The sequence below is a fragment of the Blastococcus brunescens genome, assembly GCF_035320885.1.
GTDB lineage: Bacteria > Actinomycetota > Actinomycetes > Mycobacteriales > Geodermatophilaceae > Blastococcus_B > Blastococcus_B brunescens.
This window is the reverse complement of sequence record NZ_CP141261.1, coordinates 3,438,971-3,492,217: the sequence shown is the minus strand read 5'-3', so window position 1 is coordinate 3,492,217 and position 53,247 is coordinate 3,438,971. Positions and strand designations below refer to the sequence as shown.

Annotated in this window: 68 protein-coding genes, 2 tRNA genes and 11 pseudogenes (2 of these 81 only partly in view); 63 read left to right on the top strand and 18 right to left on the bottom strand. The window is 73.8% G+C overall.

Annotated features, from left to right (window positions below; all coding sequences use genetic code 11):
• The 4 genes from U6N30_RS23540 to U6N30_RS23525 form a co-directional block, all read left to right on the top strand.
• Positions 1–86, top strand: the end of a protein-coding gene (locus U6N30_RS23540) for a hypothetical protein (RefSeq protein WP_324278610.1). The gene continues 295 nt to the left of window position 1, outside the view; only the last 86 of its 381 coding nucleotides appear in the window; its start codon lies beyond the left edge, outside the window; the stop codon is at positions 84–86.
• A gap of 42 nt (positions 87–128) precedes the next feature.
• Complete coding sequence (locus U6N30_RS23535) at positions 129–422, top strand: WXG100 family type VII secretion target (RefSeq protein ID WP_324274181.1); 294 nt, start codon at positions 129–131, stop codon at positions 420–422.
• 208 nt (positions 423–630) lie between these two features.
• On the top strand, positions 631–846 hold the full coding sequence (locus tag U6N30_RS23530) for a MaoC/PaaZ C-terminal domain-containing protein (RefSeq protein ID WP_324274180.1): 216 nt from the start codon (positions 631–633) through the stop codon (positions 844–846).
• Entirely contained in the window at positions 843–1,136 is a 294-nt protein-coding gene (locus U6N30_RS23525) for a MaoC family dehydratase (protein WP_324274179.1), read from the top strand. The genes U6N30_RS23530 and U6N30_RS23525 overlap by 4 nt, the downstream gene beginning before the upstream one ends.
• A gap of 26 nt (positions 1,137–1,162) precedes the next feature.
• Here the strand turns inward: U6N30_RS23525 and U6N30_RS23520 are convergent, their stop codons facing one another.
• Positions 1,163–1,594, bottom strand: a complete 432-nt coding sequence (locus U6N30_RS23520; protein ID WP_324274178.1) for an NUDIX hydrolase — start codon at positions 1,592–1,594, stop codon at positions 1,163–1,165.
• A gap of 104 nt (positions 1,595–1,698) precedes the next feature.
• Between U6N30_RS23520 and U6N30_RS23515 the strand changes: the two genes are divergently transcribed.
• The 6 genes from U6N30_RS23515 to U6N30_RS23490 all read left to right on the top strand — a co-directional run bounded on the left by U6N30_RS23515 (position 1,699) and on the right by U6N30_RS23490 (position 4,865).
• Positions 1,699–2,328 (top strand): DUF6758 family protein, encoded by a 630-nt coding sequence (locus U6N30_RS23515; protein ID WP_324274177.1) that lies wholly within the window; start codon positions 1,699–1,701, stop codon positions 2,326–2,328.
• 153 nt (positions 2,329–2,481) lie between these two features.
• Positions 2,482–2,652 (top strand): hypothetical protein, encoded by a 171-nt coding sequence (locus U6N30_RS23510; protein ID WP_324274176.1) that lies wholly within the window; start codon positions 2,482–2,484, stop codon positions 2,650–2,652.
• A gap of 89 nt (positions 2,653–2,741) precedes the next feature.
• On the top strand, positions 2,742–3,404 hold the full coding sequence (locus U6N30_RS23505) for a PH domain-containing protein (RefSeq protein ID WP_324274175.1): 663 nt from the start codon (positions 2,742–2,744) through the stop codon (positions 3,402–3,404).
• Positions 3,405–3,410: 6 nt separating this feature from the next.
• Entirely contained in the window at positions 3,411–3,914 is a 504-nt protein-coding gene (locus U6N30_RS23500) for a PHP domain-containing protein (RefSeq protein WP_324278433.1), read from the top strand.
• Complete coding sequence (locus U6N30_RS23495; RefSeq protein ID WP_324274174.1) at positions 3,911–4,267, top strand: PHP domain-containing protein; 357 nt, start codon at positions 3,911–3,913, stop codon at positions 4,265–4,267. Before U6N30_RS23500 ends, U6N30_RS23495 begins: the two co-directional genes overlap by 4 nt.
• Before the next feature lie 49 nt (positions 4,268–4,316).
• Positions 4,317–4,865 carry a PD-(D/E)XK nuclease family protein gene (locus U6N30_RS23490; RefSeq protein ID WP_324274173.1) on the top strand — a complete coding sequence of 183 codons (549 nt, stop codon included), beginning with the start codon at positions 4,317–4,319 and terminating at the stop codon, positions 4,863–4,865.
• Positions 4,866–4,922: 57 nt separating this feature from the next.
• Here the strand turns inward: U6N30_RS23490 and U6N30_RS23485 are convergent, their stop codons facing one another.
• Genes U6N30_RS23485 through U6N30_RS23475 form a run of 3 tightly spaced genes read right to left on the bottom strand, consistent with a single transcriptional unit; the run spans position 4,923 to position 9,938 of the window.
• The gene (locus U6N30_RS23485; RefSeq protein ID WP_324274172.1) at positions 4,923–5,801 is read right to left on the bottom strand and encodes an oxygenase MpaB family protein; all 879 of its coding nucleotides are present in this window, start codon (positions 5,799–5,801) and stop codon (positions 4,923–4,925) included.
• On the bottom strand, positions 5,798–6,745 hold the full coding sequence (locus U6N30_RS23480) for an alpha/beta fold hydrolase (RefSeq protein ID WP_324274171.1): 948 nt from the start codon (positions 6,743–6,745) through the stop codon (positions 5,798–5,800). Before U6N30_RS23480 ends, U6N30_RS23485 begins: the two co-directional genes overlap by 4 nt.
• Positions 6,693–9,938 (bottom strand): DEAD/DEAH box helicase, encoded by a 3,246-nt coding sequence (locus U6N30_RS23475; protein WP_324274170.1) that lies wholly within the window; start codon positions 9,936–9,938, stop codon positions 6,693–6,695. The genes U6N30_RS23480 and U6N30_RS23475 overlap by 53 nt, the downstream gene beginning before the upstream one ends.
• A 103-nt stretch (positions 9,939–10,041) precedes the next feature.
• Between U6N30_RS23475 and U6N30_RS23470 the strand changes: the two genes are divergently transcribed.
• A complete protein-coding gene (locus U6N30_RS23470; RefSeq protein ID WP_324274169.1) occupies positions 10,042–10,695 on the top strand; it encodes a ferritin-like fold-containing protein in 654 nt (217 codons plus the stop codon).
• Positions 10,692–11,369, top strand: coding sequence for an SDR family NAD(P)-dependent oxidoreductase (locus U6N30_RS23465; protein WP_324274168.1), 678 nt, complete (start codon positions 10,692–10,694; stop codon positions 11,367–11,369). Before U6N30_RS23470 ends, U6N30_RS23465 begins: the two co-directional genes overlap by 4 nt.
• Positions 11,370–11,471: 102 nt before the next feature.
• Here U6N30_RS23465 and U6N30_RS23460 read toward each other — a convergent pair whose 3' ends face one another.
• Both U6N30_RS23460 and U6N30_RS23455 read right to left on the bottom strand, forming a co-directional pair.
• Entirely contained in the window at positions 11,472–11,744 is a 273-nt protein-coding gene (locus U6N30_RS23460) for a DUF3107 domain-containing protein (RefSeq protein WP_479690538.1), read from the bottom strand.
• Between the two features lie 83 nt (positions 11,745–11,827).
• Positions 11,828–12,406 (bottom strand): TetR/AcrR family transcriptional regulator, encoded by a 579-nt coding sequence (locus tag U6N30_RS23455; RefSeq protein ID WP_324274167.1) that lies wholly within the window; start codon positions 12,404–12,406, stop codon positions 11,828–11,830.
• A 134-nt stretch (positions 12,407–12,540) separates the two neighbouring features.
• Between U6N30_RS23455 and U6N30_RS23450 the strand changes: the two genes are divergently transcribed.
• The 19 genes and pseudogenes from U6N30_RS23450 (at position 12,541) to U6N30_RS23355 (ending at position 25,889) form a co-directional block, all read left to right on the top strand.
• Entirely contained in the window at positions 12,541–12,909 is a 369-nt protein-coding gene (locus U6N30_RS23450) for an alpha/beta fold hydrolase (RefSeq protein WP_324274166.1), read from the top strand.
• A gap of 52 nt (positions 12,910–12,961) precedes the next feature.
• The gene (locus U6N30_RS23445; RefSeq protein WP_324274165.1) at positions 12,962–13,612 is read left to right on the top strand and encodes an alpha/beta fold hydrolase; all 651 of its coding nucleotides are present in this window, start codon (positions 12,962–12,964) and stop codon (positions 13,610–13,612) included.
• A gap of 103 nt (positions 13,613–13,715) precedes the next feature.
• Positions 13,716–14,144: a hypothetical protein gene (locus U6N30_RS23440; RefSeq protein WP_324274164.1), complete on the top strand. Its 429-nt coding sequence runs from the start codon at positions 13,716–13,718 to the stop codon at positions 14,142–14,144.
• Positions 14,075–14,656, top strand: coding sequence for a DUF3152 domain-containing protein (locus U6N30_RS23435; RefSeq protein WP_324274163.1), 582 nt, complete (start codon positions 14,075–14,077; stop codon positions 14,654–14,656). Before U6N30_RS23440 ends, U6N30_RS23435 begins: the two co-directional genes overlap by 70 nt.
• Positions 14,657–14,783: 127 nt before the next feature.
• A complete protein-coding gene (locus tag U6N30_RS23430; RefSeq protein ID WP_324274162.1) occupies positions 14,784–15,593 on the top strand; it encodes a mechanosensitive ion channel family protein in 810 nt (269 codons plus the stop codon).
• The gene (locus U6N30_RS23425; protein WP_324274161.1) at positions 15,542–15,736 is read left to right on the top strand and encodes a hypothetical protein; all 195 of its coding nucleotides are present in this window, start codon (positions 15,542–15,544) and stop codon (positions 15,734–15,736) included. Before U6N30_RS23430 ends, U6N30_RS23425 begins: the two co-directional genes overlap by 52 nt.
• 115 nt (positions 15,737–15,851) lie before the next feature.
• On the top strand, positions 15,852–17,012 hold the full coding sequence (gene moeZ, locus U6N30_RS23420) for an adenylyltransferase/sulfurtransferase MoeZ (protein WP_324274160.1): 1,161 nt from the start codon (positions 15,852–15,854) through the stop codon (positions 17,010–17,012).
• 128 nt (positions 17,013–17,140) lie between these two features.
• Positions 17,141–17,737 (top strand): TIGR03086 family metal-binding protein, encoded by a 597-nt coding sequence (locus U6N30_RS23415; RefSeq protein WP_324274159.1) that lies wholly within the window; start codon positions 17,141–17,143, stop codon positions 17,735–17,737.
• Positions 17,738–17,756: 19 nt separating this feature from the next.
• Positions 17,757–18,047, top strand: a complete 291-nt coding sequence (locus U6N30_RS23410; protein ID WP_324274158.1) for an MGMT family protein — start codon at positions 17,757–17,759, stop codon at positions 18,045–18,047.
• Positions 18,044–18,235: a hypothetical protein gene (locus U6N30_RS23405; protein WP_324274157.1), complete on the top strand. Its 192-nt coding sequence runs from the start codon at positions 18,044–18,046 to the stop codon at positions 18,233–18,235. Before U6N30_RS23410 ends, U6N30_RS23405 begins: the two co-directional genes overlap by 4 nt.
• Positions 18,232–18,516 (top strand): GNAT family N-acetyltransferase, encoded by a 285-nt coding sequence (locus tag U6N30_RS23400; protein ID WP_324274156.1) that lies wholly within the window; start codon positions 18,232–18,234, stop codon positions 18,514–18,516. The genes U6N30_RS23405 and U6N30_RS23400 overlap by 4 nt, the downstream gene beginning before the upstream one ends.
• A gap of 93 nt (positions 18,517–18,609) precedes the next feature.
• Positions 18,610–18,780 carry a hypothetical protein gene (locus U6N30_RS23395; protein WP_324274155.1) on the top strand — a complete coding sequence of 57 codons (171 nt, stop codon included), beginning with the start codon at positions 18,610–18,612 and terminating at the stop codon, positions 18,778–18,780.
• Positions 18,711–19,720, top strand: a pseudogene (locus U6N30_RS23390) (UvrD-helicase domain-containing protein); the annotation flags it as partial. The gene U6N30_RS23395 and the pseudogene U6N30_RS23390, both read left to right, overlap by 70 nt.
• 308 nt (positions 19,721–20,028) lie before the next feature.
• A pseudogene (locus tag U6N30_RS23380) lies at positions 20,029–20,964 on the top strand (hypothetical protein); the annotation flags it as partial.
• A 254-nt stretch (positions 20,965–21,218) separates the two neighbouring features.
• Entirely contained in the window at positions 21,219–22,043 is an 825-nt protein-coding gene (locus U6N30_RS23375) for a RecB family exonuclease (RefSeq protein WP_324274154.1), read from the top strand.
• Positions 22,044–22,120: 77 nt separating this feature from the next.
• Positions 22,121–22,510, top strand: a pseudogene (locus U6N30_RS23370) (UvrD-helicase domain-containing protein); the annotation flags it as partial.
• A gap of 317 nt (positions 22,511–22,827) precedes the next feature.
• Positions 22,828–23,112, top strand: a pseudogene (locus U6N30_RS23365) (UvrD-helicase domain-containing protein); the annotation flags it as partial.
• A 314-nt stretch (positions 23,113–23,426) separates the two neighbouring features.
• Positions 23,427–25,448, top strand: a complete 2,022-nt coding sequence (locus U6N30_RS23360; protein ID WP_324274153.1) for a 3'-5' exonuclease — start codon at positions 23,427–23,429, stop codon at positions 25,446–25,448.
• Between the two features lie 48 nt (positions 25,449–25,496).
• On the top strand, positions 25,497–25,889 hold the full coding sequence (locus U6N30_RS23355; RefSeq protein ID WP_324274152.1) for a VOC family protein: 393 nt from the start codon (positions 25,497–25,499) through the stop codon (positions 25,887–25,889).
• Positions 25,890–25,924: 35 nt separating this feature from the next.
• Here the strand turns inward: U6N30_RS23355 and U6N30_RS23350 are convergent, their stop codons facing one another.
• The 3 genes from U6N30_RS23350 to U6N30_RS23340 are packed head-to-tail and all read right to left on the bottom strand — an operon-like array spanning position 25,925 to position 26,774.
• Entirely contained in the window at positions 25,925–26,404 is a 480-nt protein-coding gene (locus U6N30_RS23350) for an alpha/beta fold hydrolase (RefSeq protein WP_324274151.1), read from the bottom strand.
• 5 nt (positions 26,405–26,409) lie between these two features.
• Positions 26,410–26,547, bottom strand: a complete 138-nt coding sequence (locus U6N30_RS23345) for a hypothetical protein (protein WP_324274150.1) — start codon at positions 26,545–26,547, stop codon at positions 26,410–26,412.
• A complete protein-coding gene (locus U6N30_RS23340; RefSeq protein WP_324274149.1) occupies positions 26,526–26,774 on the bottom strand; it encodes an alpha/beta fold hydrolase in 249 nt (82 codons plus the stop codon). The genes U6N30_RS23345 and U6N30_RS23340 overlap by 22 nt, the downstream gene beginning before the upstream one ends.
• A gap of 56 nt (positions 26,775–26,830) precedes the next feature.
• Between U6N30_RS23340 and U6N30_RS23335 the strand changes: the two genes are divergently transcribed.
• The 4 genes and pseudogenes from U6N30_RS23335 (at position 26,831) to U6N30_RS23320 (ending at position 30,089) form a co-directional block, all read left to right on the top strand.
• Positions 26,831–27,643 (top strand): M20/M25/M40 family metallo-hydrolase, encoded by an 813-nt coding sequence (locus U6N30_RS23335; RefSeq protein ID WP_324274148.1) that lies wholly within the window; start codon positions 26,831–26,833, stop codon positions 27,641–27,643.
• Entirely contained in the window at positions 27,538–28,251 is a 714-nt protein-coding gene (locus tag U6N30_RS23330; protein ID WP_324274147.1) for a peptidase dimerization domain-containing protein, read from the top strand. The genes U6N30_RS23335 and U6N30_RS23330 overlap by 106 nt, the downstream gene beginning before the upstream one ends.
• Positions 28,252–28,291: 40 nt before the next feature.
• Positions 28,292–29,851, top strand: a pseudogene (locus U6N30_RS23325) (serine/threonine-protein kinase); the annotation flags it as partial.
• A gap of 43 nt (positions 29,852–29,894) precedes the next feature.
• The gene (locus tag U6N30_RS23320; RefSeq protein ID WP_324274146.1) at positions 29,895–30,089 is read left to right on the top strand and encodes a hypothetical protein; all 195 of its coding nucleotides are present in this window, start codon (positions 29,895–29,897) and stop codon (positions 30,087–30,089) included.
• 213 nt (positions 30,090–30,302) lie between these two features.
• Here the strand turns inward: U6N30_RS23320 and U6N30_RS23315 are convergent, their stop codons facing one another.
• Complete coding sequence (locus U6N30_RS23315; protein WP_324274145.1) at positions 30,303–30,641, bottom strand: class I SAM-dependent methyltransferase; 339 nt, start codon at positions 30,639–30,641, stop codon at positions 30,303–30,305.
• A gap of 44 nt (positions 30,642–30,685) precedes the next feature.
• Here U6N30_RS23315 and U6N30_RS23310 point away from each other — a divergent pair, with 44 nt between their 5' ends.
• From U6N30_RS23310 to U6N30_RS23255, 12 genes and pseudogenes are all read left to right on the top strand, one after another.
• Positions 30,686–31,201: a DUF2510 domain-containing protein gene (locus tag U6N30_RS23310; RefSeq protein WP_324274144.1), complete on the top strand. Its 516-nt coding sequence runs from the start codon at positions 30,686–30,688 to the stop codon at positions 31,199–31,201.
• Positions 31,147–31,581, top strand: a complete 435-nt coding sequence (locus tag U6N30_RS23305) for a hypothetical protein (protein ID WP_324274143.1) — start codon at positions 31,147–31,149, stop codon at positions 31,579–31,581. Before U6N30_RS23310 ends, U6N30_RS23305 begins: the two co-directional genes overlap by 55 nt.
• Before the next feature lie 503 nt (positions 31,582–32,084).
• Entirely contained in the window at positions 32,085–32,948 is an 864-nt protein-coding gene (locus tag U6N30_RS23300) for a transposase (RefSeq protein ID WP_324273226.1), read from the top strand.
• A gap of 78 nt (positions 32,949–33,026) precedes the next feature.
• Positions 33,027–33,389, top strand: a pseudogene (locus U6N30_RS23295) (M16 family metallopeptidase); the annotation flags it as partial.
• A 95-nt stretch (positions 33,390–33,484) separates the two neighbouring features.
• Positions 33,485–33,700, top strand: a pseudogene (locus U6N30_RS23290) (insulinase family protein); the annotation flags it as partial.
• A gap of 119 nt (positions 33,701–33,819) precedes the next feature.
• Positions 33,820–34,335 carry a peptidase M16 family protein gene (locus U6N30_RS23285; protein WP_324274142.1) on the top strand — a complete coding sequence of 172 codons (516 nt, stop codon included), beginning with the start codon at positions 33,820–33,822 and terminating at the stop codon, positions 34,333–34,335.
• Between the two features lie 503 nt (positions 34,336–34,838).
• Positions 34,839–35,258 (top strand): hypothetical protein, encoded by a 420-nt coding sequence (locus tag U6N30_RS23280; RefSeq protein ID WP_324274141.1) that lies wholly within the window; start codon positions 34,839–34,841, stop codon positions 35,256–35,258.
• Positions 35,156–35,617 carry a M16 family metallopeptidase gene (locus U6N30_RS23275; protein ID WP_324274140.1) on the top strand — a complete coding sequence of 154 codons (462 nt, stop codon included), beginning with the start codon at positions 35,156–35,158 and terminating at the stop codon, positions 35,615–35,617. The genes U6N30_RS23280 and U6N30_RS23275 overlap by 103 nt, the downstream gene beginning before the upstream one ends.
• Positions 35,614–35,760 carry a hypothetical protein gene (locus U6N30_RS23270; protein ID WP_324274139.1) on the top strand — a complete coding sequence of 49 codons (147 nt, stop codon included), beginning with the start codon at positions 35,614–35,616 and terminating at the stop codon, positions 35,758–35,760. The genes U6N30_RS23275 and U6N30_RS23270 overlap by 4 nt, the downstream gene beginning before the upstream one ends.
• A complete protein-coding gene (locus U6N30_RS23265) occupies positions 35,757–36,191 on the top strand; it encodes a hypothetical protein (RefSeq protein WP_324274138.1) in 435 nt (144 codons plus the stop codon). The genes U6N30_RS23270 and U6N30_RS23265 overlap by 4 nt, the downstream gene beginning before the upstream one ends.
• On the top strand, positions 36,160–36,492 hold the full coding sequence (locus U6N30_RS34490; RefSeq protein ID WP_422677971.1) for an NUDIX domain-containing protein: 333 nt from the start codon (positions 36,160–36,162) through the stop codon (positions 36,490–36,492). The genes U6N30_RS23265 and U6N30_RS34490 overlap by 32 nt, the downstream gene beginning before the upstream one ends.
• On the top strand, positions 36,471–36,677 hold the full coding sequence (locus U6N30_RS23255) for an NAD(+) diphosphatase (protein ID WP_324274136.1): 207 nt from the start codon (positions 36,471–36,473) through the stop codon (positions 36,675–36,677). Before U6N30_RS34490 ends, U6N30_RS23255 begins: the two co-directional genes overlap by 22 nt.
• Here the strand turns inward: U6N30_RS23255 and U6N30_RS23250 are convergent.
• The 3 genes and pseudogenes from U6N30_RS23250 to U6N30_RS23240 form a co-directional block, all read right to left on the bottom strand.
• Entirely contained in the window at positions 36,670–37,224 is a 555-nt protein-coding gene (locus U6N30_RS23250) for a nucleoside/nucleotide kinase family protein (RefSeq protein ID WP_324274135.1), read from the bottom strand. The genes U6N30_RS23255 and U6N30_RS23250 overlap by 8 nt on opposite strands.
• A 349-nt stretch (positions 37,225–37,573) precedes the next feature.
• Positions 37,574–37,711 (bottom strand): annotated as a pseudogene (locus tag U6N30_RS23245) (ANTAR domain-containing protein); the annotation flags it as partial.
• A gap of 362 nt (positions 37,712–38,073) precedes the next feature.
• Positions 38,074–38,340 (bottom strand): mycoredoxin, encoded by a 267-nt coding sequence (locus U6N30_RS23240; RefSeq protein WP_324274134.1) that lies wholly within the window; start codon positions 38,338–38,340, stop codon positions 38,074–38,076.
• A gap of 160 nt (positions 38,341–38,500) precedes the next feature.
• Between U6N30_RS23240 and U6N30_RS23235 the strand changes: the two are divergent.
• From U6N30_RS23235 to U6N30_RS23205, 6 genes and pseudogenes are all read left to right on the top strand, one after another.
• A pseudogene (locus U6N30_RS23235) lies at positions 38,501–39,300 on the top strand (UvrD-helicase domain-containing protein); the annotation flags it as partial.
• Between the two features lie 72 nt (positions 39,301–39,372).
• Positions 39,373–40,092, top strand: coding sequence for a 3'-5' exonuclease (locus U6N30_RS23225; RefSeq protein ID WP_324278432.1), 720 nt, complete (start codon positions 39,373–39,375; stop codon positions 40,090–40,092).
• Positions 39,984–40,526, top strand: a complete 543-nt coding sequence (locus U6N30_RS23220) for an HRDC domain-containing protein (protein ID WP_324274133.1) — start codon at positions 39,984–39,986, stop codon at positions 40,524–40,526. The genes U6N30_RS23225 and U6N30_RS23220 overlap by 109 nt, the downstream gene beginning before the upstream one ends.
• Before the next feature lie 249 nt (positions 40,527–40,775).
• Complete coding sequence (locus U6N30_RS23215) at positions 40,776–41,057, top strand: hypothetical protein (protein WP_324278609.1); 282 nt, start codon at positions 40,776–40,778, stop codon at positions 41,055–41,057.
• Positions 41,058–41,323: 266 nt separating this feature from the next.
• On the top strand, positions 41,324–41,539 hold the full coding sequence (locus tag U6N30_RS23210) for a WhiB family transcriptional regulator (RefSeq protein ID WP_422677970.1): 216 nt from the start codon (positions 41,324–41,326) through the stop codon (positions 41,537–41,539).
• A gap of 61 nt (positions 41,540–41,600) precedes the next feature.
• Positions 41,601–41,765 carry a hypothetical protein gene (locus U6N30_RS23205; protein ID WP_324274132.1) on the top strand — a complete coding sequence of 55 codons (165 nt, stop codon included), beginning with the start codon at positions 41,601–41,603 and terminating at the stop codon, positions 41,763–41,765.
• 210 nt (positions 41,766–41,975) lie between these two features.
• Here U6N30_RS23205 and U6N30_RS23200 read toward each other — a convergent pair whose 3' ends face one another.
• The 3 genes from U6N30_RS23200 to U6N30_RS23190 all read right to left on the bottom strand — a co-directional run bounded on the left by U6N30_RS23200 (position 41,976) and on the right by U6N30_RS23190 (position 44,706).
• Positions 41,976–42,998, bottom strand: coding sequence for an ABC1 kinase family protein (locus tag U6N30_RS23200; protein WP_324274131.1), 1,023 nt, complete (start codon positions 42,996–42,998; stop codon positions 41,976–41,978).
• 274 nt (positions 42,999–43,272) lie between these two features.
• The gene (locus U6N30_RS23195) at positions 43,273–44,406 is read right to left on the bottom strand and encodes a ThiF family adenylyltransferase (protein WP_324274130.1); all 1,134 of its coding nucleotides are present in this window, start codon (positions 44,404–44,406) and stop codon (positions 43,273–43,275) included.
• Between the two features lie 147 nt (positions 44,407–44,553).
• The gene (locus tag U6N30_RS23190; RefSeq protein ID WP_012950213.1) at positions 44,554–44,706 is read right to left on the bottom strand and encodes a DUF5679 domain-containing protein; all 153 of its coding nucleotides are present in this window, start codon (positions 44,704–44,706) and stop codon (positions 44,554–44,556) included.
• Positions 44,707–45,422: 716 nt separating this feature from the next.
• On the opposite strand from U6N30_RS23190, the pseudogene U6N30_RS23185 reads away from it, so the two are divergent.
• Positions 45,423–45,680 (top strand): annotated as a pseudogene (locus U6N30_RS23185) (M48 metallopeptidase family protein); the annotation flags it as partial.
• A 272-nt stretch (positions 45,681–45,952) separates the two neighbouring features.
• Here the strand turns inward: U6N30_RS23185 and U6N30_RS23180 are convergent.
• The gene (locus U6N30_RS23180; RefSeq protein WP_324274129.1) at positions 45,953–47,329 is read right to left on the bottom strand and encodes a zinc-dependent metalloprotease; all 1,377 of its coding nucleotides are present in this window, start codon (positions 47,327–47,329) and stop codon (positions 45,953–45,955) included.
• A gap of 130 nt (positions 47,330–47,459) precedes the next feature.
• Between U6N30_RS23180 and U6N30_RS23175 the strand changes: the two genes are divergently transcribed.
• The 6 genes and pseudogenes from U6N30_RS23175 (at position 47,460) to U6N30_RS23150 (ending at position 51,715) form a co-directional block, all read left to right on the top strand.
• Complete coding sequence (locus U6N30_RS23175; RefSeq protein ID WP_324274128.1) at positions 47,460–48,215, top strand: PDZ domain-containing protein; 756 nt, start codon at positions 47,460–47,462, stop codon at positions 48,213–48,215.
• A gap of 21 nt (positions 48,216–48,236) precedes the next feature.
• Positions 48,237–48,479, top strand: a complete 243-nt coding sequence (locus U6N30_RS23170; RefSeq protein ID WP_324274127.1) for a S16 family serine protease — start codon at positions 48,237–48,239, stop codon at positions 48,477–48,479.
• 173 nt (positions 48,480–48,652) lie between these two features.
• Positions 48,653–49,774: pseudogene (locus U6N30_RS23165) on the top strand (UPF0182 family protein); the annotation flags it as partial.
• A gap of 110 nt (positions 49,775–49,884) precedes the next feature.
• Positions 49,885–51,438, top strand: coding sequence for a UPF0182 family protein (locus U6N30_RS23160; RefSeq protein ID WP_324274126.1), 1,554 nt, complete (start codon positions 49,885–49,887; stop codon positions 51,436–51,438).
• Positions 51,420–51,569 (top strand): hypothetical protein, encoded by a 150-nt coding sequence (locus tag U6N30_RS23155; RefSeq protein WP_324274125.1) that lies wholly within the window; start codon positions 51,420–51,422, stop codon positions 51,567–51,569. Before U6N30_RS23160 ends, U6N30_RS23155 begins: the two co-directional genes overlap by 19 nt.
• A 69-nt stretch (positions 51,570–51,638) precedes the next feature.
• Positions 51,639–51,715: transfer RNA gene (locus U6N30_RS23150), tRNA-Met, on the top strand.
• 156 nt (positions 51,716–51,871) lie between these two features.
• Here U6N30_RS23150 and U6N30_RS23145 read toward each other — a convergent pair.
• Positions 51,872–52,336, bottom strand: a complete 465-nt coding sequence (locus tag U6N30_RS23145; protein WP_324274124.1) for a hypothetical protein — start codon at positions 52,334–52,336, stop codon at positions 51,872–51,874.
• A gap of 140 nt (positions 52,337–52,476) precedes the next feature.
• Between U6N30_RS23145 and U6N30_RS23140 the strand changes: the two genes are divergently transcribed.
• The 3 genes from U6N30_RS23140 to U6N30_RS23130 all read left to right on the top strand — a co-directional run.
• A tRNA-Met gene (locus U6N30_RS23140) sits at positions 52,477–52,550 on the top strand.
• Positions 52,551–52,680: 130 nt separating this feature from the next.
• Complete coding sequence (locus U6N30_RS23135) at positions 52,681–52,986, top strand: hypothetical protein (RefSeq protein WP_324274123.1); 306 nt, start codon at positions 52,681–52,683, stop codon at positions 52,984–52,986.
• 64 nt (positions 52,987–53,050) lie between these two features.
• Positions 53,051–53,247, top strand: partial view of a cytochrome P450 gene (locus U6N30_RS23130; protein WP_324274122.1) — the 5' portion only. 718 nt of this gene lie beyond the right edge of the window; 197 of the gene's 915 nt are visible here — the first part of the coding sequence; the start codon lies at positions 53,051–53,053; its stop codon lies off the right edge, out of view.

Below are 53,247 nucleotides of genomic sequence, written 5' to 3'. Positions count from 1 at the left end.
GCCACGTCCCGGGGCGGTCGTCCCGCACCTGTGGACAACGAGGCACCTGTGGACAGCGGACGTGGTGCCGGCGCCGGACGTCCTAGCGTTCGCCGACACCGGGAGGGACCCGGCACCGAGGAGGAACCGTGAAGGTCGACATCGCCACCCTGCAGTCCATGGCCGGCCAGTGCCGCGCCGAGGCAGCTGACACCACGGGCCGGCACGCCGTCCTGTCCAGCAGCATCAACACCTCCGTGCTGGACGGGTGGACCGACAGCCAGGCTGCCGTCCAGTTCAGCCAGCTCTACGAGCAGTGGCGGATGTCCGCGCAGGGCGTCAGCGACGCTCTCACCGGCATGGGCTCGCTGCTCACCAGCGTGGCGTCCTCCTACCAGCAGCACGAGGCCGACATGGCTGCGCGCATCGGCGCGATGCTCTGAGCCCTCGATCGGCGACCCGTGATCGGGACCGGGCCTGCTACGGGTCCCCGTCGCGGTCGCCCGGTCGAGAGGCGCCCAGAGCCGCCGTCCGTAAGATCACCACCCGTCCAGACGGTCTCCCGGTGCCGGTTGTGGGCTGCCGGCCGCCCACGGGCGGGCCGGAGCGCAGCCGGGAGTCCGTCGCAGCCGCCAGGTCGGGAGCCAGCAGATGCAGTTCGGTCGGTACTACGAGGAGTTCGAGGTCGGGGCGGTCTACAAGCACTGGCCCGGGAAGACCGTCACCGAGTACGACGACCACCTGTTCTGCCTGCTCACGATGAACCACCACCCGCTGCACATGGACGTGAACTACGCGGAGAAGACCACCGACTTCGGCAAGAACGTCGTCGTCGGCAACTACATCTACTCGCCTTGCTCGGCATGAGCGTCCCCGACGTGTCCGGCAAGGCCATCGCCAACCTGGAGATCGAGTCGCTGCGCCACGTCGCCCCGACGTTCCACGGCGACACGATCTACGGCGAGACGACGGTCCTCGACAAGACCCCGTCGAAGTCCAAGGACGACCGCGGCGTCGTGTACGTCGAGACCATCGGCTACAAGCAGGACGGCACGGTGGTCTGCATCTTCCGTCGCAAGGTCATGGTCCCCAAGCAGTCCTACGGCGAGGCCCGCGGCGGCGAGCAGCCGGGCCGGCCGGAGCCCGCTCCGCGCTGACCGGGCAGGCCGATGAGGTCGCGGCGTCAGCCGGGCAGCGCGCCCCAGGCGCGGAGGGTCTCGACCAGCCGGGGAGTGCAGGGCAGGCGGTCCAGGGTGGCGGCGTCGGCGAACACCACATCGGTCGCGTCGTCGCCCGCCACCGGCTGCTGGTCCGGCGGTTCGAGGGTGCACGCCAGGTCGACGACGTCGTACACGACGGCGCCGGCCGGGATGCGCACCTGCCCGGCGACGGCGCCGACCGCCACCGCCAGGCCGGTCTCCTCGGTCACCTCGCGGCGGACCGCCTGCTCGAGGGTCTCGCCGGCCTCGACGCGTCCACCGGGGAGCGACCAGAGCCCCGCGTGCGGGGCGTGGCCGCGCCGGATGAGGAGCAGTCGGCCGGAGGCGTCGAGGACGACCGCGCCGACGCACGGCACGACGGTGGGGCCGGCGTCCACGGGTCCGTCGGCGGTCACCGGCGGGAGGCTACGCAGCGAGCGGCCCGGCGTCTCGTCGGTCGGGCGTGGCACCGGACGGCCCCGGCCTCCGCTTGACGATTCCCGGCTGTCCCAGGACGGTGATGCCCGATGAGCGTCACGCCGGTCTGCCCCCGATGCGGCGAGGGCTCGCCGTCCGGCCGGGGTCGGCCGGGCAGGCCTGGTGCCACGTGCACGGCGCGGTCACGCCGCTGCACCACACCGTCCTGGTGGCCCACGACGCCATCTCCGCGGTCACTGCGGACGCCCGGGTACCGGCCTGGGTGCCCGACCCGATGCCCGTCGGCTGGTCGGTCACCGGCATGGCGTGGGGCGGCGAGCCGGGTGCCCGCGCGATCGTCGTCGACTGCGCCGGTCCGGCGCCGCTCGGCGGGTCCGCGGAACTGGTGCTCGTCGCCGAGGAGCCGGGCACCGGCGTGGGCTGCGGGTACGCCGGCCTGCCCGGTCTCGACCCCGGCGACGTGATCGAGGGCCCGTCCTCGGTCGACGTGAAGGCGGCCGGACAGCACGCTCCGCTGTGGGCCGTGCCGACCACCGACGACCGCGCGGCCTTCGTCGGCGAGGCGTACGGAGTCTGGCTGTGGCTGGTCATGTGGCCGATGAACGCCGCGTGGCTCCTGGCTGAGCAGTTGGAGCTGATCGACCTGCGCGACCGCATCTACCCCGACCTGCCCCTGGGCCCGCCGAGCGAGCACCTGCTCCCCGGGAGCTGACCCGGAACCCGACCGGACAGGTTCATGATCGGCGCGTCGGCCGCGTGACGGCTGGGGCATCTGTTACCCATGGGACGAAGCAGTCCGCCGCACCCGGGTGGACCCTGTACTCGCAGGCTCGATGCACCCGAGCCTGCCCGCACGAGCTCACCCGTGGAGGTGGCGGTGAACCTCAAGAAGGTCGTCACCTGGTTGGTCGTGGCATTCATCGTCTTCTACGTCATCCAGGCCCCGGAACAGTCCGCCGAGCTCGTGCGCAACGCGGGGCAGGCGCTCGGCGACGCGGCGTCCTCGCTCGCCCAGTTCGTCGGCTCGCTGGTCTAGCCCACCGACGGCGTGACCGGGCTCACGAGGTCACGGATGGGCACGGCACCGCTGGGCACGTGGTCGACGACCGCACGCGAGGAGGACTCGTGACCGGACCCGAGCCGCTGGAGCTCCCTTCCCGGGCCAGCAAGGACGTCCAGAAGTACCTGCTGCCCGGTGAGGCCGCGGTCGTGGCCACGCGGCGTCACTGGGCGGTGCTCATCGAGCCCACCGTCAAGTTCCTGCCGGTCTTCGTCGCCGGGGCCTGGCTGCTCCTGTTCGACCCCGACAACCGCGTCACGAGCTCCGCCGGGCTGCTGGTCATCCTCGGATCGCTCGTCTACTACGGGCTGCGGGTGGGCGAGTGGTGGATGCGGCACTTCATCGTCAGCACCCGCCGCGTCCTGCTGACCTCGGGGGTCATCGTGCGGACGGTCACCCTGCTCCCGCTGCGGCGGATCACCGACCTCACCTGGAAGGAGACGCTGCTCGGCCAGGTGCTCGGCTACGGAACCTTCCGGTTCGAGTCGGCGGGGCAACAGCAGGCCCTCTCGGAGATCACCTTCCTGCCCGGTGCCGACGTCCTGTACCGCCGGGTCAGCGCCCTGCTGTTCAGCAGCGACTGGGGTGGCGGGGCGGCGCCGCCGCGAGTGGTGACGACGAGGGCAACCCCGATCCGCCGTCGCCACCGCGGCCGGTTCCGCCGTCCGGGGACGGGCGGCGCGACACCGAGCCCATCCCGCGCGTGCAGTGACCGTGCGGCAGGCTGAGCCGTGATGCGGATCGACCTGCACACCCACTCCTCGGTCTCCGACGGCACCGAGAGCCCCGGCGAGCTGCTCGCGACCGCCCGCGCCGCAGGGCTCGACGTGGTCGCGCTGACCGACCACGACACGACGGCCGGCTGGTCGGTGGCCGAGGCGGCCCGGCCCGCCGGCCTCACCGTCGTCCCCGGCATGGAGATGTCGTGCCGGTGGTTCCCCGATGACCAGCCGCCGATCAGCGTCCACCTCCTGGCCTATCTGTTCGACCCCACGCATCCGGCGTTCGCCGCCGAGCGCGGCCGGCTGCGGGACGAGCGGCTGGAGCGGGGGAACGGATCGTGGCGGCGCTCGCCAGCGCCGGGTACCCGGTGTCGTGGGAGCGGATCGTCCAGCGGTCCGAGGGCGGCGTGGTGGGGCGCCCGCACATCGCCCGCGCGCTCGTCGAGGCCGGGGCCGCCGAGTCGGTCGACCACGCCTTCGCGACCCTGCTGCACCACCGCAGCCCCTACTACGTGACCAAAGCCGACACCGACGTCCGCGAGGGCATCGCGCTGGTGCGCGCGGCCGGTGGTGTCCCGGTGTTCGCGCACGGCCTCGCCACCAAGCGCGGCCGGATCGTCGGCGACGAGGCGATTGGCACGATGGTCGAGGCCGGGATGATGGGGCTCGAGGTCGACCATCCCGACCACTCGGCCGACGAGCGGGCCCACCTCCGTGGCCTCGCCGCTGACCTGGACCTGATCACCACCGGGGCCAGCGACTACCACGGCACCAACAAGGCCACGCCGATCGCGGCCTGCACGACCGACCCGGCACAGTTCGAGGCGATCCTGGCGGCGGGCACCGGCAGCGCGCCGTTCCAGGACTGACCCCGAACCGCCGGACCGTGTCGGGCGTGGGACCGGCGCGCAGGTCGAGATGCCCGGCATGCCGCGCCGGCTGTTCTCCGCGACCCCCAGCAAGCTCGCGACCTTCGCCGACTGCGCCCGCCGCTACCGGTACGCCGACGTTGACCGGCCCACCCCGCCCAAGGGGCCGGCGTGGGCGCACAACACCGTCGGTGCGGCCGTGCACGCCGCGCTCCGCTCGTGGTGGGACCTCCCGGTGGCGAAGCGGACGACGGGAGGCGCACGCCAACTGCTGTACGTGCTCGGCGTCCGGCGCACGCTGCGCCGGCCCTGCAGCCGGGTGGAGCTGCACCACCTGCCCAGCGGCACCGTCGCCGCCTTCGAGCACACCGAGCGCTCGCTGGCCAACCACGTCCGGCGCGCGGAGGACATCGCCGAGGACATCACCGCCGCCACCGAGCGCGCGGCGGCCGGCGAGGATCCGGACGCCGCGTTCCCGGCCGTGCCGGGCCAGCAGTGCAGCTGGTGCGACTTCCGGCCCAGCTGCCCGACCGGGCAGGCGGCCGTCCCGGCCCGCGAGACCTGGGGCTTCCTCTCGGAGGACGACGTCGCGACGTGAAGGGAACGGCCCTGCCGCAGGGCCCGGCGCCGAGCGTCCGAGATGCGGGGCAGTTCCTCAGGCGGCCGGGGCCTCAGCGACGCGGTCCCAGCCGGCCCAGACGATCGGGGAGCGCTGGGCGCGCTGAGGGAGCCGCAGCAGCGCCTGCCGGAACGCCACGAGTGCTCCCGTCGCCGCGGCATCGGTCAGCCCGAGCCCGGGCCAGGAGTACATCCGCCGGGCCCACTGCGGCAGCAGCGCCACGGCCAGAGCGGCCAGTCCGCCCCACGCGCCTTGCGCGGGGGTCAGGTAGCGCACCCAGGTGGGCATCGGCGGCACGGTGATCAGGCGGTAGGCGTCGCGCGCGGCGGCGGTCACCGCCAGCTCGGGCCGGATCCCCTCGAAGTAGCCGGCCAGCGCCGCCACCGAGTCCGGGACGTCCGCGCGCGGGATCCCGATCAGCTCAGCGGCCGTCACCTGCTCGGCGACGTACCGGTCGGCGTCCTCGTCGGTCAGGGGCACCCCGGCCCGACGCGCCACGGTGAGCAGCGAGTCGACCTCGCAGCAGTGCACCCACAGGAGCAGGTCGGGGTCGTCCACCCGGTAGGTGCGGCCGGTGGTCTCCTCCGTGGCCCCCAGCCGGTGGTGGATGCCGCGCACCCGTGCGGCCGCCCGCACGGCCTCGGTGCGGGTGCCGAAGGTGAGGGTGTCGACGTAGGTGGCCGTGCGGATCAGCCGCGGCCAGGGCTCCTCGCGGAAGCCACCGGAGAACCGGGCGACGCCGTCCATCGCGACCGGGTGCAGAGCCTGCAGCAGCAGGGCACGCAGCCCGCCGACGGAGAACGACGGGTCGGAGTGGATCCGCCAGCTGACGCTGTCCGGGCCGAAGAACCCGAGCCGGTCCTCCGTCGCCGTCCACTGGTCGGAGGAGGGCAGCGGCGGGTGGGAGCGGCTCATGCTCCTTCTTCGCCGGGCGGGAGCTGCGTGGACGCGGCCGAGGCGTGGGCCCAGAAGTCCAGCAGCACCTCCAGCGTCCGGGCCGGGTTCTCCACCGCGGGCGAGTGGATCGAGTTGAGGATGACCTCGTGACGGGCGCCCAGCCGCTGCGCCATGTCCTCCTGCACGTGCGGCAGCCAGGCGTCGTCGGCCTCGCCGTGGGCCACCAGCAGCGGCAGCCCGACGGCGGCCAGCTCCGCCACCCGGTCGGACTCGGTGAGCATCGCATCGGCCATCCCGCGCAGCCCGGCCTCGGAGTTGCGCAGGAACCGGCGGGAGTAGAACTCCCGCGTCGGGGCCGGCACCGCCTGCGCCTTCGGGTCGGTCATCGCCACCTGTTCGAGGGTCTCGTGCACCAGCCGCACACCACCGGCGTCCAGCAGCGGGCCGAGGTGGTCCAGCAGGTCCGCCCGCCGGCCGCCCAGCTTCGAGGGTCCCGAGCCCAGGAGCGTGAACGAGGTGAACAGCGCCGGTTCGGCCAGTACCGCGGCCCGGGTGACCAGACCGCCGAAGCTGTGGCCGAGCAGGTGCAGCGGCTCGCCGGACTCCGCGCGCAGGACCCGGGCGACGACGACGACGTCGAGGCCGAGCTCCTCGACGGAGTACGCGGCCGGGTCGTCGGGGCCAGGGGACTCGTACTGCCCGCGCTGGTCGAGCGCGACCACCCGGTAGCCGGCATCGGCCAGCGGCGCCAGCAGCGGCGCGAAGTCCTCCTTGCTGCCGGTGTAGCCCGCGACCAGCAAGGCGGTCCCACGGGCGGCCTCGCCACCGGTGTCCAGCGCGGTCAGCGGACCTGCGCGGCCGGGGAAGCTCCGGTGCTCCGCGTCGTGCTGGGCGAGCTGCCGCAGGTCGTCAGGCGCGATGGCGAGGGGCACGGTGAAGTCGGGGCCGCCGGGCAGGACCATGCCCCGAGTGTGCCCTGCCGGTGTGGTGTGCCGCTGTCCGGCCACCATCCAGGGGCCCGCGCCGAGCGCGGGGCGTGGGGGAGGACGGTCCCCTGTCAGCGGTAGCCGACGACGCCGTCGTCCGACCGCAGCACGACGACCGGCCCGATCGCGGAGGCGGTGCCGGACGGCGGCGCCGAGGGGTGCTGGAACGGCCCACCTCCGCCCCGGTGGCCGGATCGCGGAAGGAGAACCCCTCCGGGTCGGGCAGCACGAGCGCGCCCGGGCGAGCGGCGTCCTTGGTCCCGTCCGCCGCGGGAAGTCCGACCGCCGGGGCCGACCAGAGCGCGGCGCCCGACGAGGTGTCCCGTGCGGTCACCGTGCCGTCGACCCGCAGCAGGGACACCGTGCCGACGGTCGTCTGGCCGACGTCCGTCGTCCCGGCCGGGACCGGCTCGCGGGCCAGCTCGGTGCCGTCGGGGCCGCCCAGCGTCCAGACCTCGTCCCCTGCCAGCACCGTCACCACCCCGTCGGCGCCCAGCAGGCGGACGGCGTCGTCGTCGGCGGCGGGCAGGGGATGGTTCCAGTGCATGGAGCCCGCGAACCCGTCGAGCAGGCGTACCTGGACGTCGGTGCTGTCCGCGCAGCGCTGCAGGACGACCACTCCGGTGCTCCCGGTGCCCGCGTCGAGGAACCGGCAGCCCGCCGGCGCGGCCGACCGCCAGCGGATGCCGCTGCCGATCGGGTCGAAGGTGAGCACCCCGGTGGGATTGGCCGCCAGCACGATCGCGGTGGTCGAGTCGAGGGTGGCGTCGGGGGCGAGGTTCAGGCTCCGGGTCCACTGCCGCACCCCGGTGCCGGCGTCCAGGCCGACGGCCTCGTCGCACCGGTCCGCGGTCGCGAACACCGCGACCGCGACGCCGTCGGTGACGGTCAGGCCGCACATCCGGGCGTTGGTGCGCGTGTAGTGCCAGGCCTCCTCGCCGGTGAGCGGGTCCAGCGCACGCACCCCGTGCTCGGAGCCCACGACGACCCGGCCCTCCGACACCACCCGCTCCGGCAGCGGACCGCGTCCGGCCGACCAGGTCTCGGAGACGGCACCGGCCGGCGACCCGGAGGGGCGTCGGCCGGTGGTGCAGTGGTGCTCTCCGTGGCGGCTGCGTCCGAGCCCTGCCACAGCAGGATCGCGACGAGGAGCAGCGCTGCGGTGGCCGCCGTCCAGACCCAGACCCGCAACGGCGGTCGCAGAACTCGGAGCACGGCGGGAACGGCTAGGCGGCGGACTCGGACCCGCCACCGCCGCGGTTGGCGCCACCGCGGCGACGACGGCGACGCGGCTTGGTGGCCGTGCCCTCGGCCGGCGCGGACTCGGCGGAGGCGGCGGCCGGAGCCGACTCGTCCGCGCCGGCGGACGCAGCGCCGGTGCCGCGGGTACGGCGACGCGGACGGCTCTTGCCGCCGCCGGCCTGCTCGCCGTCCTCGGGGCGCCCGGACCCCCGTCGGCCGTCCGACGGGCCGCGCGAATCGCCGCGCCCACCGGAATCGCGACCACCGGACTGCGCGGGTCGATTGCGCTTGCCGGTCTCGCCGAGGTCCTCGAGGGTCTCGGCCTCCAGGCCCTCGCGGGTGCGCTGCGCCCGGGGAGCCGGCCCTTCGCGGTCTCCGGCACGTCCAGGTCGGTGTAGACCCACGGCGAGGTGGAGTAGGTCTCCGGCGGGTCGGTGAACCCGAGGTCCAGAGCCTTGTTGATCAGCTGCCACCGGGGGATGTCGTCCCAGTCGACCAGCGTCACCGCGACGCCGGTGCTACCCGCGCGGCCGGTGCGGCCGATGCGGTGGACGTAGGTCTTCTCGTCCTCGGGGCACTGGTAGTTGACGACGTGGCTGACGCCGGTCACGTCGATGCCGCGGGCCGCGACATCCGTGGCCACCAGGACGTCGACCTTGCCGCTGCGGAAGGCGCGCAGCGCCTGCTCGCGCGCGCCCTGCCCGAGGTCGCCGTGCACGGCGGCCGCGGCGAACCCGCGGTCGACCAGCTCGTCGGCGACCTTCTGCGCGGTGCGCTTGGTGCGGCAGAAGACCATCACCAGGCCGCGGTCACGCGACTGCAGCACGCGGGAGAGCAGCTCGGGCTTGTCGAGGTTGTGCGCCCGGTAGATGAACTGCGTCGTCTGCGGAACCGTCGAGCCCTCGTCGTTGCCGTGCGCCCGGATGTGCGTGGGCTGGGTCATGAACGACCGGGAAAGAGTCACGATCGGACCGGGCATCGTCGCGGAGAACAGCATCGTCTGCCGCTTGTCCGGCACCATCGCCAGGATCCGCTCGATGTCGGGCAGGAAGCCCAGGTCGAGCATCTCGTCGGCCTCGTCGAGGACGAGGACCTTGACCTTGCCGAGGATCAGGTCACCGCGCTGGGCCAGGTCGAGCAGCCGGCCAGGTGTTCCGACGACGACCTCGACGCCCTTCTGCAGCGACTCGATCTGCGGCTCGAAGGCGCGCCCGCCGTAGATGGCCTGTACGCGGATGCCGCGCTTGACGCCGGCGGCGCCGAGGTCGCGGGCGACCTGCACGCACAGCTCACGGGTCGGGACGACGACCAGCGCCTGCGGGACGCCGTCGCCGCCCTCGGCCGGCGGGCTGACCCGCTGCAGCATCGGGACGCCGAAGCCCAGGGTCTTGCCGGTGCCGGTGCGCGCCTGGCCGATGAGGTCGTTGCCGGCCAGCGCCAGCGGGAGCGTCAGCTCCTGGATGGCGAAGGTGCGGTGGATCCCCACGTCGGCGAGTGCGGCCACGATGTCGGGATGCACGTCGAAGTCGCTGAACAGCGGGCTGTCGGTGGCGACGGGGGCGCCGCCGAGCTCCTCGACCTGCGACTCGAGCTCCTCGGGAGCGGGTGCGCCGGTCTCGGCGTGCTCCAGGGCGACGGCCTCGGTCGCGGCGGGGTGGGTGGTGGCCTCGACGGCCTCGGACGTGGTGGGGTTCTCGATGGAGGTCAGTGCTCTCGCCTCTGGTCTGCTGGGGGACCGGCGCCGGCTGCGGGGACCCGCGGCTGCGGACCTGTCCCGGGCTGTTGTCGCGGGATCAGTTCCAGCGCCAACGCAGCCAGCAGAACCGGGCGTTCCGGAGATCGGCCCGGGAGACAGCCCCGAGGGGCGTCGTCCAGCGGTCGTCAGCGCACAGATACACGGCGCACCCGGAGGTGCACCGGGTGCCATGGTAGCGCGGCCACCGGTTAGCCTCTGCGCGCCGCGCTGTCGCAGGTGACCTGCGCCACCTCTGCGGCCGGTGACCAGCCCCGCGGCAACCCAGGAGATGTGTGTGACGACCCCGGTCGACAGCGGTGCCGTCGTGGACCTGCTGGGCGCGCTCGCCTATGCCGAGCTCACCGCGTTCGACCGGCTGGCCGAGGACGCCCGGCTCGCCCCGACGCTTGCCGGGCGGGCGGCGCTGGCGAAGATGGCGGCGGCGGAGATCGGTCATCACGCGCAGCTCACCGAACGCCTCGCCGAACTCGGCGCGGACCCCGGCGAGGCGATGGCCCCCTTCGTGCCGGCGTTGGATGCCTTCCACGAGAGCACCCGGCCCAGCACCTGGCTCGAGGGACTGGTGAAGGCCTACGTCGGTGACGGTCTGGCCACCGACTTCTACCGCGAGATCGCCGCGTTCCTCCCCGACCCGGACCGAGCCCTGGTGCTGGACGTGCTCGCCGACACCGGCCACGCCGATTTCGCCGTCCGGGAGGTGCGGGCGGCCATCACGGCCGACCGCAAGGTCCCCGGCCGGCTGTCCCTGTGGGGACGGCGGCTCGTCGGCGAGGCGATGAGCCAGTCGCAGGCGGTCATCGCCGAGCACGACCGGCTGGCCGAGCTGATCATCGCCGGGACCGGCGACCTCTCCGGCGTCGCCCGGCTGATCGAGCGCATCACCAGCGCGCACACGAAACGCATGAAGGCCCTGGGGCTCAACCCATGACGGCGCCCCACCTGCTCGTCGTCGGGGCCGGACCGGGCATCTCCCAGGCCACCGCCCGCCGGCTGGGCGCGCAGGGTTTCGCCGTCGGCCTGGTCGCCCGCCGGGACGGTCCGCTCGGCGAGGTCGGCCGTGCCCTGCGCGGGGGCGGGGTCAGGACGGAGTGGACGACGGCGGATGCCGGTGACCCGCGCTCGCTGACTCCGGCCGTGGAGTCGCTCACGGCCGCGCTCGGGCCGGTCGGCGTCCTGCTCTACAACGTGTCGGTGGGGCGGTCGGCCGCCGTCCCGGACCTGGCGCCGGACGATCTGCTGGGTGACCTCGCGGCGGGCGCGGTGGGCCTGCAGACGGCCGTCCTCGCGGTCCTGCCCGGGATGCGGGAGCGGGGAGCGGGCACCGTCCTGGTCACCGGCGGTGGGTCAGCGGACCGGCCCGTCCCCTCCATGGCGAGCCTCGGGGTCCAGAAGGCGGCGCTGCGGGCGCTGGCCGAGGTGCAGGCGCGGGCACTGGCTCCCGACGGGATCCACGTGGCGGCGGTCACCGTCCGCGGCCTCGTCGGGGACGGGGATCGCCGGATCTCCCCGGAGCGCGTGGCCGGTGTCTACGCCGACCTGGTCGCCGAGACCGCGGGTCCGCGGGAGGACTGGCGGACCGTCGTGGACCTCACGGTCCAGTGACGACGAACTCTCCGGTCCACCGACGACGAACTCTCCGGTCCACCGACGACGACGGGGCGCCGACCGCGGGTAGCGGACGACGCCCCGTCGGGACGTGCGGTACTACGCGCCGGCGATGAAGCCGACCCGGCGCTGGTCGGCCTGCGCGATCTCGACGTAGGCGATCCGGTCGACGGGGACGACGACGCGACGACCCCGCTCGTCGACCAAGGTCAGCAGGCCGTCCTTGCTCGAGCCGGACATGGCTGCGGCGACATCTGCAGCGATCTCGTCAGGGGTCTTGGGGCTGTCGATGACCAGCTCCCGGGGAGTGCTGGACGCCGATCTTGACTTCCACGTGGGCGATGCCTCCTCGGTTCGCGCGACTGACCACACGCTAGCCCAGGGGCGGCGCCCGGGGCCCGCCGCGCCGGTGCGCCGTCAGCGAACGCGGCCTCCGGCAGGTCCCGCTGCGCTCGTCAGGTCGGGGACTGCTCGCCGTCGACGCGCGGGAAGCCGGAGATGCCCCGCCACGCCAGGGCGGACACCAGGGCGACCGCCTCGTCGCGGGACACGGTCCCCTTGCGCGGCAGCCACCACCGCGCGCTGGTCTCGGACAGCCCGGTCAGCCCTGACGCGAGCAGCAGTGCCCGTTCGGGGTCGAGGCCGGTGTCGGCCGCGATGACCTCGGCGATCGCCTCGACGCAGGCGCCCGTGCCCCGGTCGACGATCGCCCGGACGTCGGCGTCGTTGCGCAGGTCGGACTCGAAGACCAGCCGGAAGGCCTCGCCCTCGGCATCGATGAAGTCGAAGTACGCTCCCACGGCGCCGTCGACGCGGGCCCGGTTGTCGTCGGTGCCGCCCATCGCCTGGGCGACGCGGTCGGCCAGCTCCGAGACGTGCTCCTCCAGCAGCGCCAGGTACAGCTCCCGCTTGCCGGGGAAGTGCTGGTAGAGCACCGGCTTGCTGACCCCGGCCCGGTCGGCGATGTCGTCCATGGCCGCGGCGTGGAAGCCCTGGGCCACGAAGACGTCCTGGGCGGCACGGAGCAGCTGCAACCGCCGGGCACCCCGGGGAGCCGGGACGTGCGCCGGTTGTTCACGGTGGCGGGAGGAGTCGGCTGCATGGCAGGGGGATGTTACCGGCGGGTTCCCCACCGCATGCCGGACGGCCTGCGATTACCGTCGAGTGGATGTCCGAGGCCCCGCCGCTCCACGTCGAGGCGGCCGATGTGCCGGCCGCCCGTCCGTCGACGACCCCGCTGCCCGAGCTGACCTCGCTGCTCCCGCCCTGGCCGGGAGAGCTGCTGCCGGTCTCCGGCGGCGAGGTCTTCGTCCGCACCACCGCGTGGACCGGCCCGGTCGCCGGCACGGGGAGCGACGCTCCCCGGGAGCGGGCGCTCTACGTCCACGGCCTCGGGGGCGCGTCCACGAACTGGACCGATCTCGCCGGGCTGCTCGCCGTCCGGTTCGACGGCTGGGCGCTCGACCTGCCGGGCTTCGGCCGGTCGCAGCCGCCCCGCGGGGGCGGTACTCCGTCCGCGGCCACGTCCGCGCGGTGATCGACGTCCTCGAGCACGTCGTCGCCCAGCCGGGGAGGCGCACAGGCGGCCGGTGCACCTGCTCGGCAACTCGCTCGGCGGGCTGGTCAGCCTCCTCGTCGCCTCCCGTCGGCCCGACCTGGTGGCGACCCTCACCCTGGTGTCACCGGCGATGCCGGTCTACCGCGTCCCGCCGGCGTTCAGCCGCGCCCTGCTCCTGCTCCTCGTACCCGGCATCCCCTCGCTGGCCGCGCGCCGCATGGGGGCCATCACGCCCGAGCAGAACGTGCGGGCGATGATCCGCATGTGCTTCGGCGAGCCCGGGAGGGTGCCACCGGAGCGGGTGGACCAGGCGGTGCAGGAGATGCGCGAGCGGGTGGAGCAGCCCTGGGCCGGGCACGCCCTGACCCGCAGCATGCGCGGGCTCATCACGTCCTACCTGCGGGTGGGCGCGGCGAACGCCTGGCGGGCGGCCCGCACCCTCCGGCCGCCGACGCTGGTGCTGTGGGGTGCGCGCGACAGGCTGGTCGACCCGTCGATGGCGCCCCGGTTGGCCTCCGTCGTCCCCGATGCCCGGCTGGCCGTCCTGGAGCGGGTCGGGCACGTGGCCATGCTGGAGGCGCCGGAGGTCACCGCCCGGGCGGTGCTCGGGCTCGTCGAGGATGCCGCGGCGTGCCGAGAGCTGCACGCTGCTGTCGACGAGCCACCCAGCGTGAGACGCTGATCCGCTGAGACCGGAGGACGGACGAGGAGCACGAGTGCGGCCTGTGGGAGGACGCCCCGCGGACGGCCGTGAGCCCGGCGGCGGTCCCGGTGAGGTGCGCCGGGTGCGCCCCGAGCCACCGGCCCCTCCGTCCGCGCGCCCGGTGCCGCCCGGCTCGACGGTGCGCACCGCCGAGCGTCCGGGGCCGCTGGTCGCCCGGCCGGGTCTGCCCGAGCCGGTCGGTCCGCACCCGAGTGCCCGTGCCCGACCCGGCCGGTTCCGCGGCTTCGTGCTGCGCTACGGGTGGCGCGCGTACGCCGTTCCCCTGCTGGCGATCGCCACGATCGTGGTCCTGACCGACCTCGCCCTCACCACGCCCGGCGTCCCGACCGGCTCCACGGGGCGGCTGCGCCGGCGAGCGTGTCCGCGCCCACCACCCCGCCGCCCGTCGAACCCACCCCGACCGCGCCCGCGGAGGGCGACGTGGCGCCGACCGAGGCGCCGGCCACCGTGGGCGTGGAGACCTACGTGGAGCAGGGGGCAGGCAGCCTGACGGTCGTCGACGGCACGTCGGCGGTCATGGGCACCGGTCCGCTGCGCCGCTTCATCGTCGAGGTGGAGGACGGCATCGGCGTCGCCGGCGCCCCCTTCGCGGGCGCCGTGGAGGCCACGCTCGGCGACCCGCGGTCCTGGGGCAGCGGAGGGCGGAACTCCTTCCAGCGGGTCGGCGCCGCGGAGGTGGCGGCCGGGCAGTTCGACTTCCGCGTCAGCCTGGTCAGCCCGGGCAGCATGGAGACCTACTGCCCGGGGGTCGGGACGGGCGGCTACACCTCCTGCCGCTACGGCGATCGTGCGGTCATCAACCTGGCTCGCTGGGCCACCGCAGTCCCGCACTACGAGGGCGACGTCGCCACCTATCGGCAGTACGTCGTCAACCACGAGGTCGGGCACGTCCTGGGCAACGGTCACGTCGACTGCCCCGGTCCCGGGCAGCTCGCGCCGGTCATGGTCCAGCAGACCCTCAGCCTCGGCGGCTGCGCGAAGAACGCCTGGCCCTATCCATGACATCTGTCGCGCCTCCGGCGCGACGACCGCGGCCACGTGCCGTTCCCCTGTTGCGCTGAGCCGTTTCCGCGCACGCGTCGGGGAGCCTCCGGCCGCCGCTCGCGGACCGCCCCAGCAGACTGTGGCCATGACCGTCGAGCTGTTCGGACAGGAGATCCGACTGCTGTTCCTCAGCCAGGAGAACGGCATCAAGCTGCTGCTCACCCTCGGACTGGTGCTGTTCCTGCTCCTCCTGCGGTGGGCCGCCCGCTTTCTCGCCCGCACCGTCGTGCGCGGCGTGCACCACGAACGGGCGAGATTCTGGACCCGGCAGGCGATCAACCTCGTGGCGGCGCTCCTCCTGTTCCTGGGCTTCCTGTCGATCTGGTTCGACGACCCGACCCGCCTGGCCACGGGAATCGGGCTGGTCACGGCGGGCCTGGCGTTCGCGCTGCAGAAGGTCATCACGGCGCTCGCCGGCTACGTCGTCATCCTCCGTGGGGACACGTTCAACGTCGGCGACCGGATCACGATGGGCGGTGTCCGGGGCGACGTCATCGCGCTGGGCTTCATCCGCACCACGATCATGGAGATGGGGCAGCCGCCCGCCGTGCAGAACGCGGATCCCGCGCAGTGGGTCAGGAGCCGGCAGTACACCGGGCGCGTGGTGACCGTGACCAACGACAAGGTGTTCGACGAGGCGGTCTACAACTACACCCGCGACTTCCCTACCTGTGGGAGGAAGTCACCCTGCCGATCCGTTATCAGGACGACCGCGCGCGGGCCGAGGCGATCCTGCTGGCGGCGGCGCGACGGCACACCGTCGCGGCCGAGGACATGCCGGCCTCGGCGCTGGCCCAGATGCGTCAGAAGTACTTCGTCCGCGGCGCCGACCTCGAGCCGAAGGTGTACTGGCGGCTCACCGACAACTGGCTGGAGCTCACGGCCCGCTTCCTGACCGGCGTGTACGGGGTGCGCGACGTCAAGGACCTGATGGCCCGGGAGCTACTGGCCGAGCTCGACGAGGCCGGCATCGGCCTGGCCTCGGCCACCTTCGAGGTGGTCGGGCTGCCGCCGCTGCGGGTCACCCCGGACCCCTGAGCCGCTTTTCGGCGTCCCTCCCGGCGGCGGCGGGAAGAGCGTGGCCTGTCACGCTGTTGTCCGCGTGAACGCTGGTCCTCCGGGGCCGCAGTCGAGAAGACCCGAGGAGCAATCCGTGTCCCTGCCACCCCTGGTGGAGCCCGCCGCCGACCTCTCCATCGAGGAGGTCCGCCGCTACAGCCGCCACCTGATCATCCCCGACGTCGGGATGGACGGGCAGAAGCGACTGAAGAACGCCAAGGTGCTCGCCGTCGGCGCCGGCGGTCTCGGGTCGCCCGTCCTGATGTACCTGGCCGCCGCCGGTGTCGGCACGCTGGGCATCGTCGAGTTCGACACCGTCGACGAGTCGAACCTGCAGCGCCAGATCATCCACGGGCAGTCCGACGTGGGCCGGTCCAAGGCCGAGAGCGCGCGCGACTCCATCAAGGAGATCAACCCGCTCATCGACGTCCGGCTGCACGAGACGCGGCTGGACAGCGACAACGTGCTCGACATCTTCAGCCAGTACGACCTCATCGTCGACGGCACCGACAACTTCGCCACCCGCTACCTGGTCAACGACGCGTGCGTGCTGCTGGACAAGCCCTACGTGTGGGGCTCGATCTACCGCTTCGACGGCCAGGTGTCGGTCTTCTGGAACGAGCACGGCCCGAACTACCGCGACCTCTACCCGGTCCCGCCGCCGCCCGGCATGGTCCCGAGCTGCGCCGAGGGCGGCGTGCTCGGCGTGCTGTGCGCGACCGTCGGCGCCATCCAGGCCACCGAGGCCGTCAAGCTCATCACCGGCATCGGGGAGACCCTGCTCGGCCGGCTGATGGTCTACGACGCCCTGGAGATGACCTTCCGCGAGATCAAGGTCCGCAAGGACCCGGAGGGCGAGCCGATCACGGAGCTCATCGACTACGACGCCTTCTGCGGCGTCGTCTCCGTCGAGGCCCAGGAGGCGGCGGCCGGCTCGACGATCACCGTCGACGAGCTCAAGGACATGATGGACGCCGGCAAGGACTTCGAGCTGATCGACGTCCGCGAGCCCAACGAGTACGAGATCGTCTCCATCCCCGGCGCGACGCTGATCCCCAAGGACGAGATCCTGTCCGGCCGGGCACTGGCGCAGCTGCCCCAGGACAAGCCGATCGTGCTGCACTGCAAGACCGGCGTCCGCTCGGCCGAGGCGCTGGCGGCGGTCAAGGCGGCCGGCTTCAAAGACGCCGTGCACGTGCAGGGCGGCGTGACGGCGTGGGCCACCCGCATCGACAAGGCGCTCCCCACCTACTAGCTAGAAGGACCCCTCGCCCTCCGGCCCTCGCTCCGCTCGGGTCGGGACCCTGCGAGGGGCCGCTCCAGCACGTCGCGAGGGCCCGGTCCGGCTTCCCATCAGGGGAGGCGGGCCGGGCCCTCGGCCTGTTGGATGACGACATGTCCGACTTCTCCCCGGTCGAGCTGCTCGAGCTCTTCCAGCGCGCTCAGAACGAGTTCACCGACCGGGTCGACGCCGTCGAACCCGGCCAGTGGGACGACCCGTCGCTGCCCGGCTGGACCGTCGCCGACCTGGTCGCGCACCTGGTGAACGAGCAGCTGTGGGTTACCCCGCTGCTGGCCGGTGAGCCCTACGACCTGATCGACGGGCGCTTCCCCGACAGCACCGACGACCTGCTCGGCGACGATCCGGTCACCGGCTGGGAGACGGCCGCGGACGGCGCGCTCTCGGCCTTCGCGCAGGACGGCGCGCTCCGGCACACCGTGCACCTCTCCCGCGGCCCGATGCCGGCCTCGGAGTACATCTTCGAGATGGCCACCGACCTGACGGTGCACGCCTGGGACCTGGCGTCGGCGATCGGCGGCGACACCCGGTTGGACGGCGAGCTCGTCACCGCGGCTCTGGTCTACGCCGACCGGCTCCCGGACGACGGCGTCCCGGGGCTGTTCGACCCGCCGCTGGACGTCCCGCCGTCGGCTCCGCCGCAGACCCGGCTGCTGGCCCGCTTCGGCCGCCGCGGCTGATCGTTGCCATGATCGACGCGTGCCCCTCGACCCGGCCGACGTCGACGAGGCGGTGTTCGACGTCGTCGACCAGATCCCGGCCGGCCGGGTGAGCACCTACGGCGCCATCGGTGAGCTGGTCGGCATCGGCCCGCGCCGGGTCGCGCGGGCGCTCTCGTCCGGCGGTGGTGCGGTGCCCTGGTACCGGGTGGTGCGCGCCGACGGCTCGGCGGCCGAGCCGGTCCGGGTGCGGCAGCTGGAGATGCTCGCCGCGGAAGGCGTGCCCGTGCGCGACGGTCGGGTCGTGCTGTCCACCGTCCGCTGGCCGTGAGGCCCCTGCAGGCCTCGGACGCCTTCCTGCTCCGCGTCGCGACGTGGTTGAACCTGAACTGGTGCCGGCAACGGTTCACCCTGGCGCACGTGGACGCCGATCCGCACCTGGCGGCCTACTACCGCTCGCCCCCGACTTCGGGTTCGTGTCCACCGTCGGGTCCGAGCCCACTGGAGTGGTGTGGGTGACGAACTTCCCTGCCGACGTCCCGGGCTACGGCTTCGTCCGGGCAGGCGTGCCCGAGCTGAGTGTGTGCGTGCTGCCCGGCTACCGCGGCGCCGGACTGGGTGCAGCGCTGCTGGACGCGGCAGTGCGCGAGGCGCGGCGCCTGTCCCTCAGTGCACTGAGCTTGAGCGTGGAGGCGGGCAACCCTGCCCGGCGGCTCTACGAGCGGGTCGGCTTCGCGCCGGTGGAGCCGGGCGGGCACCCGGGCACGCTCCTGCTCGAGCTCGGCGGTGACCAGGCCTGACCGCCGTGTTGCCGGCGCGTGTCCGGCTGCCCCGCACGGACCATTTCCTGGTATTGCCTTCAGCTCGGGGCCGCAGCTGCCGACGACCTGGGCATGAACAACATCGCGTGCAGCGCCGTGGCCCAGGCCGGGCTCGTCGCGGCGACGGCATCCCTCGACACCGAGGGCGAGTGGCCGTTGCTGCAGGTCGCCGGCTGGCTGACGACCGCGGCCGACCTGATGCTCGAGGCCGGTCAGCTCGAGGCAGTGCTCGCCCTGATCTGAGACCCGGGTCGCAGCAGGGCTCCCGACTCGTCCCAGCCGCACCCGAACTGTCGGTCCGCCGTGATTCCATCGGGGGTGGCACAGGGGGAACGACGCCGGTCTACCGGCTGGTCACCGGTGAGGCCCCTCGACCCACCGCGCCACAGCTCGACCCCACGCAGCAGGCGGTCGTCGATCACGGGTCCGGCCCGCTGCTGGTCCTCGCCGGCCCGGGAACGGGCAAGACGACGACGATCGTCGAGGCCGTGGCCGCGCGGATCGACGCGGGGATCGATCCCGAGCAGATCCTCGTCCTGACCTTCAGCCGCAAGGCCGCCGCCGAGCTGCGCACGCGCATCACCGGCCGGGTGGCGCGCACCATCCGCGAGCCGCTGGCCCGCACGTTCCACTCCTATGCCTACGGGGTCCTGCGCCGGGCCGCGTTGCTGCGGGGCGACGCGCCGCCCCGCCTGCTCACCTCGGCCGAGCAGGACGCCGTCGTCGCCGAGCTGCTCCGTGGCGACGCCGAGGAGGAAGGCGCGGTCCGCTGGCCCGATGCCCTCACGCCCGCGCTCGGCACGGCCGGTTTCCGTGCGGAGCTGCGCGACCTGCTCATGCGCGCCACCGAGCGCGGCGTGGGCTCGGACCGGTTGGCGTCCTGGGGGCGGGAGACGGGGCGCGACCACTGGGTGCTGGCCGCCGCCTTCCAGGAGCAGTACGAGAACGTGACGACGTTCGCCACGGTCGGGCGTGGTGACGCGTCCGGCTACGACCCGGCCGAACTGGTGCGCGCCGCCATCGCCGAGCTCGACGGCGACCCCGAACTGTTGCGCCAGGAGCGCGAGCGGGCCCGCTGGCTGTTCGTCGACGAATACCAGGACACCGACCCGGCCCAGGTCGAGCTGCTCGAGCTGCTGGCCGGCGGGGAGGCAACCTGGTCGCGGTCGGCGATCCCGACCAGGCCATCTACGCCTTCCGCGGCGCCGAGCCGCGCGGCATCGTCGAGTTCTCCGACCGGTTCCGGCACACCGACGGGCGGCGGGCGGCGCGCGTGTCGCTCGGGGTCTGCCGGCGCTCCGGGGAGGACCTGCTGCGGATCAGCCGCACGGTGGCCGAGGGGCTGCCCGGTCCCTGGGAGCACCGGCGGCTGGCCCCGGGCGAGGCGACCGATCCCGGCACGGGCGAGGTGCACGTCTTCGGCTCGGCCGCGGTCGAGGCCGCCTACCTGGCCGACGTCCTGCGCCGTGCCCACCTGCTCGAGGGTGTGCCGTGGTCGCGGATGGCGGTGGTCGTACGCACCTCCGTGGCGCTCGGGCCGCTCCGCCGCGCACTGGCCTCGGCCGGGGTACCGGTCGCCGTCTCGTCGGACGACCTGCCACTGGCCGGGCAGCCGGCCGTCGCCCCGTTGCTGATGGCCCTCGGTGCCCTCCTGCCGGCCTCCGGGTCAGGACCGGAGGCCGACGGGACGGCGGTCGGGCTGGACGAGCCGGCCGCCGAGGCGCTGCTCGCCTCGCCGCTCGGCGGCGCCACGGTGCTCGACCTGCGCCGGCTCCGGCGCGCCGTGCGGCTCGCACTGGTCAAGCAGGGCGTGGACCCCGCCGAGCGGAGCGCCCCGCTGTCCCTGGCACTGGGCGACGACACCCTGCTCGACGCGCTGCCGGAACACGTCGCCCGGCCGGCACGGCGGGTGGCTGCCGTCCTGTCCGCCGGCCGGGTGGCGCTGGCCCAGGACGGCACGGCCGAGGACGTGCTGTGGGCCATGTGGCAGGCCAGCGGGCTGGCCTCGCGCTGGGCGCGGGCCAGCGCGTCCGGCGGCCCTCGGGCGCCGTGGCCGACCGCGACCTCGACGCCGTGGTGGCCCTCTTCGACGCCGCCGCCGGGTTCGTCGACCGACTGCCGTCGGCCGATGTGCGGGCGTTCGTCGCCCACCTTTCCGCCCAGGAGCTCCCGGGCGACAGCGGCGCGGCCCGCGCGGTGGCGGGGAGACCGTCCGGCTGCTCACCGCGCACGCCTCCAAGGGCCTCGAGTGGGACCTCGTCTGCGTCGCCGGCGTGCAGGAGGGGTGTGGCCCGACCTGCGCGAGCGCTCCACCCTGCTCGGCACCGAGGAACTGGTGGAGCGGGCCTCGGGGTCGACGGCACGGCGGTCGACCGACGCACCCTCGCCCTGGCCGAGGAGCGCCGGCTGTTCTACGTCGCCTGCACCCGCGCCCGGAAGCGGCTGGTCGTGACCGCCGTCGAGGGTGCCCTCGACGGCGCGGACGCCGGAGCGACCGCCTCCCGCTTCCTCGATCTCGTCGCGCCGCCCCCGGAGGACGGCCGGCCGCTCACCGAGCTGCCCCGTTCGCTGACCCTGCCCGCCCTCGTCGCCGACCTGCGCCGTGCGCTGACCGATCCGACGACGCCGTCGGACCGCCGCTCGGCTGCCGCGTCGGTGCTGCGGCGGCTGGCCGACGAGGGGTGGCGGGCGCCGCGCCGACCAGCTGGTGGGGGCTGGCGCCGCTGTCCGACGACGCCTCGCTGGTGCCGGAGGAGGACGCCGTCCGTGTGCGCCCGTCGGGCATCGAGACCTTCCAGCGGTGCCCCTTGCGATGGGTGCTCGGCGCCGTCGGTGCGGAGGCGTCGCCCGACACCACCCGGACGGTCGGGTCGGCCGTGCACGCGGTCGCCCAGCAGGTGGCCGACGGGCTCCCGCCGGTCGAGGCCCCGGCCGTGCTCGCCGCGGAGCTCGACCAGCTCGACCTCGGTCCCGGGTGGTCCGACCAGCGGCAGCGGGTCACCGCCCAGGAGATGCTCGACAAATTCCTCCGCTGGCACGCGGCGAACGGCCGCGAGCTGCTCGGCGCCGAGGAGGACTTCGACGTGACGGTGGGCCGGGCCCGCATCCGGGGCCAGGTCGACCGGCTGGAGCGCGACGCCGAGGGCCGACTCGTGGTCGTCGACCTCAAGACCGGGAAGACCGCGGCGAAGAACACCGAGGAGCACGGGCAGCTGGCGGCCTACCAGGTGGCGGTCGCGGCGGGTGCCTTCGGCGGCCACGGCGCCGTCCCTGGCGGGGCGGCGTTGCTCCAGGTCGGCACCGGTGCCAAGGCCAAGGAGCAGCACCAGGAGCCGCTGCCCGCCGACGTGCCGGTCGACCAGACCTGGGCCGGCGAGCTGCTCGCCCAGGTCGGCGAGGGCATGGGCGCGGCCACCTTCGAGGTGCGCACCGGCTCGCACTGCTCCCGGTGCCCCGCGCGGCGCAGCTGCCCGTTGCAGGAGCCCGGCCGGCAGGTGACCGCGTGACTCCATCGCGCAGTCGGCCCCGTTCAGGGTTCCCTCGCGAGCTTGCGAGCGGAGGGCAGAACGGGGTCCTTCAGCAGATGTCCTTCGACGACCTGCTCACCGACGCCGTACCCCAGCAGCCCGCTGTCCGCCGCTGGCTCAGCCCGGCCGAGGTCGCGGAGCGCTGCGGGCTGTCCTACGCGCCCTCGCCCGAGCAGGCCCGCGTGGTCCAGGCGCCGGCCGACCGGCCGCTCGTCGTCGTGGCGGGCGCCGGGTCGGGCAAGACCGAGACGATGGCCGCCCGCGTCTCCTGGCTCGTCGCCAACCGCGTCGTCGCGCCCGAGGAGATCCTCGGCCTGACATTCACCCGCAAGGCGGCCAGCGAGCTCAACGAGCGGATCCGGCTGCGGCTGGGAGCGCTGGCCCGGCATCGTGACACCGAGCCCGACCTCCGCGAGCGCCTGGACATCGCCCAGCCGACCGTCTCGACCTACCACGGGTACGCGGCCGCGCTGGTCGCCGAGCACGGGCTGCGGATCGGTGTCGAGCCCGGCGCCGGAGTGCTCGGCCCGGCCATGTGCTGGGGGCAGGCGGCGCAGGTCGTCACCGCCTACACCGGCGACATGAGCGACGTCCCGCTCACGCTGCTCACGACCGTCGAGGACGTGCTGGCGCTGGCGGCCGACCTGGGGAGCACGACATCAGCCCGGCCGACCTCCGGGCGTGGACGGCGCGGCTGGAGTCGCAGCTCAGGGGCTACCCGGACGCGCCGCGCAAGAAGGGCCCCTACGCGCCGGTCCTGGAGATGCTCGCCCGGCAGAAGGCGCGCATCGCGCTGCTGCCGCTGGTGGAGGCGTTCGAGGCCCGCAAGCGGGCGGCGGGTGCCATCGACTACGCCGATCAGGTCGCCTACGCGGCGCGGATCGCCGTCGCCTCCGCCGAGGTGGGCCGCCGGGAGCGCGCCCGCTGGAAGGTGGTGCTCCTCGACGAGTACCAGGACACCAGCGTCGGTCAGCTCCGCATGCTGGAGGCGCTGTTCGGCCGGGAGACCGGCCACCCGGTGCTGGCCGTGGGCGACCCGCGGCAGTCCATCTACGGCTGGCGGGGTGCGTCGGCGGGGACCATCGAGCGGTTCGCCCGGACCTTTCCCGGGCTGCCCGACCGCCAGGCCGAGCGGCTGACCCTGGCCACCAGCTGGCGCAACGACGACGCCGTCCTCGCCGTCGCCAACGCGGTCTCCGGGATGCTGCCGCCCCCGACCAGCCGCTGCCCGATCTCGCCCCCGCGCCGACCGCCGGGCGGGGCGCTGTCACCGTCGGTCTCTACGACACGGTCGCGGAGGAGACGGAGGCGCTGGCCGACCGACTGGCTGGCTGCTGGAAGGGCGAGGATCCGGCGTTCCCGGTGGCCGACGGCGGAAAGCGCCCCACCGTGGCGGTCCTGGTGCGCGCCCGGAAGCAGCTGCCCGGCATCGCGGCGGCCCTGCGCGAGCGGGGTCTGCCGGTCGAGGTCGTGGGCTTGGGTGGCCTGCTCGAGGTGCCCGAGGTCTCCGACGTCATCGCCACGCTCACCGTGCTGGTCGACCCGACCGCCGGCGACGCGCTCGGCCGGCTGCTCACCGGTGCCCGCTGGCGCATCGGTCCCCGCGACCTGGCCGCGCTCGAGGCGCGGGCACGGTCGCTCGTCCACTCGCGCCGACCCGCGCCCGCCGAGCCCGCGGTGGGCGCGCCGGCTGTCGAGGCGCCGGCCGAGCGCGGCAGCATCGTCGAGGCGCTGGACGATCTCGGCGGTCCGGACGCGTACTCGCAGGCCGGGTACCGGCGGCTGCGGCGGCTGGGCCAGGAGCTCGGCCACCTCCGGAACCGGTTGAGCGAGTCGTTGCCCGACCTCGTCGACGAGGTCGCCCGCACCCTCGGTCTGGAGACGGAGCTCGCCAGCGCGCCCGGGGCGAGTCCGGCCGGGGCGCGGGCGCACCTCGACGCGCTCCACGGGGTCGCCGCTGAGTTCACCGAGCTGGCCGAGCTGCCGTCGCTGCCCGCGTTCCTCGGGTACCTGCGCGACGCCGAGGAGCGCGAGCGCGGACTCGAACCGGGCGAGGTGGCGGTGAACCCCGAGGCGGTGCAGCTGCTCACCGGCCACTCGGCCAAGGGCCTGGAGTGGGACGTCGTCGCCGTCCCGGGGCTGACCACCGACCAGTTCCCGTCGAAGGCCGACACCAGCGACTCCTGGATCCGCGACCCCGGCAACGTGCCGGCCGACCTGCGGCTCACCGACCGCGAGGAGCTGCCCCGGCTGCGGCTGCCCGTTCCCGGCTCCGGTGACCAGGCGGTCGTCAAGCAGGCGCTGGAGGAGTACGTCCAGGAGTGGAAGGACTTCGGCACCGCCGAGGAGATCCGCCTCGGGTACGTCGCCGTCACGCGCGCCCGGCACCTGCTGCTGTGCTCGGGGAGCTGGTGGCGGGACGGCGTGAAGCCGTGCGGACCGTCGTCGCTGCTGCTTACCGCGCGGCAGGCGTGCGAGGACGGCGCCGGCACCATCGTGCACTGGGCCGAGCCGCCCGCCGACGACGCGACGAACCCGGCGCTGGCGGAGTGGCCGGTGGGCATCTGGCCCGCCGACCCGCTCTCCTCCGGTCGGCGCCGGGCGCTCACCGCGGCGGCCGAGCTGGTCACCGCGGCCGCTCCGCACCCGCTCGACCCCGAGCAGGTCCTGGACGGCGGCGACCCGTTGGTCGAGCAGTGGGTGCGCGACGCCGACCTGCTCCTGCGCGAACGGGCTCGGCACGCCAGCCCGACGGTCGACGTGCCGCTGCCCTCGCACCTGTCGGTATCCGCCCTGGTCGCACTGCGCCGCGACCCGGCCGATCTGGCCCGCCGGCTGCGCCGCCCCATGCCCGCGGCACCGGCGCCGCAGGCGCGCCGGGGCACGGCGTTCCACGCCTGGCTGGAGGAGCGCTTCGGTGCCGCGAAGCTGGTCGACCTCGACGAGCTGCCCGGGTCCGGTGACGAGTTCGCGGCTCCGGACGGCGCCCTGGCCGAGCTGCAGGAGGCGTTTCTCGCCAGTGAATGGGCCGACCGCCAGCCCGCCGAGGTGGAGGTGCCCTTCGAGACGCCGCTCGGGCCGTTGACCCTGCGCGGGCGGATCGACGCCGTCTACGCCGACGCCGACGGCGGCTTCGAGGTCATCGACTGGAAGACGGGGCCGCCGCCGTCGGGTGCCGAGCTCGCCGCCGCGGCGGTGCAGTTGGCCGCCTACCGGCTCGGCTGGTCGCGGCTCACCGGCGTCCCCGTCGAGCGGGTGAGCGCAGGCTTCCACCACGTCGCGGCCGGGGTGACGCTGCGCCCCGTCGACCTGCTCGACGAGGTCGGGCTGCTCGATCTGGTCACGGGCACTTCGGCCGTTCCGCCGCCGCCCAGGCGGGACTAGCCTGTGGGACGTCGTCGCGGGGGACCGTCCGAGGTTCGAGGAACTGCCATGCTGAGCGACAGCAGGGTCGAGGCGAACATCCCGGCGAGCGATCTCGACCGGGCACGGGATTTCTACTCCGACAAGCTCGGTCTGACGCCGCGGCGGGAGTTCGGCGGCGAGGCGCTGGCCTACGAGACGGCCGGTGGGACGAGGTTCAACGTCTACCGAACCGCCTACGCAGGGAAGGCCGAACACACGATCGCGCAGTGGCACGTCGCCGACGTCGAGTCGGAGGTCCGCGCCCTCAAGGCCAAGGGGGTCGAGTTCGAGATCTACGACATGCCCGGCGTCGAGTGGAACGGCGAGATCGCCATGATGCCCGGCATGGGCCGAGCTGCGTGGTTCCGCGACAGCGAGGGCAACATCCTCTGCGTCGACGAGGAGTCGGCCCAGAGCTGAGACCGAGTCTCGCAGCTGCTGCCGCGGCCCGTCCGTCAGGCGGTCGCGATGCGGTCCAGGATCGCGCGCGTCAGCTGTTCCGGCGCCTGCTCCGGGATCCAGTGCGTGATCCCGGGCAGCTCGACGAAGCGGTAGTCGCCGGTCACGAAGTTCGCGCAGGCCTCGGCCGCAGTTCGCCCGATCGCCATGTCCTGGTCGCTCCAGACGTAGGTCGTCGGCACCTCGACCGGATCCACGCGGGTGTCCGAGCTCATCGCCCGGTACCAGTTCAGCGCGGCGGTCAGCGCGCCCGGTGCCGACAGCACCGCCACGTACTCGTCGATCGCCTCCGCCGGCACCCCGCTGTCCTGCTCACCGCCGGACAGCATGCGGCGCAGCCGGCGCGCATCGTCGGCGAGCAGCACCTCCTCGGCCTTGCCCGCCTGCCAGAACAGCCGGATGTAGGACGACCGCTCCTTCTGCTCGGGGTCCGCGCGGTAGGCGACCGTGTACGCGGCGGGGTGCGGCACCGACACCGCCGTCAGGGAGCGGACGCGGTCGGCGTGCCAGGCGGCCAGCGTCCAGGCGACGTTCGCCCCCAGTCGTGCCCGACCACGTCGGCGGCCGGGATCTCCAGCGCCGTCATCAGGTCGGCGGTCACCTGCGCCAGGTTCTGCATCGAGTACGCCTCGACCTCGCCGGGCCGCGCGCCGGGGAGTAGCCGAGCTGGTCGGGCGCGTAGGTCCGCAGGCCGGCCTGGGCCAGCAGCGGCGTCACCGCAGACCACGACGCCGACGTCTGCGGGAAGCCGTGCAGCAGCAGCACCGGCCGCCCGTCCTCCGGACCGTCGACGCGCACGTCGAAGGTCAGGTCGCCGACGTCGGTGCGCAACAGCTCTCCAGACATGCCCCGGACGCTAGCCGGACGCGAAGACCCCGCCGACGCCACTACCGTCGGCCGTCGTGAGCAGCAGTCCGGAACGCGATTTCGTCCTCGACCACCTCGACGACCTGCACGCCGACCTCGAGGCGTGGGTGCGCATCCCGTCGATCTCCGCCGATCCCGCGCACGCTCCCGACGTCGCCGCGAGCGCCGAGTGGCTGGCCGAGGCGCTGCGCCGCACCGGGTTCCCGACGGTCGAGATCTGGCCGACGCCCGGCGCCCCGGCCGTCTTCGCAGAATGGCCGTCGTCGGACCCGGACGCCCCGGTCGCGCTGGTCTACGGACACCACGACGTCCAGCCGGTCGACCCGCCGGAGCTGTGGGTGCACCCGCCCTTCGAGCCCACGCGGGTCGACGGCCCGGACGGCCCGGAGCTGCACGGTCGAGGCGCGAGCGATGACAAGGGCGTCCTGATCGTGCACCTGCTCGGCCTGCGCGCCCACCTCGCCGCCACCGACCGCGACACCCCCGGCGTCACGGTGAAGCTGCTGATCGAGGGCGAGGAGGAGTCCGGCTCCCCGCACTTCGCCGCACTCCTGCAGGAGAGGCGCGACCGGCTCGACTGCGACGTCGTCGTCGTGAGCGACACCGGCATGGCTGCCCCCGACGTGCCGAGCGCGGTCACGGCCATGCGCGGGCTCGCCGACGCGGAGATCACGCTGCGCGGGCCGAAGGTCGACCTGCATTCCGGCTCCTTCGGCGGCGCCGTCCCCAACCCCTGCATGCGATGGCCGAGCTGCTGGCCAAGCTGCACGACGAGCAGGGCCGGGTCACGCTGCCCGGGTTCTACGACAAGGTGCGCCCGCTGTCCGATCGCGAGCGCGAGATCATGAGCCGCGTGCCCTTCGACGAGCAGGCCTGGCTGGCCGGCCCCGCCGCCTCCCGGGCCACCTACGGCGAGGCGGGCTTCAGCACGCTGGAGCGCACCGGCGCCCGGCCCACCGCCGAGGTCAACGGCATGTGGGGCGGCTACACCGGCCCCGGCCACAAGACGATCATCCCGGCCGAGGCGCACGCCAAGGTCACCTTCCGGCTCGTCTCCGACCAACGCCCTGCGGACGTCGGACCGCAGCTGAAGGCCTGGGTGGAGGCGAACGTCCCCGCCGGCATCGAGGCCGAGGTGCACACCCCGCCCGGCGGCGTCTCCCCGTGCTCGAGCGACCTGGACTCCCCGGCCATGGACGGCCTCCTGCGGGCGATCGGGCAGGCCTTCGACACCCCGGCCGAGGACGTGCTCCTCACCCGCGAGGGCGGCAGCGGACCGGAGGCGGACCTGGTCGAGGCGCTGGGCGCACCGCTGCTCTTCCTCGGCGCCGGCCTGCCCACCGACCGCATCCACTCCCCGAACGAGCGCGTCCTGCTGCCGATGCTGCACCGCGGCGCGGAGGCGGCGGCACACCTGTGGCGGGAGCTGGCCCGGCTCCCGCGGGACAGCCGGTGAGCACGCCCCCGGGGAGCACTTCGGCCCGTACCGGGTCCTCGGGGTCCTCGGCACGGGCGGCATGGGCCAGGTCCTGCGCGCCCACGACGCCGAGCACGAGCGGGACGTGGCCCTCAAGGTGCTGCACCCCCAGTGGGCGCAGGACGAGAGCTACCGCAGCCGGTTCCGGCGGGAGGCCCAGATCGCCGCGCGGCTCAACGAGCCGCACGTCATCCCGATCCACCGGTTCGGCGAGGTCGACGGCCAGCTGTTCCTCGACATGCGGCTGGTCGAGGGCGAGAACCTCGACTCGCTGCTGCGCCGGGGCGGTCCGATGGACCCCGCGCGGGCCGTCGACCTGATCGGTCAGATCGCCCGGGCCCTCGACGCCGCGCACGCCGGCGGGCTGGTGCACCGCGACGTGAAGCCGTCCAACGTGCTCCTGGTCCCGCGGGCCGACGGCGGCGACCTCGCCACCTCCGCGGCCGGCGAGGACTTCGCGTACCTCGCGGACTTCGGCATCGCGCGGGTGGCCGACGAGGGCACCGGACCGGCGCTCACTGCCACGGGCACGGCGATCGGCAGCACCGAGTACATGGCGCCTGAGCGGTTCGCGGCGAACCCGCCCGACGCCCGGTCCGACGTCTACTCCCTGGCCTGCGTGCTCTACGAGCTGCTGATCGGTCGCCGCCCCTTCCCGTCAGGGAGCCGCAGGCCCTCATGTACGCGCACCTGCACGAGGAACCGGTGCCGCCGTCGCGGCTGGTCCCGACGCTCCCGGCTCCGCTGGACGGCGTCGTCCTGCGCGGACTGGCCAAGGACCCGGCGCAGCGGTGGCAGACGGCCGGCCAGCTGGCGGCGGCCGCGCGTGTCGCCCTGGCCGCCAGCGGCGTCCCGCTGCCACCGCGGGACGACGGACCGACGGCGGTCGGCGTGGTGGGGGCGCCGGCGTACGGACACCCACCCGGCACGAGCGCGTCCGCGACGCCGGCGCCGTACCACCGGCGTCCCCGCCCGCGAGTGTTCCGGCGGCACGGCGGCGGGGCCTGGCCTCCTGGGCGCCGTGGATCGTCGCGACCGCCGCGCTGGCCGCGGTCGTGCTGCTGACCGTCGTCCTCGTCGTCCTCGACCGCCGGGTCGACGACGCCCGCGACGGCCGGCAGGACGCGGCCGAGCGGCTGGTGTGGTTCGCCCTCCCCGGCGACCTGCAGCGCGGCGGCTGCAGCGTCGGGTCCCCGGAGGGGACGAGCTGTACGTGCTCAGCTGCCCGGCCGCCGGGCAGTCCGAGGGCTTCCCGGCGGCGACCTACACCGTCCACGCGGGCGACGGCGCCGAGGCGGCGGTGGCGCTCGTTGTCCGGGACCTCGAGGTGCCCCAGCTCGAGAACGTCTACGACTGCGGGAGCGCCGACACCCCGGAGGGCTGGGTGCAGCTGGAGAGCTTCGACGACGAGCAGTTGGGGCGGCTCGTGTGCAGCGTGGACGGCGACGGCGATCCGCAGCTCCGCTGGTACTGGGAGGACCTCGGCGTCCAGGGCTTCGCGGAACTGCGCGGCGGCGGCACCGACGGGCTGTCGGACCTGCGCTCGTGGTGGCAGGACAGCGCCGACCGCGGCCTCTGACCCCTCAGTTGCCGGGGAGGTCCCGACGACGACCGTCGCACCGGTGTCCTCGTCGGACACGACCCGCGGGAGCAGGCCGGCGGAGGCGGCGATCGCCGTCGCGGCCGGTACCTGCGCCTCGCCGACCTCGAAGAGGAACGAGCCGCCCGGCACCAGCCAGTCGCCGGCACCGGCGGCCACCCGCCGGGCGACGTCCAGCCCGTCGTCCCCGCCGTCGAGCGCGGCCCGGGGCTCGTGATCCCGGCCTCCGGCGGCAGGAGGGCGACGGCGGCGCTCGGGACGTAGGGCACGTTGGCGACCAGGACGTCGACCCGTCCGCGCAGGTGGCCGGGCAGGGCGTCGAACAGGTCGCCGACGTGCACGGTGCCCTCCGGCAGGTTGCGCCGCGCGCAGGCCACGGCCACCGGGTCGACGTCGGAGGCGTGCACCTCGGGCCGGTCCAGCACCGCGGTCAGCGCGGCGGACACCGCCCCGATCCGCAGCAGAGGTCCACGACGACGGCGCTCCCAGGAGCCAGGACGGCGGCCTCGGTCACGAGGAGCTCCGACCGGCGCCGGGGCACGAACACGCCCGGCTCCACCGCGACGCGCAGACCGCCGAACTCCGCCCACCCCAGCAGGTGCTCGAGGGGCTCGCCCGCGACGCGACGGCGGACCAGCTCAGCCAGCCGGGCGCGGGAGCCGGCCTCGGCCACCAGCAGCCGGGCCTCGTCCTCGGCGAACACGCAGCCGGCGGCCCGCAGCCGGCCGACGACGGCGGCCGAGACCGCCGCCGGTGCAGCAGCGGGCACGGCGCCTCCCCGGTTGAGGCGGGAACGCTACCCGCCGCCCTAGGGTGGGAGCCGTGACCGGACCCGGCCAGCCGGCCCCGCCGCCCGGCTGGTACCCCGACCCCGACGGGACGTCGGGTCTCGTGCGCTGGTGGAACGGCATGACGTGGTCCGACGTCGCGACGCCGGCCGGCCCGGGGTCGCGGTGCAGTCCTCGCCCGTCCTCGCGCCGCCCACGCCGGTGCCGCCGTCGGCGCCCCAGTTCGAGGAGCCGTCCGGTGGCGGGTCGGCCCGGACGGCCTGGGTCATCGGGATCTCGCTGCTCACGCTGGTCGCCGTCGTCGTCGCCGCGCTGTTCCTGGGGCGGTCCGGTTCCGACCCGGTCGCCGAGTCGCCCGCGCCGTCGGCCCAGCCGCTGCCGCCGCCCGGGCCGGAGTTCCCTCCGGGCACGGTCCGGATCATCGACCAGGCGTCGGGCATCTCCTACCCCTACCTCGGCGAGAACTGGTACGAGTTCGACCGGGGCATGCAGGCCGAGGTCACCGCGATCGCGGGGCAGTACTTCGTCACCCAGGATCTGACCCCCGAGGGCAGCACGTTCATCGCGCAGTGCACGTCGGGCCCGCTCGCCGCGAACCTCGGGTGGGCCGGCCCCGCCACGCTGCGGAGCACCACGCAGACCGTCGCCGACAGCGTCCGCTTCAACTACTACCCGCGGCCCAACGAGCGGACGGTGCTGCGCGAGGAACCCCGCACCGTCGACGGGCAGCCCGCGTACCTGTACGAGTTCCAGCTGGCCTGGGACGCCCCCGGCTATGACGCGAGCGGGGAGCGGGCCGCGCTGCTGCTCATCGACGTCGGCCGGGAGGTGCCCGCGCTGCTCTACATCTCGATCCCGAACACCCACGCCGAGCTGTACGGCGTGATCGACCGCGTGATCGACGCCGTCGAGGTGTTGTGAGCCCATGATGATCAGGGAACCTGGTCATCATGGGTCCCCCTCGCCGTCGACCATGAGGGAGGACTGTGAGTGTGGCCGGGTCGGTACATCGGTGATGGGCTGACGGCCGACAGCAGTGGGTGTGACTCCAGGGAGGACTGGCTTCGTGCCTTGCATGGGACCTGTCCGCCTGCTGCTGTCGGCACCGGCCCGGCGGGAGACGTTGGCCTGATCAGGAGCTTGACCGCCAGTAGCTGCTGGCGTGTCTCATCACAGTCCTGCCATCTCCGCACCGGACCGGGACCTGCCGCGTCCCCCGGTCAAGGAGAAGAACGCATGTCCATGCTGGCAGAACTGGTCGAGGTCGTCATCGGCGTCGACACGCACAAAGACACCCACACCGCTGCCGTGATCGACACCGGCACCGGCGGGGTGCTGGCCCGGATCACCGTGCCGGCTGACCCGGACGGTTATGCCCGGCTCAGCGCGGTGGCGCAGGAGCACCCGGGCTGCGGGCCTGGGCGATGGAAGGCTCTGGCGGCTACGGCGCCGGCCTGGCCCGGCACCTGGCCGAGCTCGGTGAACTGGTCATCGAACTGGACCGCCCCAAGCGCCCGGCGCGCAAGGCCGGAGCGAAGTCTGATCCGATCGACGCCGAACGCGCCGCCCGGGATGCGCTGGCCCGCACCCACCTGGCCCAGCCCAAGACCGGTGGCCAGCGCGCGGCGCTGCAGATGCGACTGACCGCCCGCCGGGCCGCGATCGAGGCCGCCACAGCCGCCCAGCGGCAGCTGCACGCGCTGGTCACCACCGCCCCCGAGGTGGTCCGGGGCAAGTTCCGCGGACAGTCCACCCGCACCATGATCACCACCGCTGCCCGGCTGCGACCGACGGCGGCCACCGGGGAGCTGGAGGTGATCACGGCGTTGACGGTGCTGCGCGATCTGGCCCGCCGGATCCGGTTCATGGAGAAAGAAGCCCGCGGGCACGAGACCCAGATCCGCGCCATCGTGCGGTCCTGGCGGCCCGATCTGCTCGAGCTGACCGGAGTCGGCCCGATCGTCGCCGCCACCGCGCTCACCGCCTGGTCCCACCCCGGCCGCTGCCGCGACGATGGCGCCTTCGCCATGCTCGCCGGCACCGCACCGATCCCGGCGTCCTCGGGCAAGACCGTCCGCTACCGACTCAACCGAGCAGGCGACCGACAGCTCAACCGCGCCCTGCACACCGTGGCCCTCGTCCGGCTACAACGCGACGCACGCACCCGCGCCTACGCCGACCGCCGCCGCGCCCAGGGCAAGACCGACCGAGAGATCAAACGCATCCTCAAGCGCTACATCGCCCGCGAGCTCTACCGCCGCCTCGAAACAGTCCCCACGACGCCTTGACACGTCATAGGAGCGTCCCGATGCGGTGAGGTAGGACGCGCCGGTCCCGGACCGAGCCCAGCGATTACTGTCGTCGACGTGACAGCAGCCGGGACCGAACTGACCCTGCGGCACCCGGTGGAGCGGTTCACGCTCGACAACGGGTTGCGCGTGGTCCTCGCCCCCGACCGGAGCGTCCCCGTGGTCGCGGTCAGCGTCTTCTACGACGTCGGCATGCGGAACGAGCCCGAGGGACGGACCGGCTTCGCCCACCTCTTCGAGCACATGATGTTCCAGGGGTCGGCCAACGTCCCGAAGATGGAGCACGCCCGCCTGGTGCAGGCCGCCGGCGGCACGTTCAACGGCTCGACCCACCAGGACTACACGAACTACTTCGAGGCGCTGCCGGCCGAGGCGCTGGAGCGCGCGCTGTTCCTCGAGGCCGACCGCATGGCCGCGCCGGCGATCACCGAGGAGAACCTCCGGAACCAGATCGACGTGGTGAAGGAGGAGATCCGGGTCAACGTGCTGAACCGGCCGTACGGCGCCTTCCCTGGCTGCAGCTGCCGCAGATCGCGTTCGACAGCTTCGCCAACACCCACGACGGCTACGGCTCCTTCGTCGACCTGGAGTCCTCGACCGTCGACGACGCCGCCGACTTCTTCTCCCGCTACTACGCGCCGGGCAACGCCGTTCTCTGCCTCGGTGGCGACTTCGACGTCGCCGAGACCGAGCGGCTCGTCCAGCGCTGGTTCGGCCCCGTCGCCGCCCGCGACGTGCCGCCGCTGCCGCCGACCGGGGAGCCGCTGCCCACCACGGTGCGGACGGCGGTCGTCGAGGACGCGCTGGCGCCGGCCCCGCGCTGGCCATCGGCTGGCGGGTGCCCGACCCCGTGGGCGACTTCGACCGCTATCTGGGCACCGTCCTGCTGGCCGAGGTGCTCAGCGAGGGTGACGCCTCCCGACTGGAGCGCCGGCTGGTGCACGACGACCGCATCGCGATCGGCCAGAGCAGCTACGTCGGCCTGTTCGGCGACCCCTTCGACGTGCGGGACGCCACCCTGCTCACCACCCAGGTGCACCACCCGGCCTCGGTCCCGGTGGAGCGGGTGCAGACCGCGGTGCACGAGGAGGTGCGCCGGATCGCCGAGGACGGCGTCCCCGCGGACGAGCTGCAGAGAGTGCAGGCGCGCACCGAGGCCCAGCTGCTGCGGCAGGCCGACTCCGTGCTCGGCCGCACCCTGGGCTTCGCCGCGGCCGAGATCGTGCACGGCCGCGCCGAGCTGGCCGGCGAGCTCGCCGCCCGGCTCGCCGCGGTGACGCCCGACCAGGTCAAGGCTGCCGCCCGCGAGCTGGATCCCGACACCGCCGCCGTCCTCGAGCTGCGCGCCACGGGAGGACGACGGTGACCGAGCGTGCGAGGGCACCCAGGAGCACAGCAGCCCGGCGAACGCCGACGACGAGCGCCAGCGAGGAGGACTCGTGAGCCTGGACCTGTCGCTGATCCCGCCGTTGGGTGAGCCGCGTCCGCAGCCGGTGCCGACCGCGGTGGAGTCCACCCTGCCGAGCGGATTGCGCCTGGTGGTCGTGCCCCGACCCGGGGTGCCCCTGATCGAGCTGCGCCTCCGGGTGCCGTTCGCCGCGACGACGGCGGCCGACGCGGGGCTGCACACCGCCCGGGGTCGGTGCTCTCCGGCGCTGTCCTGCTGGGGACGGCGGCGCACGACCAGACCGAGATCGCGCAGCTGCTGCAGGGACACGGCGCCGAGCTCTCGGTCGCCACCGATCCCGACCGCCTGCTGTTCGCCACGACGTTGCTGCCCGACGGCCTCGGTCCCGTCCTGGGCGTGCTCGCCGAGCTGCTCGCCGGCGCGACCTACCCCGACGAGAAGGTGGAGGGGAGCGGGACCGCGTGGCCGAGCGGATCGCCATCGCGCTCTCCCAGCCGGGCGTCATCGCCCGCAGCGCCCTCGCGGCGCGCCGGTACGGCGACCACCCGTACGCCATCACGCTGCCCGATCCGGAATTCGTGGGTGCCGTCGACGGCGGTGCCCTGCGCGACCTGCACCGGTCCCGGGTGCTGCCCGCCGGCAGCACGCTGGTCCTGGTGGGCGACCTCGACCCGGCAGTCGCGGCCGACGTCGTCGACGGCGCACTGGGGAGTGGATCGGGACCGGGCACGCCGTCGAGGCGCCGCCGGCCCCGGATCTCCGGGGCACCGGCGTCGAGGTGGTGGACCGGCCCGGTGCGGTGCAGTCCAACATCCGGCTCGGTGGACCCGCGCCCGGCCGGACCGATCCCGACCTGCCCGCCCTGCGCCTGGCCAACATGATCTACGGCGGGTACTTCTCCTCCCGCCTCGTCGAGAACATCCGTGAGGGCAAGGGCTACACGTACAGCCCGCGCAGTTCGGTGGACCACCAGGCGGCCGGCTCCTCCTTCCAGGTCGAGGCCGACGTCGCCACCGAGGTGACCGGGCCGGCCCTGCTCGAGACCTGGTACGAGCTGGGCCGCATGGCCCTGCTCCCGGTGACGGAGGCCGAGCTGGACGGGGCGCGGCGCTACGTCCTGGGCAGCATGGCGCTGTCGACGGCGACCCACGCCGGGCTGGCGAGCACGCTCTCCGCGCTGGTGGGGGCGGGGCTGCCCCGGGGTGGCTGGCCGAGCACCAGCAGGCCCTCGCGGAGGTGACCGTCGAGCAGGTCCAGGAGGCGTCGCGCCGGTACCTGGCGTCGTCGGCCCTGACCGTGGTCGTCGTCGGCGACGCCGACCGGATCGCGGAGCCGCTCGGCGCACTGGCGCCGGTCAGCCTGCGCGCCGGCGCTCCCGGATGACCGTGCCCGCCTCGGCCTGGCCGGAGAGCACCGGGCCGTCCCACGGCGAGGTGCCGGTGCTCTCCCGCGTCGCCCACGACCGCACCCACCTGGCTCGGTCCCTCCCCGACCCGACCGGCGGCCGGCCGGTCCGCGTGCTCACCGTCGACGCGCACCGCAGCGTGCCGGTGGCCGAGGGGCCGGACGGTCCGGAACTGGTCTGGGACGTGCAGCCGCAGCTGCCCCTGGCAGCCGTCTACCTGGGCGAGGCCGACGGTGTTCCCTACGCCGCCGTCCGGGGGAGCGCTCGCTCACGGTCAGCGGGCGGGCGGTCGACAGCTGGTCGGGCCTGCGCGAGGTCGGGGCCGACCTCGCCGACCTGGACGCCGGCCTGCTGGTCGAGGCGATCGGCATCCTCGAATGGCACGAGCGCAACCGCTTCAGCCCGCTGACCGGGACCGCGACGACCATCGAGCGGGCCGGGTGGAGCCAGCGCGACCCGAGCACCGGCACCGAGATCTTCCCGCGGACCGACCCGGCGGTGATCATGCTGGTCCACGACGGCGCGGACCGGCTCGTCCTGGGACGGCAGGCCGTGTGGCCGCCCGGCCGGTTCTCGATCCTCGCCGGATTCGTCGAGCCGGGGAGTCGGCCGAGGCGGCCGTCGCGCGGGAGGTCGCCGAGGAGGTCGGCCTCGCGGTGACCGACATCCGGTACGTCGGCAGCCAGCCGTGGCCCTTCCCCAGTCGCTGATGCTGGGCTTCGTGGCCCGGTCCGCGGGGGACGACGAGCTCGTCCTCGATCCCACCGAGATCGAGGAGGCCCGCTGGTTCACGCGGGAGGAGCTCAGCTCCGGCGCCGGTCCGGCCGCGCTGCCGCCGCCGGTGTCGATCGCCCGGCACATCATCGACCGCTGGGTCGCCGGGGAGTTCAGCTAGCGAAGCGGCCCGAGAGCACCAGTGCCGGTCGGTCGGGATGGTCGGCCAGCACCACGGCGTCGGCCAGCCCCGAGGGGTCCACCTCGTCGTCGTAGCGGTCGAAGGCCGGGAGCTCCCACGCCTGGTGGGCCGGGGTCAGCCGGCGCCTCGCGGACGGGGACATCCTGAGGTGCACCACGACGTCGAACGGCAGCCCGACGCCCTGCAGCAGCGCGCCCGGTACCAGCAGCACGCCCTGCTGCGGAGCCGGACGCCGCCGTGCCCGGGCCGCCCGGTCGCGGACGACGTCCCACAGGACCGGCAGGTACTCCCCGGCGCCACCAGGACCGACGGGCCCGAGCACCTCGCGGGCGAGGGCGCTCACGTCGAGCCAGTCGGTGTAGCGGGCGTCGGGATCGGTGCGGCCGTGCTCCAGGCGGAGCGAGGCCGGCCGGTAGAACCCACTGGCCGGGACGACGACCGCCGGGCGGCCCAGCGCCGGCAGCAGGTCGGCGACGGCGTCGGCCAGGAGTTCCGGGGCCGCCGCGTCCGGCCCGTCGACGGCCACCCGCAGAGCTGCCGCGCCCGGGTAGGGCTCGAGCGGTGCGACGAGGTCGGCGAGGCGCCGTGCGAGGGCGTCCGGGGTGAGCGGCTGCGGACGGGTCAGGAAACGCCGTCCGCGATGACGACGGCCGCGGGACCGCGGGCGGCCCAGGGGCCGGCGCGACGACGGGGGCGACCACGGTGCCCGGCCGGCGCACGCCGGGGGCAGGGACCGACCGACCGGACGAGGGCGGGGCGGTCCCGGGCGGCGCGTCGGGGGACGCCGTTTCCGGGGTGCCGTCGCGGAGGCCGTCCAGCACCTCGCGTGCCAGTTCTGCGACGGGCCGCCCCTGGGACCGTGCGTCCCGGCGCAACGCCTCGAAGGCGGCTCGTGCGCTGGTGCCGTGCCGCTCGGCGAGGACGCCGATGGCGCGCTCGGTGGACACCCGGGCGGCGAGCGCGTGCTCGAGCTGGGCGACGGTGCGCTCCAGTTCGGCCACCCGTGCCGCCATCGGGTCCAGCGGCGCCTCGCCGGCGCCGGTTCCCCGGGCCGACCGCCGGGCGGTGCGGTCGGGCTCGGTCAGGACGCCGAACTCCTCGGCGACGAGGTCGGCGAGGGAGAGTCCCTCCACGAGGTCGCCGGCCATCTCCCCGCCGGCGGGGACTGCACGCACCAGCCGCGTTCGGTACGGGTGAGCACGACCGGCGTGCACGAGGGATCCGCGACGGTCGCCGACAGGTCGGGCCCCGGGCCCATGAGACCGACGTCCGCGAGGGGGCTCCGGCGGTGGGTCCTGGGACGTCGGTGCCGTGGTCACCCGCTCCAGGGCGGCGCTGCCTCTCCGAGGGGCGGGGACCGGGGATCACGGGGTGCTCACGCCTGCGACAGGTGGCCCAGCTGGGCCTTCACCTGGTCGATGGTGGGGTTGGTGAGCGCGGCGCCGTCGGCGAACAGGAGCGTGGGCACGGTCCGGTTGCCGCCGTTGGCCTGCATCACCAGCTCCGCCGCCTGCTCGTCGTGCTCGATGTTGACCTCCGCGAACGGGATCCCCTCGCGCTGCATGAGCTTCTTGAGGCGCACGCAGTACCCGCACCAGTCGGTGGTGTACATCGTCACGGGGGCCGTGGGGGTCGAGGTCATCGAGGGGATCCTCCCTGGTAGTTCCGGACGGGTCCACCCCTGAGGGTGGCCCGGCGTGTGTCGATGGCAACGCAGTGTCGCTGGGGATGCTTCCCGGCGCCGTCGCACCCGGCTGACAGGATCGGCGGTACACGTCGGCCGCGGGAGGGAGGAGGCACCGATGTCGCAGACCGGGTCAGCGCGCCACGGCAGCGAGCCGACCTCGCGCGCGGAGGCCGTCCTCGCCGCGCTCGACGAGGAGCAGCAGGAGGCCGCGCAGGCGGTCGTGGGGCCGGTCTGCATCCTGGCCGGCGCCGGCACGGGCAAGACGCGCACCATCACCCACCGGATCGCCTACGGGGTCCACACCGGCGTCTACGTGCCCGAGCAGGTCCTCGCGGTGACGTTCACGGCCCGTGCCGCCGGTGAACTCCGGGGACGGCTGGCCGCCCTGGACGTCGGCGGTGTGCAGGCACGGACGTTCCACGCCGCCGCCATGCGGCAACTGCGCTACTTCGCGCCCCGGGTGCTCGGTGGGCCCATGCCGTCGCTGGTCGAGAACAAGCTGCGCCTGGTGGCCACCGCCGCGTCGCGAGCCCGGCTGTCCACCGACCGCACCAGCCTGCGCGACCTGGCCAGTGAGATCGAGTGGGCGAAGACCACTCTCGCCACGCCTGACGACTACCCGGCCCGCGCGAAGGCCGCCGGACGGGAACCGCCGTTCGACGCCGCCGCCGTCGCCGGGGTGTACGCCGGCTACGAGTCGGCGAAGCAGCGCGACGGCGCCCTGGACTTCGAGGACCTCCTGCTGGTGACCGCGTTCGCGATCGAGGAGCACCCGGCGGTGGCCCGGGAGATCCGCGGCCAGTACCGGCACTTCGTCGTGGACGAGTACCAGGACGTCAACCCGCTGCAGCAGCGATTGCTCGACGCGTGGCTCGGGGGCGCGCCGAGGTCTGCGTGGTGGGCGACCCCAACCAGACCATCTACTCGTTCACCGGCGCAGATCCGGACTACCTGCTCGGCTTCGCCGACCGCTACACCGACGCCGCCGTGGTCAAGCTCGAGCGGGACTACCGCTCGACCCCGCAGGTGGTGGGTCTGGCGAACCGGCTGATCGGCCAGGCACCGAAGCGCAAGGGCCTGCCGGGTCTGCGGCTGCTCGGCCAGCGTCCCGACGCCGCGGAGCCGACGTTCCTCGAGCACCCCGACGAGCCCGCCGAGGCGGCCGCGGTCGCCGGGAAGTGCAAGGCGTTCATCGACGCGGGCATGCCTGCGGCCGAGATCGCCGTGCTCTTCCGGATCAACGCGCAGTCCCAGGTCTACGAGGCGGCGCTGGCCGACGTCGGGGTGCCCTACGTGCTCAAGGGCGGCGAGCGGTTCTTCGAGCGGCCCGAGGTCCGCGAGGCCGTGCTGCTGCTCCGTGGGGCTGCGGCCGGTGGCAGCGATCCGGGCGCCCTCGTGCCGACCGTCCGCGACGTGCTGGCCTCGGTGGGGTGGGCCGAGCACCGGCCACCCGCCGGTGGCGCCGCGCGCGACCGCTGGCAGTCCTCGCCGCCCTGGTCGACCTGGCGGTCGACCTGGTGGCGGAGAACCCGACCCTCGACCTCGCCGGCTTCGTGGGGCACCTGGCCGAGCGGGCCAATGCCCAGCACGCCCCGACCGTGCAGGGCGTCACCCTCGCGTCGATGCACGCGGCGAAAGGCCTGGAGTGGGACGTCGTCTTCGTCGTCGGTCTCGTCGACGGAGTGGTCCCGATCGCGCAGTCGCTGAGCCGGCCGGACGCGGTCGAGGAAGAGCGCCGGCTGCTCTACGTAGCGATCACCCGGGCCCGCGAGCACCTGTCCCTCTCCTGGTCACTGGGCCGCAACCCGGGAGCCAAGCGCGCCCGTCCCCGCAGCCGCTTCCTGGACGGGTTGGCGCCCGGATCCGGTCCGACGGCGCCGGCGGCGCGCAGACCGGTGAAGCGGCCCAAGGTGGTCCTCGAGGGTGAGGCCGGCGAGCTGTTCGAGCGGCTGCGTGCCTGGCGCAGCGAGACAGCGCAGTCGGCGTCGGTCCCGGCCTACGTCGTCTTCACCGACGCGACGCTGCAGGCGATCGCCGAGACGCGGCCGTCGACGCTGCGCGAGCTGTCCGGGCTGCCCGGCATCGGCGCCCGGAAGCTGGACCTGTACGGCGAGGACGTGCTGGCGGCCGTCAGCGGCTGAGCACGGACACCCTTCCCCAGCGCCACGCGGTCCGGCGCGGGCCCCTGACGGGTGACCGACCGGGCCGCGTCCTCACCGAGCGCGACGGCAGGCGGGCGAGGTGGCCGGGACGACACATCCGGAGGAACTCGCCGTTAAATCGATTGACCCGGTTTTCGCCGAGGTCATAGTGTCTCGGCACACACGAGCTGCACCCCCGCGCTGCTGGCCGCCCGGTCAGCGCCGACACCGAGGAAGGAGGGGGCACTGATGATCAGCATGACACCGACGTTTGCCCCCGCCGATCTCCTCGGCCAGGGCGGCCTCGACGCGCGTCCGGTCTACGCGCCGGGCCTGTGCGCCGGCCTCGCCGAGCGTGCGGTCGCGCCCACCGCTGCGTCGCAGGGGACCGGTCTGCCCGCAGGCGGCACCGCTGTCCGCCTCCGTCCGGTCAGCCGGCAGGCCATCGGCCACGACGTCGTGACCAAGCACGTCTTCGACAACAACGGCACCACCCTCGGGTCCCACTCCTCGAGGAGACCGCAGAGCTAAGCGCTCGACCGGTCCTCCACGAGGCCGCGGAACCCGAATCCCGGGATCCGCGGCCTTTCTCTTGCCCGCGGCCCCGGCCCCGACTTCCGGTCGGCGGACCTCCGCCGGCCGTCGCAGACGAGAGAACGAGGAGGAGCGGCAGTGCAGCAGACGATCGCCCGCCCGACGTCCCACCGCCGACCCGGGCTCCCCTGGACCGGGGGCTTCCCACCGAGACGACCCACGCCATCGGCCCCTGCACCGGTGCGGCGCCCCTGCCGTGCCGGGTGGAGGACCCGGAGCTGTGGTTCGCCGAGAGCCCCGCGCTGCTCGAGCAGGCCAAGAGCCTGTGCGCCGAGTGCCCGATCCGGAACGCCTGCCTGGCGGGCGCCCTGGACCGGGGCGAGCCGTGGGGTGTCTGGGGCGGCGAGATCTTCGAACGCGGCGCCGTCATCGCGCGGAAGCGTCCGCGGGGCCGTCCCCGCAAGGTCGTGGCCGCCTGACCACCGAGCACGTCCCCTGCCGATCGGCAGGGGTCCGAACACTCATCCAGAAGGAACCGTCATGTACATGCTCGAACAGGATCTGGCCCGCAGCCGGATGGGCGAGATGCAGGCCGAGGCCGCCATGGCCTCGCGTGCCCGTCGCCTGTACCTCGCTCGCCGCGCGGCTCGCCGCGCGGAGCGTGCGGTGCGCCGCGCCGCGCGGGCCAGTGCCGCCGTCTACTAGAACACTGCGGTCCTCCGGACCGCACCGCGGCCAGGAGCCGTCCCCGATGGCGCGAAGCCCCGCCGTCGCGCCATCGCGGGACCCTCCGGGCCCCACTCGGCACGACCAAGCAGTACGGCTACTCGACGAAGCCGGGAAGCCACTCCTCGAGGACGCCCCGGTAGTCACCGGCGGCGTCGAGCTGGCAGAGCACGCCGATGGAGCCGATCGTCACCCGGTGGATGAGCAGATAGGCCGGCGGCAGGTTGAGCTGCCGGCCGAGCCGGCTCGCCTCGGACCGGGGATCGGCGATCCGGGCGGCCTGCTCCTGCATCCAGGCGCGGGTGAAGTGGAAGTGCCGGTCCACCAGGGGGTCGAGCATGGGGCGCAGGAAGTCGTGCACCCCTGGGCGTCGACCTCCACGTTCGGCCGCACGAAGCCCTCGGCGCGCAGGTCGGCGAGCACCTCGTCCGCCTTGCCGGCCAGGGCCCACCGCAGCAACCGGCCGATCGGCTCCGGATGCCCGTCGGGCAGCCGGGCGGTGGCGCCGAAGTCGATGACGCCGAGTCGTCCGTCGGCCAGCAGGCGGAAGTTCCCCGGATGCGGGTCGGCGTGCAGCATCCCCGCCCGTTGCGGTCCGGAGAAGTGGAGCACCGCCAGCAGGTGCCCGGCGCGGTCGCGCTGCTCGCGGGTGCCGTCGGCGATGATCCGGGAGAGCGGGGTGCCCTCCAGCCACTCGGAGACGATGACCTTCGGCGCGCTGGCCACGACGCGGGGGACGCAGATCTGGTCGTCGCCGGCGTAGGCGGCCGCGAAGGCACGCTGGGCGTCGGCCTCCAGGCCGTAGTCCAGCTCCTCGACGACCCGCGCCTTGAGCTCGGCGATCAACGGCTTGACGTCCATGCCGGGGAAGAGTGCGGCGAACAGCCGCGCGAACCGGGCGAGCTGGTTGAGGTCGGCCATGAGCGCCGTCGCCGCGCCCGGGTACTGGATCTTGACGGCCACGTCCCGCCCGTCGCGCCAGGTGGCCCGGTGCACCTGACCGATGCTGGCGGCCGCCGCCGGCTGGTCGTCGAACTCGGCGAACCGCGTGCGCCAGGTGCCGCCGAGCTGCTGGGCGAGCACCGCGTGCACGGTGCGCACCGGCATCGGCGGCGCCTCCTCCTGGAGCTTGGTCAGCGCCTCGCGGTAGGGCGCCGCGACCTCCTCGGGAACGGCGGCCTCGAACACCGACAACGTCTGGCCGAGCTTCATCGCCCCGCCCTTGAGCTGGCCGAGGACGGCGAACAGTTGCTCCGCCGTCCGCGCCTGCAGTTCGGCGGCGACCGCGTCCGCGTCGCGGCCGGAGAGCCGCTTGCCCAGGCCGAGGGTGGCGCGGCCGGCAGCGCCGAGGGGAGGGAGGCCAGCCGAGCGGTCCGGGAGACCGAGCCCCGCGGCATCACCGGTCCGTCGTCACTCACGCGTCCTCCTCGCCGCCGGGCACCCCGGAAGGGCCTGGCGTCTCTTCTCGGTGAGCTCGTGAGCCCGGTCAGCCGCCCATTGTTCCCTGCCGGCGGACCTCCGCGCCCGCAGGAGTCGTCGCCGGATCGCCCGGGCGGGTGGTTGCGGTACCCGTCGGGGCCGTGGCGTCGGCGGCCCGGCACGGGCAGTCGCGGTGCGGTGGCCAGCGACGCAGCCGTGGCGTGAGGTGCGGTGGGCGCAGCTCGACGGTGGCCTCCAGCACCCCGGGTGCGGCCGAGCCGTCGACGTAGGCGAGCACCTGCAGCGCGGCGGTCGCGGCGGTGAGCAGGCACGTGATCGTGGAGCCGCTGGGTGGTGCTTCGCCCGCCGTCAGCTGGGCCGCCAGCCGGGGCCAGCGCGGGTCGACGTCGCGGCGGTGCAGGTCGGCGCAGTGCAGACAACTCGTCACCCCGGGGACGACGAGCGGCCCCACCACTCCCGTCTCCCCGCGGACCGTCGCCACCACGTGCGGCACCCCGGAGCGCTGCAGGCCCGCGACCAGCGGATCCGAGGCTGCCCATGGCCGGGCCAGGACCACCAGGTCGGCGTCGGAGTCCGAGGGCAGCGGCCGGAGGTCGGTCAGCGGGCTCGCCCGGCGGACCGCATCCGCGGCGGCCAGTGCGCGCGGCCGTCCTTCGTCCTCTGCGCTCAGCCCTCCGACGACGGCGTCCCCCGCGGCCGTGACCCCGGGATCTCGCACGGTCACCCGGCCGATGCCGCTGGCAGCGAGCATCGCCGCCAGCGGCGTGCCCACCCGCGTGGCCCCCTGCACCACGACCGTCGCCCGCCGGCGCGCGCGCCACCCGCCGGGTCTGGTCAGCGCGGCGGGCAGTTCCGGGGCGGTGCGAGCGGCCGCGGCGGGTCCCGCGACCGAGGCGAGCAGGTCGCCCGCGTCCAGGTCCACCAGGAGTCCAGCGGCCCGAAGGCCCTCCAGCACCTCCTCGACGACGACCGGATCGAATCCGGCCAGGACGGCGTCGCCCAGCACGGCCCGCTGGGCCCGTCGCCCGTCGAGCCCACGGAGGAGGGCGACCACCTCGGTGTGCTCCGGCCCGAGCGCCAGGCCGGGGCCGGTGTCGACGCCGCCCACCCGCACGCCCTCGGTGCCGTCGTGGAGCAGGGGAGTGGCGGCGGGGAGGAGGGGATGGGCGGAGTCACTCACCGGGGCAGCGTCGCAGCGCCACGCCCGGTACGCGCGCCTCGTCCACAGGCCCGGACGACGAACGGCGGCGCCCCCGAGAGAGCGCCGCCGTACGGCCCTTCAGGGGCCCGCCCCGAGCCTGCGAGGGGCGGGGGAAGGGGTCCTTCTTCAGGCCTTGCCCAGGATCCGGTTCATCTTGGTGCCGCAGACGGGGCAGGTGCCCTGCGCCATGCGACGGCCGGACTCGCTGACCTTGACCTCGCCGTCGAAGTCGCGCTTCTCCTTGCACTTCACGCAGTAGCCGTTGTAGCTCTCCGCCACGGGGATCTCCTCGAACTCGGGGTGCCTCGGCACGCGCGCCGGGCGCCGTTGCGCAGGAACGCTACCCGTCAGCGCAGGTGGGCGGGCCAGCCGTGGTGCACGGAGGGCGAGTGCCGGTGCCCACCTCCCGGGCGCGTTCCCCACAGCCTGTGGACAAACCTGTGGAGCACGTGGGGACGGTTCGGCGTGTCCCTGTGCGCGGACCGGGGACCGGGCCGGGACAACCGCGGCCCGCCCGCACCTGCTCCGTACCTCACCTGGGCGGATGCCGCCAACGCGGCTGTGGAACGACCACCGAGCGCAAGCCTTGTCACCGGGTGGAGCGGCGGTCGTGTCCATCGTCCGTGCGACCTGCACCCGAGTGGGTGCTTCCGCACAGGCGCGAGGTCGGCAGAGTGCCTTACGGTGCCTGCGTGCCCGGATGGATCCCTGACGCTCACGCGTGCCCCGAGGCGAGCGGCTCGGCGCCCGTCGCCCAGCGGGGTGCTCGCGCGGTGCCGGCTGCCCGCTCCCGGCGCGCTGCCCAGGACGACGGCTCGGCTCCGGACGCCGATCGGCCGCCGCTCGCCGGCGGTCCCGCCGCGCTCGGGACCGTGGAGGTGCGGCGCAGCGCGCGTCGGCGTCGGACGGTGACCGCCTACCGGGAGCAGGGGCGAACCGTCGTCCTCATCCCGGCCGCGTTCAGCCCGGCGGAGGAGCGACGCTGGGTGGCCCAGATGGTCGCGAAGCTGGAGACCCGGGAGGAGCGGCGGCGCCGCTCGCTCGGGGGCGACGACGAGCTGATGGCCCGCGCCCGGGCGCTGTCGGCCGCTCACCTCGACGGACTGGCCGAACCCACCAGCGTGCGGTGGGTGGACAACCAGAACCGCCGATGGGGTTCCTGCACCCCGGCCGACGGCAGCATCCGTCTGTCGAGCCGACTGCGGTCGATGCCCGAGTACGTCGTCGACTACGTGCTCGTGCACGAGCTCGTCCACCTGCTCGAGCCGGGGCACGACGAGCGCTTCTGGGCCCACGTCGCACGCTATCCCCGCGCCGAGCGGGCCCGTGGCTTCCTGGAGGGGTCGAGCAGGCCGCCTCGGGTGGCGACGGGGTGGACGAGGACCCGGCCGCCGACATCGTCGACTGATGGAGGACCCCGCTGCGACCCACCACTCGCAGGCTCGCGGCGGGGCCCGCACCGGGGCCGCTCCGGCACGTCACCAGGTGCGGGTGCGATGCCCTCGAGGACGCCGCCGTCGTGGGCTCAGCCCGGCTGCTGGCCCTCGTCAGCCTCGTCGTCAGCGGTCGTGTCCGGCTTCTCGGCGTCGTCGGCCGTCAGGGCCGCCAGGTCGTCGTCGAGGCCCTGGCGGGCGACGAAGTCCAGCGGCTCGTCGAGGTCGTCGGACGTGGGGAGCAGGTCGGGGTGCGACCAGAGGCGGTCGCGGGCGTCCATCCCGTGCTGCTGGGTCATGGCGCCCCACACGGTGGCTGCGTCGCGCAGGCGACGCGGCCGCAGCTCGAGCCCGACCAGGGTGGCGAAGGTCTGCTCTGCCGGTCCGCCCGATGCCCGACGGCGCCGCATCGTCTCGGCGAGCGCGGAGTGCCCGGGCAGCCGGTCCTTCGCCGCCTCGGCGACGACGGTGTCCACCCAGCCCTCGACCAGGGCGAGCAGCGTCTCCAGACGGCGCAGAGCCATGTGCTGCTCCGGCGTCTCCTCCGGCTCGAGGACGCCACTGCCCAGGAGCTGCTGGATGCTCTCCGGGTTGCTCGGGTCGATGCCGCCCTCCATCCCGGACATCGCCTCGGTCAGGCCGCGCTCGATGGCCTCGCGATCGATCGTGATGCCGCGGGCGTAGGCGTGCACGGCGTCCTGGAGCTGCTGGCGCAGCCACGGCACGTGGGCGAACAGCCGCTGGGAGGCGGCCTCGCGCAGCGCCAGGAACAGCCGGACCTCGTCGGCGGGCCGGTCGAGACCGGACGCGAAGGCGGCCACGTTCTGCGGGACGAGCACGCCGGTCCCGGCCGGGGCCAGGGGCAGCCCGACGTCGGTGCTGCTGACGACCTCGTCGGCCAGCTTGCCGAGGGCCTGGCCGACCTGGGCGCCGAACATGAGCCCGCCCATCCGGCCCATGATCCCGGCCACCGGACCGAAGGCCATGGCGGCTTCCTGCGGCAGCGCGCTGGTCATCGCCGCGACGACCTTCTCCGCCAGGGGATCGATCAGGGCTCCCCAGGCAGGGAGGGTCTGCTCGACCCACTCGACGCGGGACCACGCGGCGGTCCGCTCGATGCCCGACGGGAGCTCGGTGGCCTGGTCCAGCCAGAGGTCACCCAGCCGCAAAGCCTCGGCGACGCCGGTCCGCTCGGCGTCCGACGACGGCTGGTGTCCCGCCGCCAGCTGGCTGATGGCGCCTTGACGGGCGAGGTCCCAGTTGACGGGACCGCCGGTCCAGTTCATCAGCTTCTGCAGCTCGGCGAACAGCGGCATCTTGCCGAGCAGGTCCTCCGGGGAACCGCCGCCGGCGATGCCACCGAACAGCGCGCCGAGCCCGAAGGGGTCGCCGGGGTTGCCGCCCTGGCCGGGCTCGCGGCGCTCGGGGTCGCGGTCGGACGGTCCGAAGCCGAACGGCACATCGCTCATGCGCCCCACGGTAGACGCCAGAAGGACCCCGTCCTCCTCCCCGTTCGCGAGCTCGCGGCGAGCCTCTGGACGGGGCCGCGTGTGCCACGCGGACGGCGTCGTCCAGGTCGGACGCATAGGCTCGCCCGTCGTGACCCGCCGGACCGCCGTCCTGACCGCCGGTGTCGTGCTCCTGGTCCTGTTCGGGATCCTCGGCACGACGCTGCCCGTGCCCTACGTCGCGCAGGTGCCCGGCCCGACGTTCAACACCCTCGGCGACATCGACGGCGAGCCGATCATCAGCGTCGAGGGCCGGGACCGCAACGAGGTCGAGGGGAACCTGAACCTGACCACCGTCGGGGTCAGCCGGGGTGGGCTGAGCCTCGTGCAGGCGGTCCGCGGGTGGTTCGACGACGAGGTGAGCGTGGTGCCGGAGGAGTCGGTCTACCCGCCGGACCGCTCCGTGGAGGAGACCCGCCAGGCCAACCGACAGGCGTTCCTCACCTCCGAACAGGCGGCCATGACCGTCGCCCTGGGCCGGCTGGGCTACCCGGAGAAGATCGTCGTCCAGGGGCTCGCCGAGGACTCGCCGTCCGACGGGGCGCTGGAGGAGGGCGACGCCCTGGAGGCGATCGACGGCGTCCCCACGCCGGACACCGAGGCGCTGGACGAGGTCCTCTCGTCCATCCCCGGCGGTTCGACGGTGACGGTGTCCTACACGCGCCTGGGGGAGCCGGGGACGGCGACGGTCACGACCGGGACCGCGGAGGACGGGGAGGGCTCGCTGCTGGGCATCACGATCCTGGAGCAGCCGGCCGCCCCTTCGACGTCGACATCCAGGTGGAGGATGTCGGCGGCCCTCGGCCGGGCTCATGCTGACCCTCGGCATCCTCGACCTGGTCGGTGACGACGACCTGACCGGGGAGCGGTGATCGCCGGCACCGGCACGATCGACGCCGACGGGAACGTGGGCGCCATCGGTGGGATCCCGCTCAAGATGGTCGCCGCGCAGGAGATCGGGGCGGAGCTCTTCCTCGTCCCGGCGGACAACTGCGCGGAGGCGGCGGCCGCGCCCGATCCGGGGTTCCCGCTGGCCCGCGTCGCGACTCTCGACGACGCCCTGGAGGCGCTCGCCGATCTCGAGGCCGGGCGGACGCCGGCCACCTGCTGACTCCCTGACCCGCGAGGGAACCCCGTCGTCCCCCGCGCGTTGTGCTGGGATGACCGGAGATTCGGGCCGCGGCGCGATCGACCCCGTCGATCGGCCGCGGATCGGATCCCTGCACGTCGCACACCTGCAACTGTCTGCAACTGAAGGAGAGCGCTCGTGGCCATGCGGCCCCCGTGCCGGTGCCGACCCTGTCGCGCCGCGCGAAGCTGGTCCTCGGCGCCGTCGCCGTGCTCCTGGTGCTGTTCACGGCCATCGGCACGCTGACCAACGTCTACGTCGACTACCTCTGGTTCGACGAGACCGACTACACCGAGGTCTTCTGGACCGAGCTCCAGACGCGCGCCCTGCTGTTCGCGGTCGCCGGCGTGGCCACCGGTGGCGCCGTCGCCGCGTCGATCCACCTGGCCTACCGGTTCCGGCCGACGTTCCGGCCGATGTCGCTGGAGCAGCAGAACCTCGAGCGCTACCGCCAGTCGCTGGAGCCCCGCCGCGGGCTGGTGCTCACCGGCATCGCGATCGTGCTGGGTCTGTTCGCGGGTTTCACCGCGCAGAGCAGCTGGCAGACGTGGCTGCAGTTCCGCAACAGCACCGACTTCGGGCGCACCGACCCGCAGTTCGGCATGGACCTGTCCTTCTTCGTCTTCGACTACCCGTTCTACCGGCTGGCGCTCGGCTTCGGCTTCGCCATCGTGCTGCTGGCGCTGATCGGCGCCGTGCTGACGCACTACGTCTTCGGTGGCCTGCGGCTGCAGACGCCCGGACAGAAGCTGACGGCGGCGGCTCGGGTGCACCTGTCGGTGCTGCTCGGCCTGTTCGTCGCGCTCAAGGCGGTCGCCTACTGGCTGGACCGGTACGGCCTGGTCTACTCCGACCGGGGCAATGTGTTCACCGGCGCCAGCTACACCGACATCAACGCGCTGCTGGTCCCCAAGACGATCCTGGTGTTCGTCGCGATCATCTGCGCGATCGCGTTCTTGGCGAACATCTTCGTGCGCAACTTCCTGCTGCCGGCCGCCGCGCTGGTGCTGCTGCTCATCTCGAGCCTGGTCATCGGGGTCGCCTACCCGGCGATCGTCCAGCAGTTCGTCGTCAACCCGAGCGCCAACGAGAAGGAAGAGCCCTACATCGAGCGGGCCATCGAGTCGACGCTGGACGCCTACAACCTGTCCGACATCGGGTACGTGGACTACGCGCAGGACAGCGCGGGCGCCAACGAGGTCGACGCCGGCGCCGCGCTCGCCGAACTGCGCAACGACACCGAGACGATCCCGAACGCCCGCCTCCTGGACCCCAACGTCCTGTCGGCGACGTTCACGGCGCGCCAGCAGATCCGCAACGTCTACGGCTTCCCGAGAAGCTCGACATCGACCGGTACACCGTCGACGGCGAGCTCGGTGACTACGTCGTGGCCGTACGGGAGCTCGACAGCGCCGGGCTGTCGGAGAACCAGGACACGTGGATCAACCGGCACACCGTCTACACCCACGGCAACGGGTTCGTCGCCGCGCCGGCGAACGAGGTCGTGGCCGGGCAGGAGGGTGGCGAGCCCAACTTCACCACCCGTGACCTCCCGGTCCGGGGCAGCATCCCGGTCGAGGAGAGCCGGATCTACTACGGCGAGCTGATCGAGGACTACTCCGTCGTCGGAGCGCCGGAGGGGGCCGAGCCGCGGGAGTTCGACCTGCCCGAGGGTGGTTCGGACGACCGGCAGATCAACAACACCTACGACGGCGGGGGTGGCGTCTCGATCGGCAGCTTCTTCCGGCAGCTGACGTACGCGATCTACTACCGGGAGCGCAACTTCCTGCTGTCGGGGGCGGTCAACGAGGAGTCGAGGGTCCTGTATGAGCGCGATCCCCGTGCGCGTGTGGAGAAGGTCGCGCCGTTCCTCGAGGTGGACGGCGATCCGTACCCCGCGGTGATCGACGGGCGGATCGTCTGGATGCTGGACGGCTACACCACCTCCGACTCCTATCCCTACGCGGAGCAGATGCAGCTGGGTGAGGCGACGGCGGACGCGATCACCGGGACGGGCACCACGGCGCTGCCGAACCAGACCTTCAACTACATCCGCAACTCGGTGAAGGCCACGGTCGACGCCTACGACGGCACCGTGACGCTGTACGAGTGGGACGAGGAGGACCCCGTCCTGCAGACGTACATGAAGGCGTTCCCCGGCGTGGTGGAGCCGCGCAGCGAGATGACGGACGAACTGGTCGGCCACGTGCGCTACCCGCAGGACATCTTCAAGGTCCAGCGGGAGATCCTGACCCGGTACCACGTCGAGGACCCGGTCGACTTCTACAACCAGAGCGACCGCTGGCAGATCCCGGACGACCCGACGCAGAACACCGACCAGGACCAGCCGCCGTACTACATCCTGGCGCAGCGGCCGGGGGACGACGAGGCCAGTTTCCAGCTGACCAGCGCGCTGAACGCCTTCCAGCGGGAGAACCTGTCGGCGTTCATCTCCGCCTCGAGTGCTCCGGACACCTATGGGGAGATCCAGGTGCTGCAGCTGCCGGGCAACACCCCGTTCCGGGGGCCGGGGCAGGTGCAGAACGCGTTCGAGACGAACAACCAGGTACGACCTGACCTCACGCTGTTCAACAGCGAGAACTCCACCGCGGTGTTCGGCAACCTGCTGACCCTGCCGATCGGCGACGCGGGTCTGCTCTACGTGGAGCCGTTGTACGTCCGCGGCTCCGGGGAGAACTCCTTCCCGCTGCTGCAGAAGGTCCTGGTCAACTTCGGGGACCGGATCGGCTACGCCAACACGCTCTCCGAGGCGCTCGACCAGGTGTTCGGCGCGGGGGCGGGGAGTCGGCGACCGACAGCGACGACATCGCCGACACCGCGGAGGACGTGTCGACCCCGGAGCCGACGGAACCGACGGAGCCGACGGTGCCGGATACCGACGGAACCCCGGCGACACCGGACATGGAGCAGGCGGTCGTGAACATCAACGCCGCGCTGGAGGCCCTGGCCAACGCCCAGCGGGCCGGCGACTTCGCGGGTCAGGGGCAGGCGCTCGAGGACCTGCAGGCCGCCGTCGACGCCTACCAGGCCGCCCAGCAGGCCGGCGAGTGAGGGTCGGGGAGGGCGTGGTGACCCCGCGCCCTCCCCGGCCGCCACGGCTGGTAGGCTGGTCTCTACCGACGCGGGGTGGAGCAGCTCGGTAGCTCGCTGGGCTCATAACCCAGAGGTCGCAGGTTCGAATCCTGCCCCCGCTACCAACGGACAGTGGCCCTCACAGATTCTGTGGGGGCCACTGTCGTTTCCGGCGACTCCTGTGGTTCCGGCGCGTCCCGCCCAGAGGTGGAGCGACCGGCAGGGACCGCCTGAGCCCCCGGCGGACGCCGATGGTGGATTCCCCAACGCTCGTGCGCAGGTCAGACGACGCTGAGGTAGGCCTCGTGCTTGCGCAGGTACCGGTTCCGGCGCACCGCGCCGGCCTGCTCGTGATCAGGGCGCCCGGCCGGCTCGACCGTCCGCGGAGCGGGTGGCTGCACGGCGTGCGCAGGCTTGGCCGCGCGGGTCCGGAGCCCCGTCAGCAGCGGGTTGGGCCGCGTCGCGTCGTCCGCGTCCCAGGCGCCCGCGGGCACCGGTCGGTGCACCACGGCCGGGAACGGCTCCTTGTGCGGCGGGCGCTTGGGGTCAGGGAGTCGCAGGTCGGCGAGGTCCATCCACGCGGAGTGCCGCAGGCCGTCGACGCGGCAGCGCACGCGGGCCGCGACCCGGCCGTTGCTCTCGTGGCGCCAGCCGATCAGCTCGCCGGAGTACCAGATGCCGCGGTGGTGGATCTCCACCGGCTGTGGCTGACCGGCGAACATGCTCGCCGTCTCATCCCCCACCACGTAGCGGACTGTAAGCGGACGGGCACGCACCCGAGGGAAGGCGCGCGCGTGCCTGGGACCCGTGTGACGGAGTGGTACCGGAGCTCGTTCCGGGGGCGCGGGAGACGGCGACGGGCACCGTGTACCGTGGGTTCTACCGACGCGGGGTGGAGCAGCTCGGTAGCTCGCTGGGCTCATAACCCAGAGGTCACAGGTTCGAATCCTGTCCCCGCTACGACGAAAGGCCCGGTCACCTCGGTGACCGGGCCTTCTTGCGTCCTCGCGCGCCGTCTGTGTTGTGCATCACCCCGCCGACTCTCTAGCGTCACAGTCACCGTTGACCGTTACTGCCTGGAGGACGCCCGATGGCTGTGGACGCCGCATCCGGACTCACCGACCTGGGCGATGTCGACCTCTCCGACCGGGACTTCTGGCTGGAACCGCCGGAGGTGCGGCACGCGGTCTTCGATCGGCTCCGCGCCCAGCGCCCGTTCGCGTTCTTCGCCGAGCCGGAGATCCCCGGCCTGGAGGCCGGTCCCGGGTACTACGCCGTCACCCGGCACGCGGACCTGGACGCGATCAGCTCCCAGCCGCAGGTCTTCTGCTCCGGCAAGGGGCGGTGTCCATCCAGGACATCCCGGCCGACCTGCACGAGTTCTACGGCTCGATGATCAGCATGGACGACCCCGGCACGCCCGGATCCGCCGCATCGTCTCCAAGACGTTCACCCCGCGGATGTTGGAGCGGGTGGTCGACTCCGTGCGCGGCATCGTCGAGGACGTGCTGGACGAGGCGCGCCGGACCGCGGAGGCCGACGAGGGGCGGCTCGACGTCGTCGCCGACATCGCCGCACCGATCCCGCTGCGGGTCATCTGCGACATGATGGGCGTGCCCGCTGAGGACCGGGCCCAGGTGCTGGCGGCGTCGAACGT

Excerpts from the sequence above, each read along its gene's own strand:
- U6N30_RS23530 (WP_324274180.1), top strand. The coding sequence starts at position 631 with ATGCAGTTCGGTCGGTACTACGAGGAGTTCGAGGTCGGGGCGGTCTAC.
- U6N30_RS23525 (WP_324274179.1), top strand. The coding sequence starts at position 843 with ATGAGCGTCCCCGACGTGTCCGGCAAGGCCATCGCCAACCTGGAGATC.
- U6N30_RS23515 (WP_324274177.1), top strand. The coding sequence starts at position 1,699 with ATGCCCGATGAGCGTCACGCCGGTCTGCCCCCGATGCGGCGAGGGCTC.
- U6N30_RS23500 (WP_324278433.1), top strand. The coding sequence starts at position 3,411 with ATGCGGATCGACCTGCACACCCACTCCTCGGTCTCCGACGGCACCGAG.
- U6N30_RS23490 (WP_324274173.1), top strand. The coding sequence starts at position 4,317 with ATGCCCGGCATGCCGCGCCGGCTGTTCTCCGCGACCCCCAGCAAGCTC.
- U6N30_RS23485 (WP_324274172.1), bottom strand. The coding sequence starts at position 5,801 with ATGAGCCGCTCCCACCCGCCGCTGCCCTCCTCCGACCAGTGGACGGCG.
- U6N30_RS23480 (WP_324274171.1), bottom strand. The coding sequence starts at position 6,745 with ATGGTCCTGCCCGGCGGCCCCGACTTCACCGTGCCCCTCGCCATCGCG.
- U6N30_RS23475 (WP_324274170.1), bottom strand. The coding sequence starts at position 9,938 with ATGGCACCCGGTGCACCTCCGGGTGCGCCGTGTATCTGTGCGCTGACG.
- U6N30_RS23465 (WP_324274168.1), top strand. The coding sequence starts at position 10,692 with ATGACGGCGCCCCACCTGCTCGTCGTCGGGGCCGGACCGGGCATCTCC.
- U6N30_RS23450 (WP_324274166.1), top strand. The coding sequence starts at position 12,541 with ATGTCCGAGGCCCCGCCGCTCCACGTCGAGGCGGCCGATGTGCCGGCC.
- U6N30_RS23430 (WP_324274162.1), top strand. The coding sequence starts at position 14,784 with ATGACCGTCGAGCTGTTCGGACAGGAGATCCGACTGCTGTTCCTCAGC.
- U6N30_RS23395 (WP_324274155.1), top strand. The coding sequence starts at position 18,610 with ATGAACAACATCGCGTGCAGCGCCGTGGCCCAGGCCGGGCTCGTCGCG.
- U6N30_RS23355 (WP_324274152.1), top strand. The coding sequence starts at position 25,497 with ATGCTGAGCGACAGCAGGGTCGAGGCGAACATCCCGGCGAGCGATCTC.
- U6N30_RS23345 (WP_324274150.1), bottom strand. The coding sequence starts at position 26,547 with ATGCAGAACCTGGCGCAGGTGACCGCCGACCTGATGACGGCGCTGGAG.
- U6N30_RS23340 (WP_324274149.1), bottom strand. The coding sequence starts at position 26,774 with ATGTCTGGAGAGCTGTTGCGCACCGACGTCGGCGACCTGACCTTCGAC.
- U6N30_RS23330 (WP_324274147.1), top strand. The coding sequence starts at position 27,538 with ATGGCCGAGCTGCTGGCCAAGCTGCACGACGAGCAGGGCCGGGTCACG.
- U6N30_RS23305 (WP_324274143.1), top strand. The coding sequence starts at position 31,147 with ATGCAGGCCGAGGTCACCGCGATCGCGGGGCAGTACTTCGTCACCCAG.
- U6N30_RS23300 (WP_324273226.1), top strand. The coding sequence starts at position 32,085 with ATGGAAGGCTCTGGCGGCTACGGCGCCGGCCTGGCCCGGCACCTGGCC.
- U6N30_RS23265 (WP_324274138.1), top strand. The coding sequence starts at position 35,757 with ATGACCGTGCCCGCCTCGGCCTGGCCGGAGAGCACCGGGCCGTCCCAC.
- U6N30_RS34490 (WP_422677971.1), top strand. The coding sequence starts at position 36,160 with ATGGCACGAGCGCAACCGCTTCAGCCCGCTGACCGGGACCGCGACGAC.
- U6N30_RS23240 (WP_324274134.1), bottom strand. The coding sequence starts at position 38,340 with ATGACCTCGACCCCCACGGCCCCCGTGACGATGTACACCACCGACTGG.
- U6N30_RS23215 (WP_324278609.1), top strand. The coding sequence starts at position 40,776 with ATGATCAGCATGACACCGACGTTTGCCCCCGCCGATCTCCTCGGCCAG.
- U6N30_RS23205 (WP_324274132.1), top strand. The coding sequence starts at position 41,601 with ATGTACATGCTCGAACAGGATCTGGCCCGCAGCCGGATGGGCGAGATG.
- U6N30_RS23200 (WP_324274131.1), bottom strand. The coding sequence starts at position 42,998 with ATGAAGCTCGGCCAGACGTTGTCGGTGTTCGAGGCCGCCGTTCCCGAG.
- U6N30_RS23180 (WP_324274129.1), bottom strand. The coding sequence starts at position 47,329 with ATGAGCGATGTGCCGTTCGGCTTCGGACCGTCCGACCGCGACCCCGAG.
- U6N30_RS23155 (WP_324274125.1), top strand. The coding sequence starts at position 51,420 with ATGGAGCAGGCGGTCGTGAACATCAACGCCGCGCTGGAGGCCCTGGCC.
- U6N30_RS23135 (WP_324274123.1), top strand. The coding sequence starts at position 52,681 with ATGGCTGTGGACGCCGCATCCGGACTCACCGACCTGGGCGATGTCGAC.